This is a genomic window from Actinophytocola sp. (genome assembly GCF_035762905.1).
Taxonomy (GTDB): domain Bacteria; phylum Actinomycetota; class Actinomycetes; order Mycobacteriales; family Pseudonocardiaceae; genus DASYTH01.
The window spans coordinates 57672-115342 of record NZ_DASUCC010000041.1 but is presented as its reverse complement, the minus strand read 5'-3'; the positions used below and the strand labels follow the sequence as shown (position 1 = coordinate 115342).

At 72.4% G+C, this 57671-nt stretch carries 48 protein-coding genes, 3 pseudogenes and 1 riboswitch (2 of these 52 cut by a window edge); of the genes and pseudogenes, 18 read left to right on the top strand and 33 right to left on the bottom strand.

What is annotated here, in order from left to right; genetic code table 11:
* The 8 genes in view from VFV67_RS07980 to VFV67_RS07945 are tightly spaced (at most 58 nt apart) and all read right to left on the bottom strand, a layout consistent with a single transcriptional unit that may run on beyond the window.
* Positions 1-462 carry the 5' portion of a CinA family protein gene (locus VFV67_RS07980; RefSeq protein WP_326468428.1) on the bottom strand. The gene continues 54 nt to the left of window position 1, outside the view, so only the first 462 of its 516 coding nucleotides appear in the window; its start codon is at positions 460-462; its stop codon lies off the left edge, out of view.
* Positions 459-1082, bottom strand: coding sequence for a CDP-diacylglycerol--glycerol-3-phosphate 3-phosphatidyltransferase (pgsA, locus tag VFV67_RS07975; RefSeq protein WP_326468427.1), 624 nt, complete (start codon positions 1080-1082; stop codon positions 459-461). The genes VFV67_RS07980 and pgsA overlap by 4 nt, the downstream gene beginning before the upstream one ends.
* Positions 1079-2503, bottom strand: a complete 1425-nt coding sequence (rimO, locus tag VFV67_RS07970) for a 30S ribosomal protein S12 methylthiotransferase RimO (RefSeq protein ID WP_326468426.1) — start codon at positions 2501-2503, stop codon at positions 1079-1081. Before rimO ends, pgsA begins: the two co-directional genes overlap by 4 nt.
* A 29-nt stretch (positions 2504-2532) precedes the next feature.
* Positions 2533-3327 carry a dioxygenase gene (locus tag VFV67_RS07965; RefSeq protein ID WP_326468425.1) on the bottom strand — a complete coding sequence of 265 codons (795 nt, stop codon included), beginning with the start codon at positions 3325-3327 and terminating at the stop codon, positions 2533-2535.
* Positions 3324-4367, bottom strand: a complete 1044-nt coding sequence (locus tag VFV67_RS07960) for a maleylacetate reductase (RefSeq protein WP_326468423.1) — start codon at positions 4365-4367, stop codon at positions 3324-3326. Before VFV67_RS07960 ends, VFV67_RS07965 begins: the two co-directional genes overlap by 4 nt.
* A 1-nt stretch (position 4368) precedes the next feature.
* Positions 4369-5586: an acetyl-CoA C-acetyltransferase gene (locus tag VFV67_RS07955; RefSeq protein ID WP_326468421.1), complete on the bottom strand. Its 1218-nt coding sequence runs from the start codon at positions 5584-5586 to the stop codon at positions 4369-4371.
* On the bottom strand, positions 5579-6388 hold the full coding sequence (locus VFV67_RS07950) for an IclR family transcriptional regulator domain-containing protein (protein WP_326468419.1): 810 nt from the start codon (positions 6386-6388) through the stop codon (positions 5579-5581). Before VFV67_RS07950 ends, VFV67_RS07955 begins: the two co-directional genes overlap by 8 nt.
* A 58-nt stretch (positions 6389-6446) precedes the next feature.
* Entirely contained in the window at positions 6447-6977 is a 531-nt protein-coding gene (locus VFV67_RS07945; RefSeq protein WP_326468418.1) for a flavin reductase family protein, read from the bottom strand.
* Between the two features lie 111 nt (positions 6978-7088).
* On the opposite strand from VFV67_RS07945, the gene VFV67_RS07940 reads away from it, so the two are divergent.
* Positions 7089-7598, top strand: a complete 510-nt coding sequence (locus VFV67_RS07940) for an amino-acid N-acetyltransferase (protein ID WP_326468417.1) — start codon at positions 7089-7091, stop codon at positions 7596-7598.
* Between the two features lie 4 nt (positions 7599-7602).
* On the opposite strand, the gene VFV67_RS07935 is transcribed toward VFV67_RS07940, so the two are convergent.
* The 3 genes from VFV67_RS07935 to VFV67_RS07925 all read right to left on the bottom strand — a co-directional run bounded on the left by VFV67_RS07935 (position 7603) and on the right by VFV67_RS07925 (position 11002).
* Entirely contained in the window at positions 7603-7938 is a 336-nt protein-coding gene (locus VFV67_RS07935; protein ID WP_326468416.1) for a hypothetical protein, read from the bottom strand.
* A gap of 90 nt (positions 7939-8028) precedes the next feature.
* A complete protein-coding gene (locus tag VFV67_RS07930; RefSeq protein ID WP_326468415.1) occupies positions 8029-8445 on the bottom strand; it encodes a DUF5684 domain-containing protein in 417 nt (138 codons plus the stop codon).
* Between the two features lie 142 nt (positions 8446-8587).
* The gene (locus tag VFV67_RS07925; RefSeq protein WP_414636200.1) at positions 8588-11002 is read right to left on the bottom strand and encodes a DNA translocase FtsK; all 2415 of its coding nucleotides are present in this window, start codon (positions 11000-11002) and stop codon (positions 8588-8590) included.
* 55 nt (positions 11003-11057) lie between these two features.
* Between VFV67_RS07925 and VFV67_RS07920 the strand changes: the two genes are divergently transcribed.
* Complete coding sequence (locus VFV67_RS07920) at positions 11058-11885, top strand: lysophospholipid acyltransferase family protein (protein ID WP_326468413.1); 828 nt, start codon at positions 11058-11060, stop codon at positions 11883-11885.
* Positions 11812-12789 (top strand): annotated as a pseudogene (locus VFV67_RS07915) (EamA family transporter); the annotation flags it as partial. The gene VFV67_RS07920 and the pseudogene VFV67_RS07915, both read left to right, overlap by 74 nt.
* A 72-nt stretch (positions 12790-12861) precedes the next feature.
* On the opposite strand, the pseudogene VFV67_RS07910 reads toward VFV67_RS07915, so the two are convergent.
* Both VFV67_RS07910 and cobN read right to left on the bottom strand, forming a co-directional pair.
* Positions 12862-14322, bottom strand: a pseudogene (locus tag VFV67_RS07910) (cobyric acid synthase); the annotation flags it as partial.
* On the bottom strand, positions 14319-17906 hold the full coding sequence (cobN, locus tag VFV67_RS07905; RefSeq protein WP_326468410.1) for a cobaltochelatase subunit CobN: 3588 nt from the start codon (positions 17904-17906) through the stop codon (positions 14319-14321). The pseudogene VFV67_RS07910 and the gene cobN, both read right to left, overlap by 4 nt.
* 24 nt (positions 17907-17930) lie before the next feature.
* Here cobN and VFV67_RS07900 point away from each other — a divergent pair, with 24 nt between their 5' ends.
* Genes VFV67_RS07900 through cobJ form a run of 3 tightly spaced genes read left to right on the top strand, consistent with a single transcriptional unit; the run spans position 17931 to position 21147 of the window.
* Positions 17931-19022 (top strand): precorrin-3B synthase, encoded by a 1092-nt coding sequence (locus tag VFV67_RS07900; protein WP_326468408.1) that lies wholly within the window; start codon positions 17931-17933, stop codon positions 19020-19022.
* On the top strand, positions 19019-19645 hold the full coding sequence (locus tag VFV67_RS07895) for a precorrin-8X methylmutase (protein WP_326468406.1): 627 nt from the start codon (positions 19019-19021) through the stop codon (positions 19643-19645). The genes VFV67_RS07900 and VFV67_RS07895 overlap by 4 nt, the downstream gene beginning before the upstream one ends.
* Entirely contained in the window at positions 19642-21147 is a 1506-nt protein-coding gene (gene cobJ, locus VFV67_RS07890; RefSeq protein WP_326468404.1) for a precorrin-3B C(17)-methyltransferase, read from the top strand. Before VFV67_RS07895 ends, cobJ begins: the two co-directional genes overlap by 4 nt.
* Here cobJ and VFV67_RS07885 read toward each other — a convergent pair.
* On the bottom strand, positions 21119-21847 hold the full coding sequence (locus tag VFV67_RS07885) for a cobalt-precorrin-6A reductase (RefSeq protein ID WP_326468403.1): 729 nt from the start codon (positions 21845-21847) through the stop codon (positions 21119-21121). The genes cobJ and VFV67_RS07885 overlap by 29 nt on opposite strands.
* Positions 21848-22015: 168 nt before the next feature.
* On the opposite strand from VFV67_RS07885, the gene VFV67_RS07880 reads away from it, so the two are divergent.
* A complete protein-coding gene (locus tag VFV67_RS07880; protein WP_326468493.1) occupies positions 22016-23071 on the top strand; it encodes a cobalt-precorrin-5B (C(1))-methyltransferase in 1056 nt (351 codons plus the stop codon).
* On the opposite strand, the gene cobM is transcribed toward VFV67_RS07880, so the two are convergent.
* Positions 23010-23771, bottom strand: coding sequence for a precorrin-4 C(11)-methyltransferase (cobM, locus tag VFV67_RS07875; protein ID WP_326468401.1), 762 nt, complete (start codon positions 23769-23771; stop codon positions 23010-23012). The genes VFV67_RS07880 and cobM overlap by 62 nt on opposite strands.
* Positions 23772-23796: 25 nt before the next feature.
* Positions 23797-24996, bottom strand: coding sequence for a precorrin-6y C5,15-methyltransferase (decarboxylating) subunit CbiE (cbiE, locus tag VFV67_RS07870; RefSeq protein WP_326468400.1), 1200 nt, complete (start codon positions 24994-24996; stop codon positions 23797-23799).
* 13 nt (positions 24997-25009) lie between these two features.
* Positions 25010-25153: riboswitch (cobalamin riboswitch) on the top strand.
* A gap of 33 nt (positions 25154-25186) precedes the next feature.
* Between cbiE and VFV67_RS07865 the strand changes: the two genes are divergently transcribed.
* The 3 genes from VFV67_RS07865 to VFV67_RS07855 are packed head-to-tail and all read left to right on the top strand — an operon-like array spanning position 25187 to position 29180.
* A complete protein-coding gene (locus VFV67_RS07865; protein ID WP_326468399.1) occupies positions 25187-27136 on the top strand; it encodes a magnesium chelatase subunit D family protein in 1950 nt (649 codons plus the stop codon).
* The gene (cobO, locus tag VFV67_RS07860; protein WP_326468397.1) at positions 27136-27750 is read left to right on the top strand and encodes a cob(I)yrinic acid a,c-diamide adenosyltransferase; all 615 of its coding nucleotides are present in this window, start codon (positions 27136-27138) and stop codon (positions 27748-27750) included. Before VFV67_RS07865 ends, cobO begins: the two co-directional genes overlap by 1 nt.
* Positions 27747-29180 carry a cobyrinate a,c-diamide synthase gene (locus VFV67_RS07855; protein WP_326468395.1) on the top strand — a complete coding sequence of 478 codons (1434 nt, stop codon included), beginning with the start codon at positions 27747-27749 and terminating at the stop codon, positions 29178-29180. The genes cobO and VFV67_RS07855 overlap by 4 nt, the downstream gene beginning before the upstream one ends.
* On the opposite strand, the pseudogene VFV67_RS07850 reads toward VFV67_RS07855, so the two are convergent.
* Both VFV67_RS07850 and VFV67_RS07845 read right to left on the bottom strand, forming a co-directional pair.
* A pseudogene (locus VFV67_RS07850) lies at positions 29153-29773 on the bottom strand (CbtA family protein); the annotation flags it as partial. The gene VFV67_RS07855 and the pseudogene VFV67_RS07850 overlap by 28 nt on opposite strands.
* Before the next feature lie 24 nt (positions 29774-29797).
* Positions 29798-30007, bottom strand: coding sequence for a CbtB domain-containing protein (locus VFV67_RS07845; protein WP_326468393.1), 210 nt, complete (start codon positions 30005-30007; stop codon positions 29798-29800).
* A gap of 165 nt (positions 30008-30172) precedes the next feature.
* On the opposite strand from VFV67_RS07845, the gene VFV67_RS07840 reads away from it, so the two are divergent.
* Complete coding sequence (locus VFV67_RS07840; RefSeq protein ID WP_326468391.1) at positions 30173-30727, top strand: histidine phosphatase family protein; 555 nt, start codon at positions 30173-30175, stop codon at positions 30725-30727.
* Here VFV67_RS07840 and VFV67_RS07835 read toward each other — a convergent pair.
* The gene (locus tag VFV67_RS07835; RefSeq protein ID WP_326468390.1) at positions 30718-32997 is read right to left on the bottom strand and encodes a M64 family metallopeptidase; all 2280 of its coding nucleotides are present in this window, start codon (positions 32995-32997) and stop codon (positions 30718-30720) included. The genes VFV67_RS07840 and VFV67_RS07835 overlap by 10 nt on opposite strands.
* A 3-nt stretch (positions 32998-33000) precedes the next feature.
* Complete coding sequence (locus VFV67_RS07830) at positions 33001-34920, bottom strand: M6 family metalloprotease domain-containing protein (RefSeq protein WP_414636202.1); 1920 nt, start codon at positions 34918-34920, stop codon at positions 33001-33003.
* 301 nt (positions 34921-35221) lie between these two features.
* Between VFV67_RS07830 and VFV67_RS07825 the strand changes: the two genes are divergently transcribed.
* The 5 genes from VFV67_RS07825 to VFV67_RS07805 all read left to right on the top strand — a co-directional run bounded on the left by VFV67_RS07825 (position 35222) and on the right by VFV67_RS07805 (position 40975).
* Positions 35222-35821, top strand: coding sequence for a PKD domain-containing protein (locus VFV67_RS07825; protein WP_326468387.1), 600 nt, complete (start codon positions 35222-35224; stop codon positions 35819-35821).
* Between the two features lie 193 nt (positions 35822-36014).
* Positions 36015-37598: a chitinase gene (locus VFV67_RS07820; RefSeq protein WP_326468385.1), complete on the top strand. Its 1584-nt coding sequence runs from the start codon at positions 36015-36017 to the stop codon at positions 37596-37598.
* Positions 37599-37612: 14 nt separating this feature from the next.
* A complete protein-coding gene (locus tag VFV67_RS07815; protein WP_326468383.1) occupies positions 37613-39385 on the top strand; it encodes a glycoside hydrolase family 18 protein in 1773 nt (590 codons plus the stop codon).
* Between the two features lie 133 nt (positions 39386-39518).
* Positions 39519-40664 carry a Na+/H+ antiporter NhaA gene (nhaA, locus tag VFV67_RS07810; RefSeq protein ID WP_326468382.1) on the top strand — a complete coding sequence of 382 codons (1146 nt, stop codon included), beginning with the start codon at positions 39519-39521 and terminating at the stop codon, positions 40662-40664.
* 38 nt (positions 40665-40702) lie between these two features.
* A complete protein-coding gene (locus VFV67_RS07805) occupies positions 40703-40975 on the top strand; it encodes a hypothetical protein (RefSeq protein ID WP_326468381.1) in 273 nt (90 codons plus the stop codon).
* On the opposite strand, the gene VFV67_RS07800 is transcribed toward VFV67_RS07805, so the two are convergent.
* The 12 genes from VFV67_RS07800 to VFV67_RS07745 all read right to left on the bottom strand — a co-directional run bounded on the left by VFV67_RS07800 (position 40940) and on the right by VFV67_RS07745 (position 53213).
* The gene (locus VFV67_RS07800; RefSeq protein ID WP_326468380.1) at positions 40940-42559 is read right to left on the bottom strand and encodes a thiamine pyrophosphate-binding protein; all 1620 of its coding nucleotides are present in this window, start codon (positions 42557-42559) and stop codon (positions 40940-40942) included. The genes VFV67_RS07805 and VFV67_RS07800 overlap by 36 nt on opposite strands.
* Positions 42560-42579: 20 nt before the next feature.
* Positions 42580-43350: a cyclase family protein gene (locus tag VFV67_RS07795; protein WP_326468379.1), complete on the bottom strand. Its 771-nt coding sequence runs from the start codon at positions 43348-43350 to the stop codon at positions 42580-42582.
* 13 nt (positions 43351-43363) lie between these two features.
* Positions 43364-43777 (bottom strand): hypothetical protein, encoded by a 414-nt coding sequence (locus VFV67_RS07790; protein ID WP_326468378.1) that lies wholly within the window; start codon positions 43775-43777, stop codon positions 43364-43366.
* Between the two features lie 41 nt (positions 43778-43818).
* Positions 43819-44289 carry a hypothetical protein gene (locus tag VFV67_RS07785; protein ID WP_326468376.1) on the bottom strand — a complete coding sequence of 157 codons (471 nt, stop codon included), beginning with the start codon at positions 44287-44289 and terminating at the stop codon, positions 43819-43821.
* A 66-nt stretch (positions 44290-44355) separates the two neighbouring features.
* Positions 44356-45360 carry a sugar phosphate isomerase/epimerase family protein gene (locus VFV67_RS07780; RefSeq protein ID WP_326468375.1) on the bottom strand — a complete coding sequence of 335 codons (1005 nt, stop codon included), beginning with the start codon at positions 45358-45360 and terminating at the stop codon, positions 44356-44358.
* 18 nt (positions 45361-45378) lie between these two features.
* Positions 45379-46536: a xylose isomerase gene (xylA, locus tag VFV67_RS07775; protein ID WP_326468374.1), complete on the bottom strand. Its 1158-nt coding sequence runs from the start codon at positions 46534-46536 to the stop codon at positions 45379-45381.
* A gap of 9 nt (positions 46537-46545) precedes the next feature.
* Entirely contained in the window at positions 46546-47595 is a 1050-nt protein-coding gene (locus VFV67_RS07770; protein ID WP_326468372.1) for a substrate-binding domain-containing protein, read from the bottom strand.
* A 35-nt stretch (positions 47596-47630) separates the two neighbouring features.
* On the bottom strand, positions 47631-48662 hold the full coding sequence (locus VFV67_RS07765; protein ID WP_326468370.1) for an ABC transporter permease: 1032 nt from the start codon (positions 48660-48662) through the stop codon (positions 47631-47633).
* A complete protein-coding gene (locus tag VFV67_RS07760) occupies positions 48662-50179 on the bottom strand; it encodes a sugar ABC transporter ATP-binding protein (protein ID WP_326468368.1) in 1518 nt (505 codons plus the stop codon). The genes VFV67_RS07765 and VFV67_RS07760 overlap by 1 nt, the downstream gene beginning before the upstream one ends.
* Positions 50180-50289: 110 nt before the next feature.
* Entirely contained in the window at positions 50290-51507 is a 1218-nt protein-coding gene (locus VFV67_RS07755) for an ROK family transcriptional regulator (RefSeq protein ID WP_326468367.1), read from the bottom strand.
* 160 nt (positions 51508-51667) lie between these two features.
* Positions 51668-52855: an ROK family transcriptional regulator gene (locus VFV67_RS07750; protein ID WP_326468365.1), complete on the bottom strand. Its 1188-nt coding sequence runs from the start codon at positions 52853-52855 to the stop codon at positions 51668-51670.
* A 10-nt stretch (positions 52856-52865) separates the two neighbouring features.
* A complete protein-coding gene (locus tag VFV67_RS07745; protein ID WP_326468363.1) occupies positions 52866-53213 on the bottom strand; it encodes a hypothetical protein in 348 nt (115 codons plus the stop codon).
* Between the two features lie 156 nt (positions 53214-53369).
* Here VFV67_RS07745 and VFV67_RS07740 point away from each other — a divergent pair, with 156 nt between their 5' ends.
* Together VFV67_RS07740 and VFV67_RS07735 are read left to right on the top strand one after the other, a co-directional pair.
* The gene (locus tag VFV67_RS07740) at positions 53370-54065 is read left to right on the top strand and encodes a Crp/Fnr family transcriptional regulator (protein ID WP_326468362.1); all 696 of its coding nucleotides are present in this window, start codon (positions 53370-53372) and stop codon (positions 54063-54065) included.
* Between the two features lie 750 nt (positions 54066-54815).
* Entirely contained in the window at positions 54816-56276 is a 1461-nt protein-coding gene (locus VFV67_RS07735) for an HEXXH motif domain-containing protein (RefSeq protein ID WP_326468361.1), read from the top strand.
* On the opposite strand, the gene fxsT is transcribed toward VFV67_RS07735, so the two are convergent.
* On the bottom strand, positions 56277-57671 hold the 3' portion of the coding sequence (fxsT, locus tag VFV67_RS07730; RefSeq protein ID WP_326468360.1) for an FxSxx-COOH system tetratricopeptide repeat protein. It continues 2967 nt past the right edge of the window; only the last 1395 of its 4362 coding nucleotides appear in the window; its start codon lies beyond the right edge, outside the window; it ends in the stop codon at positions 56277-56279.

Below are 57671 nucleotides of genomic sequence, written 5' to 3'. Positions count from 1 at the left end.
CCGGACGGCGGCCGCCCGCACCGCGTGCCGGTCACCGCCGGTGAGCAGCGTGTCCACGATCACCGGACCCGGACCGGCCACCCCGATGTGCACGGTGCCCGGCCGCACCCCGTCCTGCGGGTCCGGCCCGGCCACCCCGGTCAGCCCGATCCCCCAGCTCGCCTGGCACCGGTCCCGGGCCCCGGCGGCCAGCTCCTCGGCGATCAGCGGGTGCACCGCCCCGTGCTCGTACAGCGCCCGCCCGTTCACCCCGGCCAGGGCGACCTTGAGCTGGCTGGCGTAGACGACCAGCCCGCCGCGGACCACCGCGCTGGCCCCGGGGACGCCGGTGAGCACCGCGCACACCAGCCCGCCGGTCAGCGACTCGGCGGTGGCCACCGTCTCGTTGCGGGCCCGCAGCGCCTCGATGACCGCGACCACCCGGTCCGGCTCGATGCCCAGCGCCTCGGCAAGCCCCGTCACCCGGTGCCCGGCAGGGCCCGCCGCGCGGTGGCGCGCAGCCGCACCGCCCGGTACACGTAGTCCAGCCCGGTGACCACGGTCAGCACCAGCGCCACGGCCATGACCGCCCAGCACAGCGGGTCGAACGCGGCCGGCAGCGGCAGCAGGAACAGGCCGATCGCGACGATCTGGGCGAGCGTCTTGGCCTTCCCGCCCCGGCTGGCCGGGATCACCCCGTACCGGATCACCCAGAACCGCAGCAGGGTCACGCCGAGCTCGCGCACGGCGATCACCACGGTCACCCACCAGGGCAGCTCACCGAGCAGGCTCAGCCCGACCAGCGCCGCGCCGACCAGCGCCTTGTCCGCGATCGGGTCGGCGATCTTGCCGAAGTCGGTGACCAGGCCGAACTTGCGCGCCAGCCGCCCGTCCACGTGGTCGGTGATCGAGGCGAGGGCGAACACGGTGAACGCGATCAGCTGCCAGGTGCTCGACTCGCCGCCCTCGGCGAACAGCGCCAGCAGGAACACCGGGACCAGCACCAGCCGGGTCACGGTGAGCAGGTTGGCGATGTTGACCAGCGGGATCACCGCCGCCGGCTCCGCGAGGCCGTCGACCGGCTGCACCGGCTCCGGAGTCATGGCCGGGCCCTGCGCGGCAGCACCTCGAGCGGATCGACCACCAGGTCGACCCCTTCCGCGGCGCGCACCGTGCCGCGGACCAGGTCGCCGGCCGCCAGCCCGGCTCCGTCCGGCAGCACGCACTCGCCGTCCACCTCGGGCGCCTGGTGTGCGGCCCGGCCGAGGCACTCCGCGCCGGCCTGCTCGACCAGCACGGTCACCTCCTCGCCGATCCGGTCCTCGGCCCGCTGCGCGGTGAGCTGCTCGACCAGGTCCGACACCCGGGCCACCCGCTCGGCGACGGCGTCCTCGTCGAGCTTGCCGGGCAGGCCCTCGGCCTCGGTGCCGTCCTCGTCGGAGTAGCCGAACACGCCGACCGCGTCCAGCCGGGCCGCGGTCAGGAACCGCTCCAACTCGGCCAGGTCCGCCTCGGTCTCGCCGGGGAACCCGACGATCACGTTGCTGCGGATGCCGGCGGCCGGGGCCAACCCGCGGATCCGGTCGATCAGCGCCAGGAACGAGCCGGTCGAGCCGAACCGGCGCATCCGGCGCAGCACCGGCTCGCTGGCGTGCTGGAACGACATGTCGAAGTAGTCGGCGACGCCGGGGGTGCCGGCGATGGCCTCGACCAGTGCCGGGCGGGTCTCGGCCGGCTGCAGGTAGGACACCCGCACCCGGTCCACCCCGGGCACCGCGGCCAACCGGGGCAGCAGCGCCTCGAGGCCGCCGAGCGAGCGGTCCAGGTCCTTGCCGTACGAGGTGGAGTTCTCGCTGACCAGGAACAGCTCCCGGGCGCCCTGCCCGGCCAGCCACGCGGCCTCGGCCACGATCTCGTCCGGATGCCGGGAGACGAACGCCCCGCGGAACGACGGGATCGCGCAGAACGCGCACCGCCGGTCGCACCCGGAGGCGATCTTCAGCGGGGCCACCGGCGCGTCGTCCAGCCGCCGGCGCAGCACCCGGGGGCCCCAGCCGTGACCGGGCAGCGCCACCTCGCCGGCCGCCCGCTGCCGGTGTACCGGGGTGATCGGCAGCAGGGTGCGCCGGTCGGCCGGCACGTGCGACTCGACCCGGCGCCCGGCGACCACGTCGGCCAGCCGGTCGGCCAGGTCGGGGTAGTGGTCGAAGCCCAGCACGGCGGCCGCCTCCGGCATGCTCTCGGCCAGCTCGACCCCGTACCGCTCGGCCATGCAGCCCACCGCGACGACCTTGGCGCCCGTGTCGGCGGCGGCCAGCAGGGTGTCCACCGAGTCCTTTTTGGCCGACGCCACGAACGCGCAGGTGTTCACCACCACCACGTCCGCACCGCCGGGACCGTCCGCGTCGACCAGCTCCCAGCCGCCCTCGCCCAGCCGCCCGGCCAGCTCCTCGGAGTCGACCTCGTTACGCGCGCACCCGAGGGTGAGCAGCGCGACCCGACGAGAGGATTCCGGAGCAGACACGACTCACAGCGTAACCGGGCTGCCGGCGGTCAGGACCGGGCCAGCGTGAAGTCGAAGGACGCCCGGTCGCCGTCGAAGCCGGTGATGAGCGCGTCCTTCACACCGAACACCGCGTCCGAGCCCAGATGCGGGTCGCCGGCCACGAAGATGTGCGTGACCAGGGTCCGGAAACCGGGCGCGGTGATCTTGAAATGAATGTGCGCCGGGCGCATCGGGCCGCGGCCGGCCGCCTTGAGCAGGTCGCCGACCGGGCCGTCGTGGGGAATCGGGTAGGACTCCGGGCGCACCGAGGAGAACGAGTAGGCCCCGCTGGCGTCGGTGCGCAGCCGGGCCCGGCCCCGGGGCTGATCCAGGTCGGGGTACTGCACGTCGTAGTGGCCGGTCTCGTCGGACTGCCACACGTCGATCTCGGCGTCCGGGACCGGGTCGCCCGCCGGGGACCGGACCGTGCCGGAGAAGTGGCACGGCGTGCCGGGCGCGCCTGCGGAGATGTCCTCGCCGGCCGCGAACTCGGGCGCGCCGGGCACGAAGAACGGGCCGAGCACGGTGGACTCGGTGGCGGTGCCGCCGGTCGGGTGGTTCACGTCGATCACGGCCATCGAGGCACCGAGCACATCGGACAGCAGGATGAACTCCTGGCGCCGGTCGTCGCACTGCTGCCCGGTACGGGTCAGGAAGTCGATCGCGGCGGCCCACTCCGCCTCGGTCAGCCGCACCTCGCCGATGAACGCGTGCAGGTGCCGGACCAGGCTGGTCATGATCTCGGCGAACCGGGGCGAGGCGGCGCCGCCGAAGCTGGCCACCACCTGGTCGGTGAGCGTCACTCCCCCCACCCGCCCTGGTGCGCCGCGGCCAGGAACCGGCGCGCGGCGTCGGCGTCGAGGATCCCGGCCGCGGCCAGCTCGCCCGCGGCCCGGTCCAGTTGTTCCGCGCGCAGGCCCAGGTCGGCGAGCGAGGTGGGCGCGCCGATCTGCTCGGCCAGCGCCCGCAACCCGTCCGCGGCGCGCAGCGTGCCGAGCACGTCGGCCACCCCGCGCAGCGCCTCCGGCGTGCGGTCCTCGACCAGCGCGGCGGCGTAGGGCAGCACCACCGAGTGGGTCGGCGCGTGCGGCAGGCCGAACGTCCCGCCGAGCACGTGGCAGATCCGGTGGTGCGTCGCCGGGCCCACCGCGGCGAGCGTGGTGCCCGCCAGGTAGGCCCCGTAGCAGGCGGCGCCGCGCGCTTCCAGGTCGGCCGGGTCGGCGACCGCGCCGCGCAGCCCGGCGGCCAGCGCCCGCACCCCCTCCACCGCGAGCAGCGCGGTGACCGGGTCGGTGCCGGGCTGGTACGCGGCGCCCACGCAGTGCGCGAGCGCGTTCAGCCCGCTGGCCGCGGTCACGCCGGGCGGCAGCGTGACGAACAGCTCCGGGTCGTAGATCACCGTGCGGGGCAAGGCGGACAGCGACCGGTCGGTGCGCTTCCGGCCGCCCTCGGTGACGCCCCAGGTCGGGGTCATCTCGGAGCCGGAGTACGTGGTCGGCACCGCCACGATCGGCAAGCGCGCCTCCACGGCCACCGCCTTGGCGGTGCCGACCACCGAACCCCCGCCGATGCTCAGCAGGCAATCGGCCGCAGCCTCCTGCGCAGCTGTCCGTGCCGCATCGGCCGTCTCCCGTGGGACGTGTTCCTGCACATCGGTGCACACCCCCACCACCCGGTCACCAAGCGGCGCGACGAGGGCCGCGGCCAGCGGCTCGGCCCGCTTGGTGGTGATCAGGAGCACCCGGTGCCCGCGCTCGTCCACTTCGGAGCCGAGGTCGCGCCGGCTGCTGCCGGCACCGAACACCACCCGGCTCGGCATCGCCTGGTAGCGGAACGACCGCATGTCAGACCACCCGCTCGAACACCGCGGCCAGGCCCTGCCCGCCGCCGATGCACATGGTCTCCAGGCCGTAGCGCAGCCCGCGCCGGTCCAGCTCGCGCAGCAGTGTGGTCAGGATGCGCACGCCGGTGGCGCCGACCGGATGGCCGAGGGAGATGCCCGAGCCGTTGACGTTGGTCCGCTCGAAGTCGGCCGGGGTGAACTTCCACTCCCGGGTGACCGCGAGCACCTGCGCGGCGAACGCCTCGTTCAGCTCGATCAGGTCCATGTCGGCCAGGGAAAGGTCGGCCCGGCCGAGCGCCCGCTCGGTGGCCGGCACCGGCCCGAGGCCCATGGTCCGCGGCGGCACCCCGGCCACCGCCCAGGACACCAGCCGGGCCAGCGGGCGCAGGCCCAACTCGGCCGCCCGCTCCGGAGTCGTCACCACGCACACCGCGGCGCCGTCGTTCTGGCCGCTGGCGTTGCCGGCGGTGACCGTGGCGTCCGGGTCGAGCTTGCGCCGCACCGGCCGCAGCGCCGCGAGCGCGGCCAGGCTGGCGTCCGGCAGCGGGTGCTCGTCGCGGTCCACGGCGGTGTCCGGCTTTCCGCGCCGGCCCGGCACGGTCACCGGCACGATCTCCTCGGCGAACCGGCCGTCCTCGATGGCCGCCACCGCGCGCCGGTGCGACGTCAGCGCCAGCTCGTCCTGCTCCTCCCGCGCGATCGCGTACTCCCGCCGCAGGTTCTCCGCGGTCTCCAGCATCCCGCCCTCGACCGGATGGAACACCCCGCCCGCGCTGACCCGCGCCCGGGCCAGCCGGTCGTGCAGCTCGAGCCCGGAACCGCTGACGCCCCAGCGCATCTCGGCCGAGTAGAACTCCACCTGGCTCATGCTCTCCGCGCCGCCGGCCAGCACCAGGTCGGCCACCCCGGTCTGCACCCGCATGGCCGCGTCCAGCACCGCCTGCAGGCCGGACCCGCACCGCCGGTCCACCTGCAACCCGGGCACCTCGACCGGCAGCCCGGAGTCCAGCGCGGCGATCCGGCCGAGCGCCGGCGCCTCACCGTTGGGATAGCACTGTCCGAACAGGACGTCATCGATCGCTGCCGGCGGGATTCCGGTGCGGGCCAACAACTCCCGGACCACGGTCGCGGCCAGCGCGGTGACCGGGACGTCCCGGAACACCCCGCCGAACCGGCCGACCGGCGTCCGGACCGGCTCGCAGATGACTGCCTCACGCATTGGCCGTGTTCTCCCGCTGTCCGTTCGGGTGGTAGCTGGCGCCCAGCCGGCTGCTGATCGCGCCCGCCGCCTTGACGATGGCCGGAAGGTACGCGCTGTGTATCTCCGGCAGGCCCACCGACCCGGCCGCGACCGACATGCCCAGCGCCGCCACCACCCGGCCGCCGCTGGCCCGCACCGGCGCGGAGAACGACCGGACCCCCTCTTCCAGCTCCTGGTCGACCACCTCCCAGCCGCGCTCGCGCACCTCGGTGATGATCTGCCGCAGCCGGACCGGGTCGGTCTCGGTGTGCGCGGTCAGCCGGGGGAACCGGGCGTTGCGCAGGAACGAGTCCACCTCGGGATCGGGCAGCCCGGCGAGCAGCACCCGGCCGATGGCGCTGGCGAAGGCGGGCAGCCGGGTGCTGGTGAGCAGCAGGTGCGCCATCGCCCGGCGGGACGGCACCCGGAGCAGGAACACCGCGTCCTCGCCGTCCAGCGCGGCCAGCGAGCAGGTGTGCCTGGTGACCTCGGTCACGTCCTCCATGTGCGGCTGGGCCAGCTCGGCGAGGTTGAGCGAGGAGGTGAACGCGTAGCCGAGGGCCAGCACGTGCGGGGTGAGCGAGAACGCCCGGTCCTCCGCGCGGATGTAGCCCAACCGCGCCAGGGTGAGCACCAGCCGGCGCACGGTCGGCCGGGTCAGCCCGGTGAGGCTGGCCAGCTGGCCGAGGGTGAGCCGCGGCCGCTTGTCCGAGAAGGCGAGGATCACCGTCAGCCCGCGCTCGAGGGACTGTACGTAATCCTTGTCCTCGGCCGGCTTCACGTGGACGGGCTCAGGTCGTCGTGCCGCGTGGTCACCTCTGTGCCTCCTCGCCCGCCGGCTAGTTCAGGATCCAACTCAGGTCCGGGCAGTCCAGCGAGCCGAGCCAGAGCGTCTCGTCGAGCGGCGCGAGCAGGTGGCGGAACTGCCCGCGGTAGAACACCAGCGGGTCGCCGCCGTGGTACTCGAAGTCCACGACCTCGCCGAGGAACAGCTGGTGGTCTCCGCCGTCGTAGGTCCGCCACGGCTCACACTCGAACACGGCGAGCGAGCCGACCAGGCGGGGCGGCCGGTCGGCGGTGGAGATCGCCCACTCCACCGCGCTGGCCCTGGCCTGGCCGGCGAAGTGCCGGGCCAGCCGGGTCTGCCGCTCGCGCAGGACGTTGACGGTGAACGGGCGCTGCCCCAGGTAGCCGCCGGCCCGGGACCGGCGGTCCAGGGACACCATGACCAGCGGCGGGTCGAGGGACACCGCGGCGAAGGCGTTGACGGTGGCGCCGTGCGGCCGGCCCTCGTGCTCGCAGCTGACCACGGTGACGCCGGTGGCGAAGTGGCCGAGACAGTTGCGGAGCTGACGAGCGTCGACCGCCATGGGTACTCCCGAGTGTCCGCAATGCGTACAAGCAAGACGCTATCCGGTGCCGTCCACTCTGGGTCGGGACGCGATCACTGTCAATAGGCCGTCGGTGTTCAATGGATCCCAATGAACACTGGGAACCCGGAGCTGCTCGTGCGGCGGGCGCGCACCACCGACGTACGGGCCATCAAGGCGATCATCGACGGCTACGTCGGGCGGGTACTGCTGGCCAAACCGCTGGTCACCCTGTACGAGGACGTCCAGGAGTTCCTGATCGCCGAGCAGTCCGGGCAGGTCGTCGGTTGCGGCGCGCTGCACGTGCTGTGGGAGGACATCGGCGAGTTGCGCACGATCGCCGTGCGGTCCGGCGTGACCCGCAAGGGCATCGGCCACGTCCTGGTGGACGCGCTGATCGCCGGGGCCAAGGAACTGGGCCTGGCCCGGCTGTTCGTGCTCACCTTCGAGACCAGCTTCTTCGCCGCGCACGGCTTCGTGGAGATCGAGGGCACCCCGGTCTCCCCCGAGGTCTACGACGAGATCCGCCGCTCGCTCGACGAGGGCGTCGCCGAGTTCCTCGACCTCCCCTACGTCAAACCCAACACCCTCGGCAACGCCCGAATGCTGCTCGAGCTGTGACCGGTCAACCGGTGGTGATCGCGTAGGACACCATGAAGCCCACCACCAGGACACCCCAGGCGGCGACCTGCCAGGGGCCGGTGGGGCGGCCGGTGCGCACGGCCCGGTGCCCCCCGAAGCCGAGGATCGCGAGCCCGGACGCGAGGGCGGTGGGTGGCGTCCACAGGGCGACCCGGTGCGCGAGCGGGTCGCAGATGAGGCGTTTGTGCGCCGTCGTGCAGGCGGTCGTCGCCAGGCCGGCGATCATCGCGACCGCGGCCACCATCAGGAATCCGATGGCCAGCAGCACGACCATCCCCCAGGCCAAGCCTTCCCGCGCTTTCCCGTTGTCCTCAACCATTTCCCCTCCTCGGTCGGTCGCAACAACAGACCGAACCGGCCCGCGGAACGTTCCGCGGGCCGGGGGAAACGGGTAGGACTACTCAGCCCTTCAGACCTGCGCCGGGACCGCGGCCGGCTCGGCGGGCCGGTCGCCCGCACCGACGTGCCGGGCGGGGCCGAAGCCGAGGATCGGGTAACCGATGAAACCGAACATCCACAGTCCGAAGAAGCCGAACAGGGCGCCCTTGCCGAACGCCTTGGCGAGATCGATCGAGAAGATGATCGACGTCACGATGTTGACGATCGGAATGCACAGCCACAGCACCCACCAGCCCGACTTGCCGGCGATCTTGCACATCACGTAGATGTTGTAGATCGGCACGATCGCGGCCCAGCCCGGCCGACCGGCCTTGCTGAACATGCGCCACATCGCCGCGATGAGGAACACACCCACAGCGAGCCCGATCACGCCTGTGATGAGGAGCGCACCGGAGTCGACACTCGTCGTGGTGGTGAAGTCGTCCATTAAAGATCCTTTCCGATGTCCCTGCGTTGGCAGGGATCGGAAGAATCCCTTGTGGACTGAGTTACGGCAACGACGCCGTCGGATTCGGGACACCGTCGAGATAGGACCGAGATGTTGACACCCCGGTTACGTGACGTTGGTCCTATTCGGACAGCTCGTCGTCGCTCGGCGGCGGGCCGCCGCGGATCAGTGCGAGGGTGCCGTCCAGCTCGTCCGGTTTGATCAGCACGTCGCGGGCCTTGGAGCCCTCGGAGGGGCCGACGATGCCGCGGGTCTCCAGCAGGTCCATCAGGCGGCCGGCCTTCGCGAAGCCGACCCGGAGCTTGCGCTGGAGCATCGAGGTGGAGCCGAACTGGGAGGTGACCACCAACTCCGCGGCCTGCAACAGCACGTCGAGGTCGTCGCCGATGTCCGGGTCGATCTCCCGTGCCTCGCCGGCCTTCGCGGCGGTGACGCCCTCGGTGTAGTCGGGCTCGGCCTGGTTCTTGCAGAACCCGACGACCGCGGCGATCTCCTCGTCGGTGACGAACGCGCCCTGGACGCGCCGCGGCTTGGACGCGCCCATCGGCAGGTACAGCCCGTCCCCCATGCCGATCAGCTTCTCCGCGCCGGGCTGGTCCAGGATGACCCGGGAGTCGATCAGCGAGGACGTGGCGAACGCGAGCCGGGACGGCACGTTGGTCTTGATCAGTCCGGTGACCACGTCCACCGAGGGCCGCTGGGTGGCCAGCACCAGGTGGATGCCGGCGGCGCGGGCCTTCTGGGTGATCCGCACCACGGCGTCCTCAACGTCCCGCGGCGCGGTCATCATCAGGTCGGCCAACTCGTCCACGATGGCCAGGATGTACGGGTACGGCCGGTACTCCCGCTCGCTGCCGGGCGGCGGTGTGATCTCCCCGGACTTCACCTTGCGGTTGAAGTCGTCGATGTGCCGCACCCGGTTGGCCTGCATGTCCTGGTAGCGCTGCTCCATCTCCTCGACCAGCCAGGACAGCGCGGCGGCGGCCTTCTTCGGCTGGGTGATGATCGGGGTGATCAGGTGCGGGATGCCCTCGTACGGGGTCAGCTCGACCATCTTCGGGTCGATCAGGATCATCCGGACCTCGTCCGGGGTGGCCCTGGCCAGCAGCGAGACCAGCATCGAGTTGACGAAGCTGGACTTGCCCGAGCCGGTGGACCCGGCGCACAGCAGGTGCGGCATCTTCGCCAGGTTGGCGGTGACCATGTGGCCCTCGATGTCCTTGCCCAGCCCGATCACCATCGGATGCAGGTCGTCGACGGCGGTGCGGGAGCGCAGCACGTCGCCTAGCCGCACCATCTCCCGGTCGCTGTTGGGCACCTCGATGCCGACCGCGGACTTGCCCGGGATCGGCGCCAGCAGCCGGACGTTGTCGGTGGCCACCGCGTAGGCGATGTTCTTGGTCAGCGCGGTGATCTTCTCCACCTTGACGCCGAGGCCGAGCTCCACCTCGTACCGGGTCACGGTCGGGCCCCGGGTGAACCCGGTCACCTGGGCGTCCACGTCGAACTGGTCCAACACCCCGCTGATCGCCTCGATCATCAGGTCGTTGGCCCGGCTGCGGGCCTTGGGCGCGGCACCCAGCTCGAGCAGGGTCGGCGGGGGCAGCTTGTAGTCGCCGTCCACCACCCGGGTCACGGTCAGCTTGCCGGGCGGCGGCTCCTTGGCCGGCGCGTGCTCCTTGACTTTGGCCGGGACCCGCGGCGCGGGCTTGGCCGGGGGGTCCTCGAGCGGCAGCGGCTCCTGCTCCGGGTCGGCCATGGACGCCTGCCGGCGCCGGGCCGGCCGGCGCGGCTTCGGCTCCTCGACGGCCTCCTCGGGGGCCTCGTTCTCCTCCTGCCACTCCGGGTCGACGCCCAGCTCGCGCAGCCGGGTGGGGATGTCCCTGATCCGGGTGCCGGTGAACACCAGCACGCTGAACCCGATGGCGAGCGCGAGCAGCGGCAGCGCCACCCAGGTGGTCACGCCCATGGCCAACAGCCCGCCGAACACGAAGCCGAGCGCGCCGCCGGCGTACATCCGGCCGTCGTTGTCCGCGGGCAGGCCGCTGAACAGGTGCAGCACGCCGAGCAGGGCCACGGTGAACAGCAGCGCACCCATGATCAGCCGGGGCCGCTTGTCCGGCTGCGGGTCCGAGCGCATCAGCGTGATCCCGACCACCAGCAGCACCAGTGGCAGGGCCACCGCGGCGGCCCCGATCACGGTGCGCACGCCGTGCTCGAGCCAGATGCTGACCGGCCCGCCGGTGCGCCACCAGATGCCGGCACCGACCACGACGCCGACCGCGATCAGCGCGAACGCCACCCCGTCCCGGCGCACCTCGGCCTCGATGTCCCTGGTCCGGCCGACCGTGCGGGCCAGCCCGCCGACCCCCTTGGCCAGCAGGTTCCAGGTGCCGAGCAGAAACCGGGCGAGCGGGCCGCGGTTGCGACGGCGGTTCGCCGGCCGGCCACGGGTGCGCGCGGACGCCGGCCGGGTCGAACGCCCACTCGTTCGGGTGCCGCCCCGGCCGGCCCTGGTCGTCCTGGTGGTCGCCATGGGCCTCACGGTATCCGCCTGCTTTCCCCCTCCTGGGGCATGCGATGCTCCGCCCATGGTTGCGCTGTCCCGCCGGCAGACCGAGCCGACACGCCGTAACCGGGGTCCGGCTCCGGTTCCGCCGGACTGGCGCGCGATCACCTGGCTGGACCGGCAGGTGGTCCGGTTAGCCGGCCGGCTGGAGGTCACCGGCGGCTTCCCGGACGAGCTGCGCGGCCGTCCGGTGCTGGTCGCGGCCAACCACATCGGCATGTTCGACCCGATGGTGCTGATCGCCGCGGCCGCCGAGATCGGCCTGGATCTGCGGTTCATGCTCACCGCCGGGCTGCTGGACGCGCCGGTGGCCGGGTGGTTCCTGCGCCGGGCCGGGCATCTGCGGGTGGACCGCGGCAAGAGCAACGTGGCCGAGGCGTTCGGCAGGGCCGTGACCGCGCTGCGCACCGCGCGGCTCCCGCTGCTGGTCTACCCGGAGGGCCGGATCAGCCACGACCCGGGACTGTGGCCGGAGCGCGGCAAGACCGGCCTGGCCCGGATGGCGCTGGCCGGCGACGTGCCGGTGGTCACGGTCAGCCAGTGGGGGGCGCACGAGGCGATGTACTGGGGCCTTGAGCGGTTCGCCAAGCCGGCCGACTTCGTGCCGGTGTTCGCCTCGTTTGGCCGGGCGGTGCGCAACCGGCCGACGTTCCGGGTGCACTTCGGCGGCCAGGTGGACCTGTCCGGGCTGTCCGCGAACCGGCCGGGCGACGCGATGCGGGCGCACCAGCGGATCATGCGGGCGATCACCGCCGACCTGGTGCCGCTGCGGGCGGATGAGCCGGACCTGCCCCGGTTCCACGACCCGACCCGGCCCACCGACACCCGTAGCCCGTGGCGTCCCACGTGATGAGAAATGGGGACGTTTCGCCCCGGTGCGAACGGGCAGACTGGTAGCTGTGACCACTGAACTGATTTCACCGGTTACGAGATCCGCGAGCCGGGGCCGCGGCACCGTGCTGGTCGTGCTCGCCTCGGTCGCGTTCGGCACCTCCGGCCCGCTGGCCAAACCGATCATGGACGCCGGGCTGAGCCCGCAGCAGGTGGCCGGCATCCGGATCGGGCTCGCCGCGCTCGGCCTGCTGGTGGTGGTCGGCCTCACCCGGCCGAAGCTGCTGCGGCTGCGCGGCACCCAGTGGCGGATCATCGTCGCCTACGGCGTGATCGCCGTGGCCGCGGTGCAGGTGGTCTATTTCATCGCGGTGTCCCGGATCCCGATCGGCGTGGCGATGCTGCTCGAGTACACCGCCCCGGTCCTGGTCGCGCTCTGGGTGCGGTTCGTCCGCGGCACCGTGCTGCCGTCCCGCGCCTGGCTGGGCACCGCGCTCGCGTTCGGCGGGCTGGTCCTGGTCGCCCAGGTGTGGCAGGGCCTGGCCTTCGACGCGATCGGGATGCTGGCCGGCGCCGCCGCCGCGTTCGGTGCCGCCTCCTACTACCTGATCGGCTCGCACGCGGTCGACACCATCGAGCCGCTCGGCCTGGTCACCTGGGGCATGGTGGTCGGCGCGGTGGCCATCGCGGTGTTCGTGCCGCCGTGGACCATCCCGGCCGGCGTGTTCGACGACCCGGCCGCGTTCGGGCCGTGGCACCCGCCGGTCTGGGTGCTCGTGGTCGGCATCGCCCTACTGTCCACCGCGCTCGCCTACCTGCTGTCCATCTCGGCCATGCGGCACCTGCCGGCCAACGTGGTCAGCGTGCTCGCGCTGGTCGAGCCGATCGTCGCCGCCGGCGCCGCGTGGATCTTCCTCGGCCAGTCGCTGACCGCCGTCCAGGTGCTCGGCGCGGCCGTGCTGCTCGCCGGGGCCACGATCGTGCAGCTCAACTCGTCCGCCCGGGGCCAGGATCAGGTCGAGCAGGGCGGCGGTGTCCAGGTGCTCGTCGACGGCATCGGCCAGCCGGTCGAGCATGCCCTCTCGGAGGGCGCCGAAGCCGGGTGCGTCGGGCGCCGCTGACCACGCCACCCCGGCCTGCCCAGCCGCCACGGTGAGCCAGGCGCGCCGGAACCCGTCGTTCTCGAACGCGCCGTGCCAGGTGGTGCCCCACACCGAGCCGGCCAGGCAGCCGTCCAGGAACGGCTCGACGGTGCCACCGGCACCGGGATCGATCCGCACCTGGCCGTGGTGGATCGCGTAGGCCCGCACCTCGTGGCCGCGCCACCGGGACTCGGGCACGCCCAGCGTTTTCGCGCCGGTGAACACCACGGTGCTGGGCAGCAGCCCGAGCCCGTCCACCCGCCCGGCGCCGGACTCCACGTCGTCGTCGATGGTGCGGGCCAGCATCTGGTAGCCGCCGCAGATTCCGAGCACCGGGCGGTGCGCGGCGGACCGGGCGCGCACCGCGTCGGCCAGCCCGCGCTCACGCAGCCAGTTCAGATCGGACACGGTGGCCCGGGATCCGGGCAGCACGGCGATGTCGGCGTCGGCCAGCACGTCCGGGTCGGCGGTCAGCGTGACGCTCACCCCGGGCTCGGCGGCCAGCGCGTCCAGGTCGGTCACGTTGGCGGCCCGGGGAAAACGGACCGCCGCGATCCGCAGCGGCCGGCCGGCGCGAACCTCGGCGCGCCAGCCGGCGGCGGCGAGCGCGTCCTCGGAGTCGATCCACACCCGGTCCAGCCAGGGCAGCACGCCGAGCACCGGACGATCGGTGCGCCGGGCCAGCATGTCCAGCCCGGGCCGCAGCAGGCCGAGGTCGCCGCGGAACTTGTTCACGATCCAGCCGGCGATGTGCGCCCGGTCCGCGGCGTCGAGCAGGGCCAGGGTGCCGTACATGGCGGCGAACACCCCACCCCGGTCGATGTCGCCGACCACCACCACCGGCAGCCCGGCGTGCCGGGCCAGGCCCAGGTTCACGTAGTCGCCGGACCGCAGGTTGATCTCGGCCGGGCTGCCGGCGCCCTCGCACACCACGATGTCGAACCGCTCGCGCAGGCCGGCAAGGGCGTCGAAGGCGATTTCGGCGAGGCCGGCCCGGCCGGTGGACCACTGCCCGGCCTCGAGTGTCCCGTGTGGACGGCCGAGCACCACGACGTGACTGCGCCGGTCGCTGCCCGGCTTGAGCAGCACCGGGTTCATCGCCGCCTCCGGCGCCACCCCGGCGGCCTTCGCCTGCAACCATTGCGCCCGACCGATCTCCGCGCCGTCCGGGCAGACCATCGAGTTGTTCGACATGTTCTGCGCCTTGAACGGCGCCACCCGGTAGCCCCGCCGGGCCAGCCACCGGCAGATCCCGGCGGTCACCAGGCTCTTGCCGGCATCCGATGTGGTGCCGCAGACCAGGATTCCAGTCACGTTCCGGCCTCGATGTCGCCCTCCGCCTTGAGGTACAACGCCTGCACGGCGGCCAGCGTGTCCGGCCGCGGCTCGGCCCACAGCCCGCGGTCGGCCGCCTCGAGCAGCCGCTCGGCGATCCCGTGCAGCGCCCACGGGTTGGACTCGGTGAGGAACTTCTGGTTCGCCTCGTCCAGCAGGTACTCCCGGGCCAGCTGCTCGTACATCCAGTCGGCCACCACGCCGGTGGTGGCGTCGTAGCCGAACAGGTAGTCCACCGTGGCGGCCAGCTCGAACGCGCCCTTGTAGCCGTGCCGGCGCATCGCGGCCACCCAGCGCGGGTTGACCACCCGGGACCGGAACACCCGGGCGGTCTCCTCGGCCAGCGTGCGGGTGCGCACCGCGTCCGGCCGGGTGCTGTCCCCGACGTAGGCGGCCGGCGCGGTCCCGGTCAGCGCCCGCACGGTGGCGATCATCCCGCCGTGGTACTGGAAGTAGTCGTCGGAGTCGGCGATGTCGTGCTCGCGGGTGTCGGTGTTCTTGGCCGCGACGGCGATCCGGCGGTAGGCCGCCTCCATGTCCGGCCGGGCCGGGGCGCCGTCCAGCTCGCGGCCGTAGGCGAATCCGCCCCACACCGCGTACACCTCGGCCAGGTCCTTGTCGTCACGCCAGTTGTGGCTGTCCAGCAACGGAAGCAGCCCGGCGCCGTAGGAACCGGGCTTGGACCCGAACACCCGGGTGGTGGCCCGCCGCTCGTCGGCGTGCCCGGCCAGGTCGGTCCGCACGTGCGCGCGCACGTAGTTGTCCTCGTCCGGCTCGTCCAGCCCGGCCACCAGCCGCACCGCGTCGTCGATCAGGTACACCACGTGCGGGAAGGCGTCCCGGAAGAAGCCGCTGATCCGCACGGTGACATCGATCCGCGGCCGGCCGAGCTCGTCGAGCGGGATCACCTCGAGGCCGCCGACCCGCCGGGACGCCTCGTCCCACACCGGCCGCACCCCGAGCAGCGCGAGCACCTCGGCGATGTCGTCGCCCGCGGTGCGCATCGCCGAGGTGCCCCACACCGACAGGCCGACCGAGCGCGGCCACTCGCCGGTGTCCGCCCGGTACCTCGACAGCAGCGAGCCGGCCATCGCCTGCCCGGTCTCCCAGGCCAGCCGGCTGGGCACCGCCTTGGGGTCCACCGAGTAGAAGTTGCGGCCGGTGGGCAGCACGTTGACCAGCCCGCGCAACGGCGACCCGCTCGGCCCGGCCGGGACGTACCCGCCGGACAGCGCGTGCAGGACGTTGTCCAGCTCGTCGGTGGTGCGGGCCAGCCGCGGCACGATCTCGGTGGCGGCGAAGGAGAGCACCGCCTCGACCGCCGGCTCGTCCCGGCCGAGCAGCTCGGCGCACACCGCGCCGGCCGCGTCCGGCCGCCAGTCCCGGGACTCCATGGCGCGCACCAGGTTCCGCGCGGTCTCCTCGATCCGGTCCACCTCCTGCCTGGCCGCCGACCCGTCCTCGGTCAGGCCGATCGCCTCGCGCAGGCCGGGCAGCGCGTTCGCGGTGCCGCCCCAGACCTGGCGGGCCCGCAGCATCGAGGCGACCAGGTTGACCCGCGGCTCGCCGGTCGGTGCGTCGCCGAGGATGTGCAGCCCGTCGCGGATCTGCGCGTCCTTCACCTCGCACAGCCAGCCGTCGATGTGCAGCAGGAAGTCGTCGAACTCCGCGTCGTGCGGGCGGTTGTCGACGCCGAGGTCGTGGTCGAGCTTCGCGGCCTGGATCAGCGTCCAGATCTGTGCGCGGATCGCCGGCAGCTTGGCCGGATCCATCGCGGCGATCGAGGCGTGCTCGTCCATCAGCTGCTCGAGCCGGGCCAGGTCGCCGTAGCTCTCCGCGCGGGCCATCGGCGGCACCAGATGGTCGATCAGCGTGGCGTGCGCGCGGCGTTTGGCCTGGGTGCCCTCACCCGGGTCGTTGACCAGGAACGGGTAGACCAGCGGCAGATCGCCCAGCGCCGCGTCGGTGGCGCAGGAGGCGGACATGCCGACGTTCTTGCCCGGCAACCACTCCAGGTTGCCGTGCTTGCCGAGGTGCACCATCGCGTGCGCGCCGAAGTCGTCCCGGATCCACCGGTAGGCGGCCAGATAGTGGTGGCTGGGCGGCAGGTCCGGGTCGTGGTAGATGGCCACCGGGTTCTCCCCGAACCCGCGCGGCGGTTGGACCAGCAGCACCAGGTTGTCCGCGCGCAGGGCGGCCAGCACGATCTCGCCGTCCGGGTCGGCGGACCGGTCCACGTACAGCTCGCCGGGCGGCTCGCCCCAGTGCGCCGTCACGCGCTCCCGCAGATCCGTTGGCAGCGTGGCGAACCACGCCCGGTAGTCGGCGGCGGAGATCCGCACCGGGTTGCCGGCCAGCTGCGCCTCGGTGAGCCAGTCCGGATCCTGGCCGCCGGCCTCGATCAGCGCGTGGATCAGCGCGTCCCCGTCCCCGGAGTCCAGGCCGGGCAGCTCGCCCACCCGGTAGCCGGCCGCGCGCATCGCGGTCAGCAGCCGGATCGCGCTGGCCGGGGTGTCCAGCCCGACCGCGTTGCCGATCCGGGCGTGCTTGGTCGGATACGCCGAGAGCACCAGCGCGATCCGCCGTTCGGCCGGTGGCACCTGCCGCAACCTGGCGTGCCGCACGGCGATCCCGGCCAGCCGGGCGGCCCGCTCGGGGTCGGCCAGGTAGACCGACAGCCCGGCCGGATCCCGCTCCTTGAACGAGAACGGCACGCCGATCAGCCGGCCGTCGAACTCGGGCACCGCCACCTGGGTCGCGGTGTCCACAGGGGACAGTCCGGCATCGCTGTCCTGCCAGGTGCGCCGGTCGGTGGTCAGGCACAGGCCCTGGATCACCGGGATGTCGAGCGCGGCGAGCGCCCCGACGTCCCAGGCGTCGTCGGCACCGCCGGCCGACGCCGCGGCCGGGCGGGTGCCGCCGGCCGCGAGCACGGTGACCACCAGCGCGTCCACCGTGCCCAGCAACGAGATCAGCTCGTCCGGCGGGGTGCGCAGCGAGGCGCAGTACAGCGCGACCGGCTGCCCCCCGGCGTTCTCCACCGCCGCGCACAGCGCCTCGACGAACGCGGTGTTCCCGGCGACGTGGTGTGCGCGGTAGTACAGCACCCCGACCCGGGGGCCGGTGCGCTGCCCGGCCGGCCGATCGAGCCGACCCCAGACCGGCATCGGTTGCGGCGGCGCGAAACCGTTTCCGGCCAACAGCACGGTGTCGGCCAGGAAGTGAGCCAACTCACGCAGGTTCGCCGGCCCGCCGTGGGCGAGGTAGGCGTGCGCGTCGGCCACCACCCCGCCGGAAACCGTGGACAGCTCCATCAGCTCCGCATCCGGCGCCTGCTCGCCGCCGAGAACCACCACCGGGCGCGGCCCGTCCAGCAGCAGATCGAGGCCGTCTTCCCAGGCCCGGCGGCCGCCGAGCAGGCGCACCACGACCAGGTCCGTGCCGTCGAGCAGGGCGGGCAGATCGGCAACGGGCAGGCGGGCGGGATTGCCCAGCCGGTAGCCGGCACCGCTGGCGCGGGCGGAGAGCAGGTCGGTGTCGGAGGTGGACAGCAACAGGATCACAAGGCTCGACTCTATATTCGGCTGGTGCCGATTCGTGACCGTCCGACGGACGCCTGCCCGGGAGCGCTGCGGGTGCATGCGGCCGCCGACGGCGGGGTGGCGCGGATCCGGGTGCCGGGCGGGCGGCTGACCGCCACGCAGTTCCGCGCCGTGCGGGCCGCCGCGCCGGACGGCACGGTGGAGCTGACCTCCCGGGCGAACCTGCAGATCCGGGGTCTGGCCGAGGGTTGCGCGCCGGGCGAGCGGCTGGCCGCGGCCGGACTGCTGCCGTCGGCCACGCACGAGCTGGTGCGCAACATCATCGCCTCGCCGCTGTCCGGCGATTCGGAGTTGGTCCGCGAGCTGGACGCCGGGCTGTGCGCGCGGCCGGCGCTCGCCGGGCTGCCCGGCCGGTTTCTGTTCATTGTGGACAGTGGGGACGGCGACGTGGCCTGGCTGGACGGCGACGTGACCGCGTTGTTCCGGACGTCGGACACCGCGGCCGTGCTGCTCGGCGGCGTGGACGTGGGGCTGCGGGCCGGCCGTGCCGAACTGGTGCGCACCATGCTGGACTGCGCCGAACGGTTCCTCGCGGTGCGCACCGGCGAGTGGCGGATCGCCGAGCTGCCGGATCTGACGGGTTTCCGCGCAATGTCGGGGCGCGTGGAACCGGTTCCCGCCGGAGCGCCGCCCGCCCGGGGGCCGGTGGGGCGGTTCGACCGGGGCGATGGGCTGGTGTCGTTGGGTGTCTCGGTGCCGCTTGGCCGGGTCGATCCGGCGCAGGGCGCGGCGCTCGAGGCCGCCGGGCCGGAGCTGGTGATCACCCCGTGGCGCGGCGTGGTGGTGCCGGACGTTCCTGCCGACCGCGTGGACGCCGTGGCCGCGCGGCTGGCGGCGACCGGGCTGCTGCTCGACCCGGACGCGCCCGCGGTGACCGCGTGCACCGGCCGGCCCGGGTGCGCGAAGGCGCTCGCCGACGTCCGGGCCGACGCGGCGGCGATGCTGCGCGCGGGGCCGGGGACGACGGTGGCGGTGCACTGGTCGGGTTGCGCGCGGCGGTGCGGGCGACCGCGCGGCGACGTGCTGGACGTGGTGGCGACCGGGGACGGATACGTGGTGCGACGGGAGCTTCGGTGATCGACTATGTCAGGGACGGGGCGGAGATCTACCGCCGGTCGTTCGCGACGATCCGGGCCGAGGCGGACCTGGCCCGGCTACCGCCGGACCTCGCAGGGGTGGCGGTGCGCATGATCCACTCCTGCGGGATGGTCGATCTGGTGGACGATCTGGCGTTCTCGGTCGACGTGGTGGCCAAGGCGCGGGCGGCCCTGCGCGGCGGGGCCCCGGTGCTGTGCGACGCGGCGATGGTCGCCGCCGGAGTGACCCGGCGCAGGCTGCCGGCCGGCAACGAGATCGTCTGCACGTTGACCGACCCCCGGGTGCCGGCACTGGCCGAAACCCTTGGCACCACGCGAAGCGCGGCGGCCCTGGAGTTGTGTGCCGATCGGCTCGGCGGCGCGGTCGTGGCGATCGGCAACGCGCCGACCGCGCTGTTCCGGCTGCTGGAGATGGTCGACGCCGGGGCCGCACGGCCGGCGGCCGTCCTCGGGCTGCCGGTGGGCTTCGTCGGCGCCGCCGAGTCCAAAGTGGAGCTTTCCAGGCACCCGGCCGGGATTCCGTATCTGGTGGTACACGGCAGGCGCGGCGGAAGCGCGATGGCGGTCGCCGCGATCAACGCGATCGCGAGCGAGGCGGAATGAGCACGGGAACGCTGTACGGCGTTGGCCTCGGTCCCGGCGACCCGGAACTGGTGACGGTCAAGGCGGCCCGGCTGATCGGCGCGGCCGGCGTGATCGCCTACCACAGCGCCCGGCACGGCCGCAGCATCGCGCGTGGCGTCGCGGCGCCGTACCTGAGCGGGACGGCGATCGAGGAGCCCCTGGTCTACCCGCTGACCGTGGAGACCACCGACCATCCGGGTGGCTACGCCGGGGCGATCGCCGACTTCTACGCCGACGCCGCCGCCCGGCTGGCCGTCCACCTCGACGCCGGGCGGGACGTGGTGCTGCTGTGCGAGGGCGATCCGCTGTTCTACGGGTCCTACCTGCACATGCACAAGCGCCTTGCGGACCGGTACCGCACCGAGGTGGTGCCCGGGGTGACCTCGCTGTCCGCGGCGGCCGCGGTCACCGGCCGGCCACTGGTGGAGGGCGAGGAGATCCTCACCGTGCTGCCCGGCACGCTGCCCGCCGAGGTGCTCACCGAACGGCTGGCCGGCGCCGGTCCGGCGGCGGTGCTCAAGCTGGGCCGGACGTTCGAGAAGGTGCGCAAGGCGTTGACCGACGCCGGCCGGCTGGACGAGGCGATCTACGTCGAGCGCGCCACCTGGCCCACCGGCCGGGTCGCCGCACTGTCCGAAGTGGACCCGGACTCGGTGCCGTACTTCTCCCTCGCCCTGCTGCCCAGTTCGGCCGGGCCGGTCCGGCAACCCGAGTCCCCGGCCCCTTCCGGCACCGGGGAGGTCGTGGTGGTCGGCCTCGGCCCTGGCGGCCGGGGGTGGTTGACCCCGGAGGCGCAGGAGGCGATCGCCGGGGCGGACGATCTGGTGGGCTACCAACCGTATCTGGACCGGGTGCCGCCGAACCCTCGGCAGCGGCGGCATCCCTCGGACAACCGGGTGGAGGCCGAGCGCGCCGCCCATGCCCTGGCGCTGGCCGCGGCCGGGGCCAGGGTGGCGGTGGTTTCCTCCGGCGACCCGGGCGTGTTCGCCATGGCCAGCGCGGTGTTCGAGGCGGCGGCCGAGCCCCGGTTCGGCGCGATCCCGGTCCGGGTGGTGCCCGGGGTGAGCGCGGCGCAGGCGGTGGCCGCCCGGGTGGGCGCGCCGCTCGGGCACGACTTCTGCACGGTGTCGCTGTCCGACCGGCTCAAGCCGTGGGAGGTGATCGCCGAGCGGCTGTCCGCGGCGGCCGCGGCGGACTTCGTGATCGCGATCTACAACCCGGCGTCCCGTTCGCGGCGGCACCAGCTGGTGGCGGCCAAGGAGCTACTGCTGGCGCACCGGTCGCCGGACACGCCGGTGGTGCTCGGGCGGGACGTGGGCGGCGCGGCCGAGTCGGTGACGGTGCTGCCGCTCGGCTCGCTCGATCCGTCCACTGTGGACATGCGGTGCCTGCTGATCGTGGGCTCGTCGCGGACCCGGGTGGTCGAGCGGGCGGACGGGAGCCGGTCGGTGTTCACCCCGCGGCACTATCCAGCCAGCTGAGCGCCGCCGCGACCGTGGCCACGGTGGGCAGGTCGGGTGCGGGCGGGCGGCGCACGACGATCACCGGCAGCCCCAGGGTGCGGGCGGCGCTGAGCTTGGCGACGGTCGCCGCGCCGCCGCTGTCCTTGGTGACCAGCACCCCGATCTTGTGCGCCCGGAGCAGCGCCAGTTCCCCGGCCTCGGTGTAGGGGCCGCGGGCGAGGATGACCTCCGCATCCGGCGGCAGTGGCGGGTCGGGCGGATCGACGCAGCGGATCAGGAAGGCGGCGTGCTCCACCGCGGCGAACGCGGCAAGGCCCTGGCGGCCGGTGGTGAGGAACACCCTGGCGTTCGGTGGGATCAGCCGGGCGGCGTGCGCCAGGTCGTCGGCGAACCGCCAGTCATCGCCCGGTCCGGGCGTCCAGCCGGGCCGGCGCAGCACCACGATCGGCACTCCGGCGCGGCGGGCCGCCTCGGCCGCCGACGCGCTGATCCGCTCGGCGAACGGGTGGGTGGCGTCCACCATCGCGGTGACCCGCTCGGCGCGCAGCCAGCCGGCCAGCCCGTCCGGGCCGCCGAACCCGCCGATCCGCACCTCGCCGGCCGGCAGCCGGGGCGCGCGCACCCGACCGGCCAGGGTGGACACCACCCGGATGCCGGGCCGGGCATGCAGCTCGGCGGCCAGCGCCCGGGCCTCGCCGGTGCCACCGAGAATCGCCACGCAGCGCGTCTGTCCACACCCCCCACCGTTGTCCACAACCCCACCCATGTCGATCACCGCCGACCCCTCCGCCGGATAGAATGGACGTGGGCCGCCCCCCGGGATGGGTGGGGGCTGTCAACTGGGGTATCGGGCGATCGGGGGTTCGTGCACCCTATCCCGGTGCCCCTGCGTTACGGCTGGACCACCGGCGCCTGCGCGACCGCGGCGACCAAGGCGGCGTACACCGCGCTGCGCACCGGCGTGTTCCCGGACCCGGTCGGCATCACGCTGCCCAAGGGGCACACTCCGAGTTTCCCGCTCGCGGACTCCGGTTTCGTCTCCGGCGGCGCCATGGCCGCGATCGTCAAGGACGCCGGCGACGATCCGGACGTCACCCACGGCGCCGTGATCCGCTCCACCGTGCGCGCCGGCCCGCCCGGCACCGGCGTCACGTTCGTCGCCGGGCCGGGCGTCGGTACGGTCACCAAACCGGGGCTACCCCTGCCGGTCGGCGAGCCGGCGATCAACCCGGTCCCGCGCAAGCTGATCCGGGACGTGGTCGGCGACGCGGACCTGATCGTCGAGATCTCCGTCGACGGCGGCGCGGAGTTGGCCCGGCGCACCTGGAACCCCCGGCTCGGCATCCTCGGCGGCCTGTCCATCCTCGGCACCACCGGCATCGTCGTCCCGTACTCGTGCTCGGCCTGGATCGACAGCATCCGCCGAGGCATCGACGTCGCCCGCGCCGTCGGCCACACCCACGTGGCCGCCTGCACCGGCAGCACCTCCGAACAGGCCGTGGTGTCCCGGTACGCCCTCCCCGAGGACGCCCTGCTGGACATGGGTGACTTCGCCGGCGCCGTGCTCAAGTACCTGCGCCGCCATCCCATCCCCCGGCTCACCATCGCCGGCGGCTTCGCCAAACTGTCCAAACTGGCCGACGGCCACCTGGACCTGCACTCCGCCCGCTCCACCGTCGACCTCGAATCCCTTGCCCGCCAAGCGGTTGCGTTGGGCGCCGCACACCTCGCCGACCCGATCGCCGCCGCCAACACCGCGCTGGAAGCCCTCCAACTGGCCACCGCCGCCGATGTCCCGCTCGCCGACTCGGTGGCCGCCGCCGCCCGCCGGACCGCGCTCGACGTCCTGCGCGACGCCCCCGTGTCGGTCGACGTCCTGGTCATCGACCGTGCGGGAGCGGTGGCCGGACTCGCTGCGCCGAGTACAGATGACTGTCGATGAACCCCTCCGCGGTCAACACCCGGCCCACGATGATCACCGCCGTGCGCCTGATCCCCGCCTCGTGCACCTTCCCGGCGATGTCCGCCAACGTCCCGCGCACCACCACCTCGTCCGCCCGGGACGCATACGCCACCACCGCCACCGGGCAGTGCTCCCCGTAGTTCGGCACCAGCCCCGCAACCACCTCGTCGATCCGCTGCACCGCGAGGTGCACCACCATCGTCGCCGCACTGCGGCCAAGGGTCGCCAGATCCTCCCCCGCCGGCATCGGCGTGGCCCGGGCCGCGATCCTGGTGAGGATGACCGTCTGTCCCACCCCCGGCACCGTCAACTCCCGCTTCAGCGTCGCCGCCGCCGCCGCGAACGCCGGCACCCCCGGCACGATCTCGAAGGGAATCCCCAACGCCTCGAGCCGCCGCCCCTGCTCCGCCACCGCGCTGAACACCGCCGGATCCCCCGAGTGCAACCGCACGACGTCGTTGCCCCGCCCGTGCTCGGCCTCGAGCTCCCCGATGATCTGATCCAGCGTCAGATTGGCCGTGTCCACCAACCGCGCCCCAGCCGGACACCCCGCGAGCAACTCGTCCGGCACCAGACTGCCCGCATACAAACAGACCGGCGCCGCCCCGAGCAACCGCGCGCCCCGCACCGTGATCAGATCCGCCGCCCCCGGCCCCGCCCCGATGAAGTAAACGGTCACCCACGCACCTCCACTCGCCCGATCATCATCGTCTTGTCACCAGCCATTGGGTTACCGGCATCATGGGGCGCCAGCCGGTGAAGCCGCCGAGGGGGGAGGCGCGGCTGATCTCGATGCGGGTCAGGGTGCCGCCGCGTTCGCGGTGCCAGTCGGACAGCACGGCTTCGGAGTCGAGGGTGACGGCGTTGGCGACCAGGCGGCCGCCCGGGGGCAGGGCGGACCAGCAGGCGTCGAGGAGGCCGTCGGTGGTGAGACCGCCACCGATGAAGACGGCGGCCGGGGTGGGCAGGCCGGTGAGGGCGGCGGGGGCCTTGGCGACCACGACGCGGAGGGTGGGCACGCCGAGGGTGTGCGCGTTGCGGGTGATCCGGGCGGCGCGGTCCGGGTTGGCTTCGACGGCGACGGCGTGGCAGCCGGGGTCGGTGCGCATCCACTCGATGCCGATGCTGCCGGAGCCGGCGCCGATGTCCCACAGCAGTTCGCCGGGCAGGGGCGCCAGCGCGGCCAGGGTGACGGCGCGGACTTCGCGTTTGGTGAGAGCGCCGTCGTGTTCGAAGGCGCGGTCGGGCAGGCCGGGGCCGCGTGGCAACACCACGGCATCGGGTGCCGGGCGGCAGTCGATGGCGACCAGGTTGAGCGCGCCGACGGGGTGTGGGCGCCAGGAGATGGCGGTGCCGGTGCGGCGCGACTCGGCCGGGCCGCCGAGGTCCTCGAAGACGGTCATCGGGCTGGGGCCGAAACCCTGGGTGCGCAACAGGTCGGCGACGCGGGCGGGGGTGGCGCCGGTGGCGGAGAGGACGAGCACCCGGCGGCCGGGGCGCACGGCGAGGCGGAGCGTGTCCAGGGGGCGGCCGACGAGGCTGACCACCTCGGTCTCCTCGACGGCCCAGCCGAGGCGGGCACAGGCCAGGGACACCGAGGACACGTGCGGGATCACCCGGAGGGCACCCGGGCCGACTAATCGCGCCAGCGTGGCGCCGACGCCGAAGAACATCGGGTCGCCGCTGGCCAGCACGCAGATCCGGCGGCCGGCGTGCGCGGACAGCAGCGCAGGGATGGCGGGGAGCATCGGCGACGGCCAGGTGACCTTGGTCACGGGGCCGTCGACCAGGGTGAGCTGACGGGCGCTGCCGATCACCACCTCGGCCGCGCCGAGCGCCCGGCGGGCCTCCTCGCACAGCCCCGGCCACCCGTCGGCCCCGATCCCCACCACGGTCAACTCCACGAGGCTGCACGGTAATCGACACCCCGGCCGAGGTCTGACACGATGCGAACGACGGAGCGCAGGACGCCGAGGAAACCAGTGTGAGTCTGGTGCGGTCCCGCCACTGTGACCGGAGCTGATCCGGAAGTCAGACACTCGGCCCTGCCGATGCCTCTACTCGGGCGCGGACCCGGGGAAGGACGCGCAGCCGATGACCACGAGCTATCCGTTCTCCGCGATCGTCGGCCACGCCGACCTCCGGCTCGCCCTGCTGCTCAACGCGGTGCACCCGGCGATCGGCGGCGTGCTGGTGCGGGGCGAGAAGGGCACCGCGAAGTCGACCGTGGTGCGCGGTTTGGCCGCGCTGCTGCCCGCCGTGGACGTGGCGCAGGACTGCCGGTTCAGCTGCGACCCGGCCGCACCCGACCGGGCCTGCCCGGACGCGCCGCACGGCACCGCCACCACCCGCCGTCCGGCCCGGCTGGTCGAGCTTCCGGTCGGCGCCACCGAGGACCGCCTGGTCGGCTCGCTGGACCTGGAACGCGCGCTGACCGGCGGGGTGCGCGTGTACCAGCCGGGGCTGCTCTGCGCGGCGCACCGCGGCGTGCTCTACGTGGACGAGGTCAACCTGCTGCACGACCACCTGGTGGACCTGCTGCTGGACGCGGCCGCGATGGGCCGCGCCTACGTCGAGCGGGAGGGCGTGTCGGTCTCGCACGCCGCCGCTTTTCTGTTGGTGGGCACGATGAACCCGGAGGAGGGTGAGCTGCGGCCGCAGTTGCTTGACCGGTTCGGGCTCACCGTCGAGGTGGCCGCCGCCCGGGATGTGGACACCAGGGCCGAGGTGATCCGCAGGCGGCTGGCCTTCGAGGCGGACCAGGACGCCTTCGCCGAGCAATGGTCCACATCGGACGCCGAGCTGGCCGAACGCATCGTCGACGCACGGAAAGCGCTGCCCGCCGTCGCCCTGCCGGACGCCGAGTTGCGCCGGATCGCCGCGCTGTGCGCCGCGTTCGAGGTGGACGGGATGCGCGCGGACCTGGTGGTGGCCCGAACGGCGGTGGCGCACGCGGCCTGGCGCGGCGCGCAGGCGGTTGCCGAGGCCGACGTGGCGGTGGCCGCCCGGCTGGCGCTGCCGCACCGCAGGCGCCGGGATCCGTTCGACGAGCCCGGAATCGACGAGCAGCAACTGCAGCAGGCGCTGCGCGACGCCGCCGAGGAAGCCGAACAACCCGAGCCGCCGGACGACGAGCCGAACGGCCCCGGCAACGGCCCGGGCAACGGCGCCACCCCGCCGAACGAGTCCACTGTGGACGGAAACGGCGCCGCGCCGCCGGCCCCGGCGGCGAACCCCGATCCGGCGTTCCGGGCAAGGATGCTCGAGCTGTCCGGGCTCGGCGACGGCGCACCCGGCCGGCGGTCCCGGGCCCGCTCCACGTTCGGTCGCACGCTGCGCGGTTCCGCGCACCAGGGCCGCGGCCTGCACCTGGTCGGCACACTCACCGCGGCGGCACCGCACCAGCTTGCCCGCGGCCGCACGGGCGCCGGGCTGGTGATCCGGCCACCGGACCTGCGCCGCGCCGTGCGCGAGGGCAAGGAGAGCAACCTGGTGCTGTTCGCCCTGGACGCGTCCGGCTCGATGGCCGCGCGCCGGCGGATGGCCGCGGTGACCGGCGCGGTGATCTCCCTGCTGCTGGACGCCTACCAGCGCCGGGACAAGGTCGGGCTGGTGACCTTCCGGGCCGGCACGGCCGAACTGGTGCTGCCGCCCACCTCCTCGGTGGAGGCGGCGGTGGCCCGGCTGCGCCTGCTGGGCACCGGCGGCGCCACCCCGCTGGCCGGCGGGCTGCTGCGGGCCCGGCGCGCGCTCGCCGTCGAGCGGCTGCGGGACCCGCGCCGCCGGGCGCTGCTGGTGCTGGTCACCGACGGCCGGGCCACGGTCGCGGTGGCGGCGGACCCGGTGGCCGACGCGATCCGGGCCGCCGGCCTGCTGGCCGCCGACGGGGTGGCGAGCGTGGTGGTGGACTGCGAACGCGGGCCGGTCCGGCTCGGCCTGCCCCGGCGGATCGCCGACGCGCTGGCCGGCGCGTGCGTGCGGCTGGACGAGTTGTCCGCCGACCGGGTCACCGGGGTGGTTCACGCGGTTCGCAGGAGTGCCTGATGCCACAGGGAAAACCGGAGAACGTGCCGGACGACGGGCTGACCACGCGGCAGCGCCGCAACCGCCCGCTGCTGATCGTCCACACCGGAGAGATGAAGGGCAAGTCCACCGCCGCGTTCGGGCTGGCCCTGCGCGGCTGGAACCAGGGCTGGTCGATCGGGGTGTTCCAGTTCGTCAAGTCCGCCCGGTGGAAGGTGGGCGAGGAGGTGGCGCTGCTCGCGCTCGGGGAGGTACACCGGGACACCGGCCGGGGCGGCCCGGTCGAGTGGCACAAGATGGGCTCCGGCTGGTCCTGGTCGCGCCGCCCGGGCACCGAGGTGGACCACGCCGAGGCCGCCCGGGAGGGCTGGCGGGAGATCGCCCGGCGGCTCGGCGAGCAGCGGCACACCCTGTACGTGCTCGACGAGTTCACCTACCCGCTCAAGTGGGGCTGGGTGGACACCACCGAGGTGGTCGAGACGCTGGTGGCCCGGCCGGGCAACCAGCACGTGGTGATCACCGGCCGGGACGCGCCGGAGGCTCTGGTCGAGGCCGCCGACCTGGTCGCGCGGATGACCAAGGTGAAGCACCCGATGGACACGGGAGCCAAGGGGCAGAAGGGAATCGAGTGGTGACCGGTCGGGTGGTGATCGCCGCGCCGTCGTCCGGCAGCGGAAAGACCACCGTGGCAACCGGCCTGATGGCGGCGCTGCGGCGGCGCGGGCACACCGTGGCGCCGGCCAAGGTCGGCCCGGACTACATCGACCCCGGCTACCACACGCTGGCCAGCGGGCGGCCCGGCCGCAACCTGGATCCGGTGCTGGTCGGCGAGTCCCTCGTCGCGCCGCTGTTCGCGCACGGCGCGCGCGGCGCGGACGTGGCCGTGGTCGAGGGCGTGATGGGCCTGTTCGACGGCCGGATCGGCACCGACGGGTTCGGGTCGACCGCGCACGTGGCCCGGCTGCTCGGCGCGCCGGTGGTGCTGGTGGTGGACACCCGCGGGCACAGCGCCAGCCTGGCCGCGCTGCTGCACGGGTTCCGCGGCTACCGCCCGGATGTGCGGCTGTCCGGGGTGATCCTGAACCAGGTCGGCTCGGACCGGCACGAGCGGGTGCTGCGCGACGCCTGCGCCGAGGTGGGGCTGCAGGTGTTCGGGGCACTGCGCCGGCACGCCGGCGTGGACGTGCCGTCCCGACATCTGGGCCTGGTCACCGCGGCCGAGCACGGCGCGGCCGCGACCCGCGCGATCGACGCGATGGCCGAGTTGGTGGCCGCATCGGTGGCGCTGGACGGGATCGTCGCGCTGGCCCGCTCGGGAGCCCGATCGCTTGCGCCGCCGTGGGATCCGGGAATCGAGGCGGCACCCGGCCGGCCGGTGGTCGCGGTGGCCGGCGGGCCGGCGTTCACCTTCGGCTACGCCGAGCACACCGAGCTGCTGCGCGCCGCGGGCGCCACCGTGGCCGTGGTGGATCCGTTGCGGGACACCGGATTACCGGACGGCACGGCCGGGATCGTGCTGCCCGGCGGCTTTCCCGAGCAGTACGCGGCCGAGCTGTCGGCGAACGTCGAGCTGCGGACGGCGGTGGCCGCCGCGGTGGCGGCCGGCGTACCGGTGCACGCCGAATGCGCCGGCCTGCTCTACCTGGCCCGCGGCCTGGACGGCCACCCGATGTGCGGGGTGCTCGACGCCGACGCGGTCATGACCGACCGGCTCACCCTCGGCTACCGGGACGTGGTCGCGCCGGGCGGATCGTCGCTGCACGCCGAGGGCACCCGGCTGACCGGGCACGAGTTCCACCGCACCGCGATCACGCCGGCGCACGGCGAGCGGCCGGCCTGGTGCTGGCGCGAGGAGAGCGGCCGGGTCCGGTCCGACGGCTTCGTCAGCGCCGCGGTGCACGCGTCCTACGTGCACACTCACCCGGCGGCGTGTCCGGCGGCCATCTCCCGGTTCGTCGCCCGGTGCTCGGCGCGGTCGAGCAGGAAGGCGAACCCGACCCCGATCGCCGCCCACAACACCGCCTGGGTGCCGAGCGAGGCGATCCGGAACTCCCAGAGCACCTGAGCCGGGAAACCCGGTGGCACCTCGTCGAAGTGCGGCAGCAGCGTGCCGATCACCCCGGCCAGGACGGCATAGCCGGCGATCACGGCGACCGTGCCGAGCCAGGCCGAGAGTCGCCGGGCCAGTGCGACTCCGGCGACGGCCAGCGCGACGGAGATCGCCATCATGCCGAAGTACAGCGCGGTCCGGTCGCCGATCGTGTTCTCCTCGCCCACCGCCGGCGGGTTGGGCGGGTAGACCAGGAACGGCACCAGGTGCACGGAAACGAACCCGATCCCGGCGAGCAGCAGCGCGGTCGCCCACGGGGCGAGCCGGGCGATCCGTCCGTAGCCGAAGGCGAACGCGAGCGCGAACAGCCCGCCGAGTGCGACGCCGAACGCACACGTGCCGACCGCGAGGCCGACGGTGCGCTGTATGCCCCGGCTGACCGGGGCGGGCTCCTCGGCCGCGCCGGCCTCGTGCTCGTGCCCGGCGCCCTGTTCCTCGACCGCGATCGCCGCCTCCACCGGCGGTTCACCGATCGTCGCGGCGAAACCGAACGCCAGCACCCCGGCCACCAGACCCGCGAGCAGGCCCCACACCAGCAAGGTGCGCATGGACAGTGTCATGCCGGACGCCGGTCAGTGACAGGGAAAACCGAGCAGGTGCCGGCCGTCGTGCACGAACTCGTGCAGGAGCGTTCCGGAGAACAACTGCACCGCGCCCTGTTCGGAGCCGACGAAGTACATCACCACCAGGAACAGCACGCCGGCGAAGATCGCGTAGGGCAGAATCTCGCGGATCGGGATCCGCACCGGGATCGGGGTCGGGACGGCAACGGCCTGCGACATCTGGCGCAACCTCCTCGGGCTCACGCGGCCCATCGTGGAGCGTTCGACGGTTCGAGGGTCTGACTCGTGCTGACGCACTGCACAGTGGCGCGGCCGTGCCGGAGTTTCACCGGCTTCCTCGTACCATCAGGGTCAATTTGGCAACGTACCACCCATGGGAGCCGGATGACCACCCGTCTTGTGTTGGTCTGCCACGGCCCCACCACGGCCACCCGGCGGGCCGCGTTCCCGGACGACGAGTCGATCGAGGGTGCGCCGGCCCGGCTGCGGATCCGGGTGGACCTCGCGTTCACCGGCCCGGCGGTGTGCTGCCGGCAGACCGCCGCCGCGCTCGGGCTGGCGCCTCGACTCGAGGCCCGGTTGCGGGAGTGCGACTACGGCCGCTGGCGGGGCCGCACGCTCGCCGAGTTGTCCGACACCGAGCCGGATGCGGTACGGGAGTGGCTGACCGACCCGACCGCCACCCCGCACGGCGGTGAGTCCACAATGGACGTTCTGGCCCGGGTGGGCGGTTGGCTGGACGAGCTGCCGAGTGGCCGGCAGCGGATCGCCGCCGTCACCCACCCGTCGGTGATCCGGGCGGCGATCGTGCACGCCATCCGGGCCACCCCGGAGTCGTTCTGGCGCATCGACATCGCGCCGCTGTCGCACACCGTGCTGTCCGGCGGTTCGGCCACCTGGACGCTCCGGTCGCTGGGCCGGGTGCCGGATCAGAGCTGAGCGCACTGGCCGATGACCGGTCCGCGCACGGTGTTGGGTGCCTGCAGGTTCTCCGGCCCTGGGGTGTTGCCGGCACAGTACAGCGGGCCGTGGATCACCACGCCGGCCAGCACGGGTGCCCGGGTTCCGGTGCGGTTGCCGGACAGCGACACCGGGCCGTGCACCGCGCCGCCCACCACGGTCAGGTCGGCGGTGGTTCCGGTGACCGAAAGGGGACCGCGGACCGTGGTGTCGAGCAGTTCCACCGCCGCCGCGCCGGCAGCCACCACCGGCCCGGCGACCGTCGCCCCGGAGGCCACCAGGGACGCACCCGGCCGGACCAGCACCGGCCCGGCCACCTCCGCCCGGTCCAGGCAGGTGACGCCGGTGGAAACGACCAGCGAACCCCGGTGCCGGCCGGTGATCGTGGCCGTGCAGGCCGGCGGCTCTGGCAGCAGGGTGACGACGAACTCCTCGGGCGTGCCGTAGTTTCCGGCCGGGTCGATCGCGCGGTAGGCGATGGTGTGCCGGCCGTAGCTGGGCGTCGGGTCGTCCCACGGCGACAGCCGCGGCACGCCGAGCTTGCCGTAGATCAGGTTGTCGATGTTGGTTCCGCTCGGGGTGAACAGGAACGGCAGGTCCGGGTCGGTGGGCCAGCCGAAGTAGTTGAACCAGCCGTCGCCGTCGGTCTGGAACTCGCGCACCACGAAGCCCGGCGTGTCGTCGGTGCCGGTCAGCCGCATGGTGAACGGGCCGTTGAAGATGAACTCGGTCCGGCCCGGCTTGGGCACGGTGAGCAGCGCGGCGGACAACTCGTAGCCGGTCTCCGGCCGCCGGGCGTCGATCGTCCACATGCGACTCGACGCACCCGCGGTGGCGGTCAGCGTGTGCCGGCCGGACAGGCCGAGGCCGGCAAGCGCCAGTTCCCGGTCGTTGCCCGGGGCGGCGATCGGGCGGCCGTCCAGCGTCCAGGTGACCGGCGGGATGACGTCGCGCGGATGGCTGGTCTCCACGTAGACCACGTCGGTGCCGCCGACCGGGCGGCCGGTCGGGGTGGCCGCGGTGATCTCCACCGGGACGTCCTCCGGTGGCGTGACCACCGCGGTGTCCACCGTCCAGGACCGGGTCCGGGTGAGCGCCGCCGAGCCACGGATCGCCGGGTCGCGCACGAAGACCGTGGGATCGACGACGGTCGCGGTCAGCGTGTGCACCCCGGCCGGTATGTCCATGGTGGACAGATCGACACTGTGCGCGCCGCCGGTGGGCAGCACGGCGCCGTCCAGCGTCCAGGTCACCGCGAGCGAGTGGGCGACCGGGTGCAGGGTCTCCACCCACACCACGCGGTCCGCCCCCACCGGCACGTCATCGGGGGTGGCGTCCTGCAGGATGCTGGTCTTGGCCGAGATCCGCTGGGTCATCTGCTCCCGGCCGGGTTGGTCGTAGTAGTAGCCGAGGGTCTTCATGATCGAGTGCGCACTAGGTCGCCAGACCCCGTTGCCCATGTGCATGCCGCTCTCGTACCGGCCGATCGTGCCGCCGGACTCGCTGCGCTCACCCAGCCAGCGCCACCACTTCTGCTGCTGATCACGCAGCTGCCGCTCGGTCAGCAGGGTGTGGTGGACGGAGAACGGCTCCGGCCCGGTGTAGGCGGCGCCGCGCACGCCCCGGGCGAGGTAGTCGTACTCGTCCTGCAGGTTGCCGAGCGAGTGACCGAGCTCGTGCGGGGAGATCAGCGCGGACAGCGCGTTGCCGCCGGACGCGGTGGCGTTGGACCCGCCCGCGCCGCCGTAGGTGTCGCTGTTGCCCAGCGCCAGCAACTGCCGGTTGCCCGGTGTGGTGCCGGCGACCAGGTTGGCGTACCGGTTTGCGGCCGCGCCGTCCACGGTGAGCAGCCGCTGCACGCTGTTCGGGTTGCAACCGCCCCAGAATCCCATGTTCAGCGGGGTGTCCCGGCGCGGCGAGTCCAGGTTCGGGTCACAGTCCACTCCGGACTCACCGGAGATGATCTCCACCGCGTAGACGTTGACGTAGCTGCGGTAGGTCTTGAACGGCTCGATGGTCCACAGCACGTTGAGGTGCTTGTCCACGTGCTCGCGGAACTTCGCCTGCTCGGCCTCGGTGTAGCCGTCGCCGAGCAGCACCATGTTGAACCGCTTGGCCGGGTCGCCGGTCACCTGAACCGGAACCACGACGGCGTCGCCGGGCGCCGCGTGCGCGGCTGCCGGCAGCGCCGCCACGCCGCCGACTGCCAGGCCCAGCGACACCGCGGCGGCGAGCAGTGACCGGCGCACGGCTCAGCGTCCGAACACGTAGCAGGTGGCGGTGGACGTCCTGGTCGGATCGCTCTCCGAGGTCGCCGTCACCCGGACCCGCACGGGGTTGGCGCCCTGGCCGTCCTGCCTGACGTACACCGGCACCTGCACGGTGCTGCCGAACCGGGCGGTGGCCAGTTGGTTGGGCAGCCAGCTGCTCCAGCCCGCACCGTCGACCGTGGCCGACAGCCGGTAGACGTCGCTGCCCAGGTACGCGGTGACGTCCTCGGGGTGGTCGCCGCGCGGCGGCGCGGGCGATCCGGTGTTGGTCAGCGGAACGTTGCACCGGGCCAACCCGTCGCCGTCCGCCCGGGCGTTGGCCAGGGCCAGCCGCACGCCGCGCGGCGCCGGCCCCGCGCCGTCCAGCGAGCGGATCGCGACCGTGTAGGACAGCAGGCCCTGGGCGTCGCGTCGCACGTCCAGCACGTAGAAGTGCAGCCGGTTGGCGGTGTCGACGAACTCGAACTCGCTGCCCGAGTCGGTGCCGGCGTGGAACAGCGCGTCGGACAGCTGCCGGTAGTCGCCAAGGGTGATCGGCACCCGGGTGCCGTCCGGCGCCACGTAGTCGGTCATCCCGATGTCCTGCGGGTTGGCGTCCATCACCCACTCGAACGGCGCCTGGTCCTGGTTCTTGGTCTTGGCGATCAGCACCCCGGAGTCCGGCGTGAACGAGTCGGTGCCCATCCGGTCGACCACCTCGAGCGTGTAGTTCTGGTAGCCGCGGCCGTCACAGAACACGTCGGTGGCGACGTTGCACGGCGGCGCGAGGTCGCCGGTGCCCATGGCGATGTTGATCCCGGACAGGGTGTTCCCGCCCGGCTGGAAGGCTCGCGCGTGCACGGTGGCGACCACCAGACCGGACTGCGCGAGCGCCTCCCGGCTCAACCGCAGCACGTTGGCCTCGTCCACCATGTTGAGCTTGAGCTTGTTGCGCAGCATGTGTTGCGCGCCCATCGACGCGCCCGCGGTCGGCGGGATCACCCACCGGCTGTGGGGGCCGCCCGGGCCGTTGAACGTGCCGCGGGACAGCATCTCCCAGATGCCCGAGTACGCGCGGCGCAGGGGGATGCCGTACGGGTTGTTGTAGTTGTCGCCGATGCCCAGGATGTGGCTGAACTCGTGGGCGAACACCGACATGCCCGAGCTCTCCGCCTGGGTGGACGAGCCGCCGCCGGCGTTGGGCCAGATGGACGAGCCGGACGCCCACGAGGTCCACTCCACGTACCGGGTGCGGCTCCAGTTCGTCAGGTTCTCGTCCGGCGGGCCGAACGCGTCGGTCACGTCCTCCTTGTTCTGGAACTTCATCATCCCGAACTCCTGCCAGGTCGAGGACTCGTCCTGACCGGCGGAGAGGAAGAACACGAAGTCGAACCCGGCGGGCACCTCCGCGCCGACGTCGGCCACCCAGGCGGCCCGGCCGTCGGTGCGGATGTTGCGGTTGCAGTTGTCCCCGGCCGGGCAGCCGGTGCCGGCCTGGAACTCCATGGCGTACTCGTGCGACTTGCCCGGCATCAGGTACGGCCCGAACCCGGTGAGCTGGACGCCGTAGCGGCCGGCGGAATCCTCCATCCAGTACTCGTGCAACGTGTGCCCGCGGTTGAGAGTGCCCGGCGTGTTCAGGAAGTCCTTGTAGAACTGGGCCACCCGGTCGCGCGGGATGTCGTGCGCCTCCGCGCTCGGGTTGCCGAACACGGTCGAGTTCTGCGGCCTGGTCACCACGAACGGCTGGTTCGGGTAGTCGAGCAGGACCAGCGCGCCGCGGAACGTGCGCACCGAGCCGGGCCGGCTCGGGTCGGCCCAGTTGGTGCCCGGCACCGGCCGGTAGTCGTCCCACGTCATGTGGTCCGGGTTCACCCAGTTCTGCGGGTCGATCGGGGCGGGGAAGCCGGGGCGGCCCTGCATGGTCAGCGGTTTGCCTTCCTGCCAGGGCTGTTGCTGGGGCCAGTGGTCGTACTGCCACGGGTTGTCCGGTGGGGGCACGGGGGCGGCGGCGGCGGGGGTCACCACGAAGCCGGCCGCGAACGCCGCGGCCGCGAGCAGGGACGCGAGCTGCAGGGTGCGGGTCACGAACTTCGACGGTAAACCCGGCCCTGACCCGGAGCAAGATTCGAACGGCCGGTACCGATCCCGCAATCGCCGGCCGCCGCGTCACCCAGCTGGACGTATCGGACACGGAGCGAAGCTGCTAGGTTACGCCGCTGTGATGCCGAGTCAGCAGGGACCGCGGCGCCGGCGCGCGTCGTTCGCGTTCCTGGGTCTGGCCGGAATCCTTGTGGCCACACTGTTCGCGGTGATCGCGTCGCTGGCCGCGCGACCGGCCGAGCAGGTGCCGCCGTTCCCGCAGCTGCCCGGCCCGGTGATCGCCGGGGGCGCCGAGGACGACATCGCGCCGACGACCACCCCGATCCAGGTCAACGCCGCGCCGGCACCGGTCACCGCCTCGGCGACGGTGACCCGCAAGAGCACCAAGCCGAAACCGAAGCCGAGCACCACGCAGGCGGCGCTCCCGCCGCGGCCCGGCCCGCCGCCGGCCCAGCGGGCACCGGTGGCCCGGTTCACGGCCAGTTGTTCCGGCCTGTCCTGCACCTTCGACGGCGCCGGGTCCACCGACCCGGACGGCGCGGTCGTCTACTTCGCCTGGGGCTTCGGCGACGGCACGAACGACGACCTGCAGAACCGGTCCCGGTTGTCGCACCGGTTCCCGCGGTCCGGCAGCTACCGGGTGACCCTGGTGGTGCTGGACAACGCCGGGGTTGCCGGTCAGGTCACCAGAACCGTCACTGTTCCGCCTCTCCGGGGTTAACTGCTGTTGTTGCGTTCCGGCGGGTGGTGCGGTTGGCGGGGTGATTGTGGCTGGGTTGCGTCACGGTGCCCCTGAGGTTGCGTTGGTGGGGGCGAGGATTCACGCGTGTCGCACTATTGGACTAGACATCTGTGGGAAATTGGTCTAGACAATAAGGAGAGCAGCGTCCCGTCCCTGCACCCGGGAGCCTGTCATGCGAACCGCATTCGCTCGCCTTCTTCCGCTTGTCGTCATCCTGCTCGGCCTCGGCCTGATCACCGCTCCGGTGGCCCAGGCCGCCGGGGAGACCGCCACGTTCGCCAAGGTGTCCGACTGGGGCACAGGTTGGGAAGGGCGGTACACGATCAGAAACGGCGGGACCGTCACGATCTCCAGTTGGCGGGTGGAGTTCGATCTGCCGGCCGGTACCGCGATCGGCACGCACTGGGACGCCGTGCGCGGCGGCAGCGGAAACCACTACGTGTTCAGCAACGCCGGGTGGAACGGAACGCTGGCGCCGGGCGCCTCGGTCAGCTTCGGGTTCAATGGCAGCGGGCCGGGCGCCCCGGCGAACTGCACGGTCAACGGCGTCGCGTGCGGCGGAGGCGGTGGCGGACCGCAACCCCCCGGGGTGCCCGGCGTTCCCGGCGGTGTTCGGGTCAGCGCCACCACCGGATCGAGCATCTCGTTGGCATGGAACGCATCCAGCGGAACGGTGACCGGCTACCGGGTGTACGAGGGGACCACCGTGCGGGCCACCCCGACCGGCACCTCGGCCACGATCACCGGCCTGGCGGCGTGCACCTCCCGCACCTACACGGTTTCCGCGGTCAACGCGGCCGGCGAGTCGGCCCGCAGCGCGCCGGTCACCGGCACCACCACCGGCTGCCCGATCGGCCCGCTGCCCCGGCACTTCCTGACCGGCTACTGGCACAACTTCGTCAACCCGGCGGTGGAGCTGCGGCTGCGCGACGTGCCGGCCGACTACGACCTGGTCGCGGTGGCGTTCGCGGAGGCCACCGGCACCCCCGGCGCGGTCACCTTCGGCGTCGACGCCGGCCTGTCCGGCGCGCTCGGCGGCTACACCAACGCCGACTTCACCGCCGACGTGGCCACCCTGCACGCACGCGGCAAGAAGGTGATCCTGTCGGTCGGCGGCGAGGCCGGCCGGGTCGCGGTCGGCGACGCCGCCGCGGCCACCAACTTCGCCAACACGATGCGCTCGCTGATCACCCAGTTCGGCTTCGACGGCGTGGACATCGACCTGGAGAACGGGCTCAACCCGACGTTCATGGGCCAGGCACTGCGCTCGCTGCGCAACCAGGTCGGCTCCGGACTGATCATCACGATGGCCCCGCAGACCATCGACATGCAGTCCACCGGCGGCTCGTACTTCCAGCTGGCGCTGAACATCCGGGACATCCTCACCGTCGTGCACACCCAGTTCTACAACTCCGGCTCGATGCTCGGCTGCGACCAGGCCCAGGCCTACACCCAGGGCACGGTGAACTTCATGACCGCGCTTGCCTGCATCCAGCTGGAGAACGGGCTGCGGCCCGACCAGGTTGCGCTGGGCCTCCCCGCCGGGCCCGGGGCGGCGGGCGGCGGCATCGTCGCACCCTCCATGGTGAACAACGCGCTGGACTGCCTTGCGCGCGGCACCAACTGCGGCAGCTTCCGCCCACCGCGCACCTATCCGGGCATCCGCGGCGCGATGACCTGGTCGGTCAACTGGGATGTCAGCAACGGCAACAACTTCGCCCGCACGGTTCGGCCGTTCCTGAACACCCTGCCCTGACGGGAGAATCCGCGATGAAGCGCGCAGCCCTGTTGTCGGCGGCCGTGCTGGTGGCCGGTCTGGCCGTCGGCACCACTCCGGCCGCGGCGGCCAACCTGTTGGCCAACCCCGGGTTCGAGGCCGGCTCGCTGTCCGGCTGGAGCTGCTCGGCCGGCTCGGTGGTGAACAGCCCGGTGCGCTCCGGCTCGTTCGCGCTCGCCGGCGCGGCCAGTTCCTCAGACAACGCCCGGTGCACCCAGACCGTTTCCGTGCTGCCGAACACCAGCTATGCCGTGTCGGCCTGGGTGCGCGGAAACTTCGTCCACCTCGGGATCACCGGTGGCCCGGTGAGCTGGACCCCGTCGGCCACCAGCTACACCCAGCTCAGCCTGACGTTCACCAGCGGTGCGGCGCAGACCAGCGCGCAGCTGTACCTGCACGGCTGGTTCGGGCAGGGCACCTACCACGCCGACGACGTGAGCCTGGACGGGCCGGGCGGCGGCCCGCCGGGTAACCCCGGCGCACCCGGCGCCCCGGGCACGCCGACCGCCGGGACGGTCACCAACACCTCGATCGGGCTGTCCTGGGGCGCCGCCACCGGAACGGTCAGCGGGTACCGGGTGTACGAGGGCAACACGGTGCGGGCCACGGTGACCGCGACCTCGGCCACGGTCGGCGGCCTGGCCGCGTGCAGCACACACACCTTCGCCGTGGCCGCGTTCAACGCCACCGGCGAGTCGCCGCGCAGCGCCGAAACCACCGCCACCACAACGGGTTGCGTGAACCCCGGGCTGCCGAGGCACGCGCTGATCGGCTACCTGCACGCCAGCTTCGCCAACGGCTCCGGCTACCTGCGGATGGCCGATGTGCCGCCGGCGTGGGACATCGTCAACCTGGCGTTCGGCGAGCCCACCTCGGTGACCTCGGGCGACATCCGGTTCAACCGGTGCCCGGTGGCCGAGTGCCCGAACGTGGAGTCCGACGCGGAGTTCCTGGCCGCCATCCGGGCGAAACAGGCACAGGGCAAGAAGGTGCTGATCTCGATCGGCGGCCAGAACGGCCAGGTGCAGCTCACCAGCACCGCCGCCCGGGACCGGTTCGTCAGCTCGGTGGCGGCGATCATCGACCGGTGGGGTCTGAACGGCCTGGACATCGACTTCGAGGGCCATTCGCTGTTCCTCAACGCCGGCGACACCGACTTTCGCAACCCCACCACGCCGGTCATCGTCAACCTGATCTCCGCGCTGCGCACCTTGAAAGCCCGCTACGGCAGCGCCTTCGTGCTCACGATGGCGCCCGAGACGTTCTTCGTCCAGGTGGGCTACCAGTTCTACGGCGGTGCCGGCGGCGGCGACAACCGCACCGGCTCCTACCTGCCGGTGATCCACGCGCTGCGCAACGACCTCACCGTGCTGCACGTCCAGGACTACAACTCCGGCCCGGTGATGGGCCTGGACAACCAGTTCCACTTCATGGGCGGCGCCGACTTCCACATCGCCATGACCGACATGGTCAAGGCCGGGTTCACCGTGGCGAGTACCGGGCTGCGCTTCCCCGGCCTGCGCGAGGACCAGATCGCCTTCGGGCTGCCGGCCGCGACCAGCGCCGGCAACGGCCACACCGCCCCGGCCGCCGTGCAGAGCGCGGTGAACTGTCTGGTGCGCGGCCAGTCCTGCGGCGGCTACACGTTGCGCGGCGGCGTGTCGCCGGGCTTCCGCGGCCTGATGACCTGGTCCATCAACTGGGACCGGTTCTTCGGCTTCGAGTTCCAGAACAGCCACGAGCCGTTTCTCAATGGGTTGCCGTGAGCGAGCCTGCGAGCGAACCGTCGAACACTGCCCCGCCGCCGAGCCTGCGAGGCGACGGGGTTCGGCTGCACCGAGCTTGCGAGGTGCAGCCGTGAACGTGCGTGGATGATCGTGATACTCCATGCTGTGCGGCATGCCGTTGCCGCCGCTGCGGGAGTTCCTGCGCACCGAGAGCGCGAGTGGGGTGGCGCTGCTCGGCGCGTCGGTGGTCGCGATCGTCTGGGCCAACCTCCCGGGTGAGTCCTACGAGACGTTCTGGCACACCACGCTGATCACCCTCGATCTGCGGCACTGGGTCAACGACGGCCTGATGACGTTGTTCTTCCTGCTGGTCGGCCTGGAGATCAAACGTGAGCTGGTGACCGGCGAGCTGAACTCGCCGCGCGCGGCGGCGCTGCCGGTGGTGGCCGCGATCGGCGGGGTGCTGCTGCCGATCGCGGTGTTCACCGCCGTGCTCCGCGGCGGTCCCGGCTCGGCCGGCTGGGGCATCCCGATCGCCACCGACGTCGCCTTCGCCGTCGGTGTGCTGGCCCTGGTCGGCCGGCACGCCCCGGACGGGCTGCGGCTGCTCCTGTTGAGCATCGCGATCGTCGACGACATCATCGCGATCACCGTGATCGCCGTGTTCTACACCGACGACCTGTCGCCGGTCTGGCTCGGCGGCGCGGCGTTGTGCGTGCTGGCCATCGTGGTGCTGCGCGGTTTCCGGGTCGCGGCGTTCTGGCCGTTCCTGCCGCTCGGCGCGGCGCTCTGGTTCGCCACACTCCAGTCCGGCGTGCACGCCACCCTCGCCGGGGTCGTGCTGGCCCTGCTCTGCCCGGCCCGTCCGGTCCGCGGCCGCGACTACCTGCCCGTCCTGGAACACCGCCTGCACCCGTTCGTCGCCTTCGGCATCGTCCCGCTGTTCGCCCTGGCCAACGCCGGCGTCGCGCTCGGCGGCGCCGAGCTCACCGCCCCGCTCACCCTCGCGGTCCTGCTCGGCCTGCTGGTCGGCAAGACCTTCGGCATCGCGGGCGCCACCCTGGCCGCCACCAGGCTCGGCCCGCTCGCCCTGCCCGCGGGTGTGCGCACCCGGCATGTCTGGGGCATGGCCATCCTGGCCGCGATCGGCTTCACCGTGTCGTTGTTCATCGCCGACCTGAGCCTCGACTCGGCAGACCTGATCGACCAGGCCAAGATCGGCATCCTGGCCGCGTCGGCGCTGGCCGGCCTGCTCGGCGCGCTGGTGCTGCGCGTGTGGCCCACGTCTCACCACAACAGCGGTGCCCACCCCGGTTGACCTGTGGGTTAATACGAATCGTCAGCTGCGGAGGGGACATGGTCGTCCAGGGGATCTCATCGCACGCCGCCCGGATCCTGCGCGTTCTGGCGGCCCGTGGCACCGTCGAGGCGCGGGAGCTGTTCACCGCGGCCAGCCTGCCGCCGGCCAGCGGCTACCCCATCGTTCACCGGTTATGCGACCGCGGTCTGGTCCGCCGCGAGTGGGAGGACATCGATCCGGTCGCCGCCGGTCGCCCGCGGACCTGCTCCTACGCGCTCACCAAGCTGGGCAGCTCAGTGGCCGCGGAAGGCCTCGGCGAGCCACCATGAGCCGCCGTCGCTGGTGATCTTGGCGTCCAGCACCAGGGGTTGAGAGCGCGGGCCGGCCAGCCAGTCGCGCAGTGCCGCCAGGTCGGCACGGGTGCGCACGGTGGCGGCGGCGCAGCCGAAGCCCCTGGCGATGGCCGCGATGTCGGTCTCCGGGAACACCACGGTGTCCAGGTCGACATCGGCGCCGAAGTGGTGCACCTCGGCGCCGTAGGCGGAGTCGTTGTAGACCACGGTCACCAGCGGAATGCCCAGCCGCACCACGGTGTCCAGCTCGGCCACGCTCATCAGCGCACCGCCGTCGCCGAGCGCGGCCACGGCCAGCCGGTCCGGCCGGGCCAGCGCCGCGCCGATCGCGGTGGCCAGGCCCAGCCCGATCGACTGGAAACCCTGGGTGAGGCAGTAGCCGTACTGGTCCGGCACCGACAGGTAGGCGCTCGGATAGCCCATGAAGTTCCCGGAGTCCACGCAGACCAGCCGCTCGGCCGGCAGCAGGTCGTCCAGCGCGACCGACAGCGCCCGCGGGTCGATCCGGTCCCCGGTCGAGGTGTCCTCGAACGGAACCGAGCGCCAGCGCACGTCGCCGGGCGGCGCGTCCCGGAACCGGGTGCCGGCGACGACCGAGTCCAGCACGTCCGCAGCGGTCAGCGCCACGTCGCCGAGCACCCCGATGGCCACCGGCCGGTGCGCCCCGAGCGCGGCCGGATCCAGGTCGACCTGGGCGACGACGGCCTCGCCGGACAGCAGCCGCCCGTGCCGGGTGGTCCACATGTTCAGCCCGCAACCCCAGCCGATCACCAGATCCGCCGACGAGATCAGCTCGGCGGCGCGCGGCGAGGCGAACCCGCCGGAGATTCCCACCGACCACTCCTCGCCGGCGAACAGTCCATTCGCGACGGCCGAGGTGGCCAGCAGCGCACCGGCTCGCTCGGCCAGCGCGCGCAGCTGCGGGCCGGCGCCCCGGGCACCCCGGCCGGCGATGAACACCGGCCGCCGGGCCGCGTTGATCGCCTCGGCCAGTTCCCGCACCGCCGCGGGATCCGGCCGGACCGGCCGCGGGACGGACAGTTCCCCGGCCGGTGCCTCGACCGCGGCCGCTGCCTGCACGTCCAGCGGCAGGTTCAGCACCACGGTGCGCCGCTCGTGCACCGCGGTCCGGTACGCCCGCACGGTGTCGGCCACCGCGGTCGCCGCCGAGTGCACCCGTTCGGCCACCGCGCCGATCGCGGTCACCGCGCCGGCCTGGTCGATTCGGAAGTTGGACCGCACCGCGGCCGCCCCGGTCTCGCCGGCCAGCACCAGCACCGGCGTCCGGCTCTTGGCCGCCTCGGCGACCCCGGTCAGCGCGTTGGTCAGGCCGGGTCCCTGGTGCACGCTGACCACGGCCAGCCGGTCGCTCATCCGGGCGTAGGCGTCGGCCATCACCGCGGCACCGCACTCGTGCCGGGTGGCCACGAACGGCACCCCGCCGGCCCGCAGCGCGTTGGTCACCTCGAAGTTCCCGCTGCCCACCACGCCGAACGCGTGCGCCGCGCCCAGCTCGGCCAGCGTCCGGCCGACCAATTTGGCGGTACTCGGCACTGCCACTGGTTCGCTCGCAAGCTCGCTCACGTCTCGACCAGCGCCAGCACCCGCGCCGGGCTGCCCGAGCCGCCCACGATCGGCAGCGGCGAGACCAGGAGCACCGCGCCGGTCGGCGGCAGCGCGGCCAGGTTCTGCAGCTGGGTCAGCCCGCACTTGCCGGCGCCGAGAAAGTAGTGGTGGCAAGGGAACGGCGGGTCGAAGCCGCCCGCACCACCGGCGTCCGTGCCGACCGTCTCCACGCCGAGCCCGACCAGCCCGGTCTCCTCGGCCAGCCAGCGCGCGCACTCGGCGGACACGCCCGGCGTGTGCGGGCCGCTGTCGTCGGCGTTGAGGAACCGCTCCTCGTCGCCGGACCGCTCGTCCCAGCCGGTGCGGTACAGCAGCCAGCCGCCGTCCGGCAGCGCGCCGTTGGCCGCCTCCCAGGCCCGCACGTCGGCGATCTCCAGCAGGAAGTCCGGATTCTGCGCCACCCGGTCGGACGCGTCGAGCACCGCGGCCGGTGCCACGAGGGTGCGCAGCGGCAGCTCGGACACGTCGTGCCCGTCCCGCCCGGACGCCCAGTGCCGGGGCGCGTCCACGTGCGTGCCGGTGTGCTCACCGGTGTGGATGTTGTTCCAGTACCAGAACGGACCCGGCTCGTCGTACCGGCTGATCTCCTCCAACCGGAAGGAGATCGTGTTGGCGAACGGTTCCGGCAGCCGCAGCACCGGGGTGCCGGCCGACAGCGGCGCGGTCAGGTCGACGATCTCGACACCGTTGCCGATCGCGCCGAGCAGGTCCTTCAGCACTGGCATGTCGCGCCCTCCTCTATCGGTTGCCGGACATTAGCGCCTCGCACCGGTCGCCGCCCAGATCCGCGGTCAGGACGTCGCACAGGTTGCGGTACAGCGTCGCATTGAAATCGGGCACCGTGCGGTGCGACGACACCTCGATGATCCGGCCGTCGCTCGCCGCCCGGTCGAAGATCGTCGCGAAGTGCCCCTCGAAGAACGCCTTGGTCTGCGGGTCGAGCACCTCGAACGCGGCCGAGGCCGATCCCAGCGCGGACAGGAAGTAGAAGCCGACGATCACGTCGTCGTCCTCGCGGTGGTAGGCGAAGTGCGGAACCTCGTCGTAGACCCGGATGTCCAGCTGCGCCGTCGGCGGCAGCGGCGGCGCGGCCCGGATCAGGTCGTAGAGCCGCTGGCAGATGCCCAACGAGATGGCCAAGTCGGCGAGCATGTCCTGCTTGCTCTGCCGCTCCTCCCTGGACAGCCGCGGGATCAGCTCGGAGCGCGGGTCGAGGACAGCACCCGGATCACCGATCCCTGTTGCAGCTTGCCGAGCAGTACCTGCTCCACCGGAAACAGCCGGCGGTCCCGGAAGTCGGACTGCACCCGGTGCAGCACCGACCGGCCGGCGAAGAACAGCTCGCACCGCTGGTTGGTGATCGCCCAGCGGTAGTAGCCGCTGTAGCCGCGCCGCACCGGCGAGACCATCCGGATGCCGGTCCCGCCGCCCTCCATCAGCTTCTGCTGCAACCGGCCGGCGATCGAGTCGGCGGTCTCGTCCGCCTCGAGCCGGACGATCACCAGCTCCCGGAACGCGGCCACGATGCCGGCCACGATCAGGGACACGCCGAGGCTGGCCACCAAGGTGCCGACCTTCCCGGTGCCGGCGATCAGCACCAGCACCGCCCCGCAGGGCAACAGGAAGATCGAGAACAGCAGGCGCAGTGCGCGGTTCGTCTTCATCGGCGGCCTCCCGAAGCGCGAGTCGCCCCGTTATCGGCGCCGGCCGGCCGGGTGTTTCCGGTCGGGCTACTTCTTGGTGGAGAACGCCGCGTCGAACGAGGCGGCCGGCGGGTCGAAGGCCAGGCTCCGGATGAAGCCGACCGCCTCCTCGGCGCCACGCAACCGGTCCATGCCGGCGTCCTCCCACTCCACCGAGATCGGTCCGGTGTAGCCGATCGAGTTGAGCGCGCGGAACGCCGACTCCCACGGCACGTCGCCGTGCCCGGTGGACACGAAGTCCCAGCCGCGCCGGGGATCCGCCCACGGCAGGTGCGAGCCGAGCCGGCCGTTGCGGCCGTCGAACCGCTTCTTGGTGTCCTTGCAGTCCACGTGGTAGATCCGGTCGGCGAAGTCCAGGATGAAGCCCACCGGGTCGATGTCCTGCCACACCATGTGCGACGGGTCCCAGTTCAGTCCGAACGCCGGCCGGTGCTCGATGGCCTCGAGGGTGCGCACGGTCGACCAGTAGTCGTAGGCGATCTCCGACGGGTGCACCTCGTGCGCGAACCGGACACCGACCTCGTCGAACACGTCGAGGATCGGGTTCCACCGGCGGGCGAAGTCGGCGTAGCCGTCCGCGATCACCTCGGCCGACACCGGCGGGAACATGGCCACGTAGTGCCAGATCTTCGACCCGGTGAACCCGATCACCGTGCGCACCCCGAGCTTCGCCGCGGCCCGCGCGGTGTCCACCATCTCCTCGGCGGCCCGCCGCCGCACGCCCTCGGGCTCCCCGTCGCCCCACACCCGCTCCGGCAGGATGTTGCGGTGCCGCTCGTCGATCGGGTCGTCGCACACGGCCTGCCCGACCAGGTGGTTGGAGATCGCCCACACCCGCAGGCCGTAGGACTCCAGCATGGCGAGCTTGGCCGGCACGTAGTCGTCGTCGGCCAGCGCGCGGTCCACCTCGAAGTGGTCGCCGCCGCAGGTGATCTCCAGCCCGTCGTAGCCCCACTGCGCGGCCAGCTTGCAGACCTCCTCGAACGGCAGGTCGGCCCACTGCCCGGTGAACAGGGTGATCGGTCGGCTCATGTCAACTGGTTCCTTCCATTAGCGCACACCGAACAGGTGCTCGAGGGCGAGCTGGTCGAGCCGCTCGGCGCCGGCGCCACGCCGGGCGGCCGAGTCGACGTCGAGCTCCTCGCTGCGCAGCGCGGTCAGGCTCTCGCCCGGCGCGAGCGTCGGCTCGGCGAGCTGGTCCACCCGGCTGTCCCGCAACGCCGCGGCGACCTCCGGGTCGGCGCGGAACGCCCTGGCCCGTTCGGCGAAGATCAGGTAGTTGCGCATACAGGCGGCGGCCGATGCCCATACGCCGTCCCGGTTCTCGGTGCGGGCCGGCTTGAAGTCGAAGTGCCGCGCACCGTCGTACCCGGCGCCCTCGAGCAGATCCACCAACAGGAACGCGCTCTTGACGTCCCCGTTGCCGAACCGGAAGTCCTGGTCGTAGCGCGGCCCGGTCTGCCCGTTGAGGTCGAGGTGGAACAGCTTGCCGTGCCAGAGCGCCTGGGCGTAGCCGTGCACGACCGACAGGCCGGCCATCTGCTCGTGGCCGACCTCGGGGTTGAGCCCGACGATCTCGGAGTCGTCCAGCTCGTTGATGAACGCCAGCGCGTGTCCGATCGTGGGCAGCAGGATGTCGCCGCGCGGCTCGTTCGGCTTGGGCTCGATGGCGAACCGGATGTCGTAGCCGCGCTCGCGTACGTAGCCGCACAGCAGGTTCAGCGCCTCGGCGTAGCGGTCGAGCGCGGCCCGGATGTCCTTGGCCACCGGCGACTCCGAGCCCTCCCGGCCGCCCCACAGCACGTAGGTCTTCGCGCCGAGCTCGGCGGCCAGATCGAGGTTGCGCAACACCTTGCGCAGCGCGAACCGCCGGATGTCCCGGTCGTTGGCGGTCAGCGCGCCTTCCTTGAACACCGGATGGGTGAACAGGTTGGTGGTGGCCATCGGCACCACCAACCCGTTCGCGTCCAGCGCCTTGCGGAACGCGTCGACCCGGCTGGCCCGTTCGGCGTCGGCCGCGCCGAACGGGATCAGGTCGTCGTCGTGGAAGCTGACGCCCCACGCACCCAGCTCGGCCAGCTTCTCGACCGTGTGCACCGGGTCGAGCGGGTCGCGGGTGGCCGTCCCGAACGGGTCGACCCCCAACCAGCCCACGGTCCACAGCCCGAAGCTGAACCTGTGCTCCGGGCGCGGCGCGTAATCGTTCATTCCAACCCCTTACGACTCAAACGCGACATCCATGTAGGAGTCCACGTTCTCCTTGGTCACCACGGCGGAGTACGTGGTGATCTGTGCCGGGATCTCGTGCTCGGCGAGATCGCCGAGGCCCTTGTTCTGGCCGAGTAGCCGGGCCAGCACGATCGCCGAGGACGACATCGACGGGCTGTACAGTACGGTGGCCTTGATCACCGTGTTGTCGGCCTTGATGCGGTCCATCATGTTCTTCGAGCCGGCGCCGCCGACCATGATGAACTCGGTGCGGTTGGCCGACTCGATCGCGCTCATCACGCCGATCCCCTGGTCGTCGTCGTGGTTCCAGAGCGCGTCGATCCTGGGCACCGACTGCAGCAGGTTCGCCGTGACCTGCTCGCCGGTCTCCGCGGTGAAGCTCGCGGCGACCCGCGGTCCGACCGCGAATCCGGCTTTGCTCAAAGCGTCCTTGAAGCCCCGGCTGCGGTCCTGGGTCAGCGGCAGCGAGTCGATGCCGGCGACCTCGCAGATCACCGGGCTGGACACGTTCTTCTTCTTCATCTCGGCGGCGATGTAGTTGCCCGCGTTGACACCCATCCGGTAGTTGTCGCCGCCGATCCAGGAGCGGTAGGCCAGCGCGGTGTCCAGGATCCGGTCCAGGTTGACCACCGGGATGCCGGCGTCCATCGCCTCCTGGGCCGCCGCGGTCAGCGCCTTGCCGTCGTGCGGCAGCAGGACCAGCACGTTGACCTTGCTGTTGATCAGCGATTCCACCTGGGCGATCTGCTGGTTGACGTCGTTGGTGCCCTCGGTGGCGTTCAGCGTCACGTCGGAGAACTCCTCGGCCTGGGCCCGGGCGTTCTTGGTGATCGCGGCGATCCAGCCGTGGTCGGCGGCCGGTGCGGAGAAGCCGATCGTGACCTGCTGGCCGGGCTGGGAGTTGTTCCCCGCCCCGGCGGCCACATTGGCCCCCGAGTCGGCCGGTTCGTTGGACGTGCAGCCGACCAGTAACGTGCCGGCACCGAGGGCGGTGGTGCCGAGCAGGAACCGACGACGGGCCAGGGACGGGTCAGACATGGCGAACTCCTGCAATTGGTTGTGGGCTGGGCATTTCAGGTCTTCCTGCGCCAGGTGGTGCCGAACTGCTGCAGCAGCACCGCGACGACGATGATCACGCCTTTGGCGATTTGCTGGATGTCGGTCTCGAGGTGGTTCTGGGTGAAGATGCTGTTCAGCACGGTGAAGATCAGCACCCCGATCAGCGTGCCGATCAGCGTCCCGCGACCGCCGGTGAGCAGGGTTCCGCCGATCACCACGGCGGCGATCGCGTCCAACTCGTAGAACATCCCGTTGGTGGAGGCGCCGGCCGTGGTCCGGGCGATCACCATGATCGCGGCGATTCCGCAGCACAGCCCCGCGATGCCGTACACCAGCGCGGTGTGCAGCTTGACGTTGATACCGGCCAGCCGGGCCGCCTCGGCGTTGCCGCCGACCGCGAACGTGCGCCGGCCGAACGTGGTGCGGTTGAGCACCACCCAGCCGACCGCGAACACCGCGGCCAGCATGATGATCAGCACCGGGATGCCGAGCACGTCGCCGCGGAAGAAGGTGGTGAAGCCGGTCTCGGTGACCACCTGGGTACGCCGCCCGGACAGCCGCTCGGCCAGCCCCCTCGCCGAGGCGAACATGGCCAGCGTGACGATGAACGGCACGATGTTGCCGTAGGCGATCAGCACCCCGTTGACCAGGCCGCAGCCCAGACCGACCAGCAGGGCACAGAGCACCATCACCCACGGGCCGTACGCCTGCGTGGCCGCCGTGGTCGCCCAGACGCTGGACAGGGCCACCAGCGAGCCGACCGACAGGTCGATGCCGCCGCTGATGATCACGAAGGTCATGCCGACGCTGACCACGCCGATCGCCGCCGCCAGCCGCAGCATCGTGGAGATGTTGCTCTCGGTGAGAAACGTGTCCGGCTGGCTGATGTAGCCGATCAGGCACATGAGGACAAGCACCCCGGTCAGCGCGATCAGCCGCACGTCGAGCGGGAAACCGCGGTGGGACTCCGGCGTGGTCTTGGCCGGCTCGGCGGCCTGCTGCCGATCCTCGCTCTGCGTCGAGGTTTCGCTGGTCACCTCGCTCATCAGGCAAGTACCTCCTGTCCTTCCTCCATCACCAGGTCGAGCACCGCTGCCTCGGACAGCTCACCGGCCGGCGCCTCCATGACCACCCGGCCCTCGCGCAGCACCAGCACCCGGTCGGACAGCCCGAGCACCTCGGGCACCTCGCTGGACACCAGCACCACCGCCACCCCGGCCGCGGCCAACTCGTGGATCAGCCGGTACAGCTCGGCCCGCGCGCCCACGTCCACGCCCCGGGTCGGCTCGTCCAGCAGCAGCACTCGGCAGTCGCGCACCAGCCACCGGGCCACCACCGCCTTCTGCTGGTTGCCGCCGGAGAGCGTGCGCATGATCCGGCGCGGGTCGGCCGGGCGCAGGTCCAGCCGCTGCAGCGTGGCCCGCGAGTCGCGCAGCTCGCGCCGCCGGTCGGTGAACCCGGCCCGGCTGTACTCGGACAGGCTGGCCAGGGTCACGTTGCCGGCCACGGACGCGTCCAGCACCAGGGCCTGGCTCTTGCGCTCCTCCGGCGCCAGGCCGACGCCGGCCGCAACCGCCGCGGGAACGCTGCCCGGCCGCAACCGCTTGCCGTTCACCGTCACGGTGCCGGAATCCGGTTTCCGGGCCCCGAAAACGGTCTCCAGCAGCTCACTGCGCCCGGCCCCGACCAGCCCGGCGATGCCCAGGATCTCCCCGGCCCGCACGGTGAACGAGACGTCGGTGAACTCGCCGGTCCGGCTCAGCCCGAGCACCTCGAGCACCTCGTGCGCCTCGTCCGCCGTGGACTCCACGCGCACCGGGAACACGGTCTCCACCATCCGGCCGGACATCAGGTTCACCAGCTCCGAGGTCGGCGTGTCGGCCGCGTCCAGCCCGGCGGCCACGGTCGCGCCGTCCTTGAGCACGGTCACCCGGTGCCCGATCCGGCGGATCTCCTCCAGCCGGTGCGAGATGTAGACCACCGCGACGCCCTCCGCGGTCAGCTCGCCGACGATCCGGAACAGGTTGTCCACCTCGTCGGCGGCCAGCGCCGCGGTCGGCTCGTCCATCACGATCAGGCGGGCGTCGTGGGCCAGCGCCCTGGCCATCGAGACCACCTGCTGACCGGCCGCGGACAGCAGCCCGACCTCGCGCCGCGGCGAGATCTCCGGGTGCCCGAGCCGGCGCATCAGCGCGGCCGCCGTGGCCCGGCTGGCCCGGCGCTGGGTGAACCCGAACCGGGACCGCTCGTGGCCAAGGAAGATGTTGTCCGCCACGGACAGCGCCGGCACCAGATCCAGTTCCTGGTACATGGTGGCGATCCCGGCGCGCAGCGCGTCCACCGGCGAGCCGAACCGGATCGGTTGGTCGAGCCAGTGGATCGTGCCGGCGTCCGGCTGGTGCGCCCCGGACAGGACCTTGATCAGCGTCGACTTGCCGGCGCCGTTCTGGCCGAGCAGGCAGTGCACCTCGCCCGGCAGGACCTCCAGGTCCACCCCGTCAAGGGCGCGAACGCCCGGGAACGTCTTCACGATGCCGGTCATGGTCAGCAGTGGTTCAGTCATGATTCCGCCTCCGCGGGACCAAGTACGTCGGCGGTCATGATTCCGCCTCCGCGGAAACGAGTACGTCGGCGGTCATGATTCCGCCTCCGCGGGACCAAGTACGTCGGCGGTCACGACGGAGCCACCTCCGCAGCGGAAAGGATGGGCACGCTGGCCGGGTCTTCGAGCACGCGGCGCAGCGAGGCGAGCGCGCCGCCGGTGGTCGCCGCGGTGAAGCCGAGCCGGGAGCCGACCACCCGGGCGCCGCCGGCCCCTGGCGCGAGCACCCGGGCGGCCACCTCCTGGCGCACCGGCTCGACCAGCCACTCCGGCAGCGCCGCGAAGTACCCGCCGAGCACCACGACGGCCGGGTTGAGCAGGTTGACCACGATGGACACGCCGACCCCGAGCGCCGAGCCGATCTGATGCAGGGCGTGCAGCGTGCGCTGGTCGCCGCGCTCGGCCCGGGCCCGGATCATCGTCATCCGCTGATCCCGGTCCAGCGTGGGGTCGTGCACCTGGTCCTCCGGGTCGGCGCAGGCGTGCAGCATGGCCTGCAGGCCGACCTGGGTCTCCCAGCAGCCGCGCCGGCCGCACGAGCAGGTCGGGCCGAGCGGGTCCATGGACATGTGCCCGATCTCCCCGGCGAAACCGATCGACCCGCGGACCAGCCGGCCGCCGCAGATCACCCCGCCGCCGATGCCGAAGTCGCCGGTCACGTAGACCAGGTCGGACACCGGCAGCGCGGCGTGCTCGGCCATGGCGCCGAGGTTGGCGTCGTTGTCCACCGCCACCCGGGCCAGGTCCAGGCCGGTACGCGCGGCCAGCGCGTCGGCGACCGGCACCTCGCGCCAGCGCAGCCGCGGCGCGAACCGGACCGCCCCGGCGTCCGTGTCGACCAGGCCGGGGACGCTCACGGTCAGGCCGGCCGCGTGCCCGCCGGCCCCGGCCACCGCGTCCAGCGCCTCCTTGGCCAGCGCGGCGAGTTGGTCGAGCACCCGGTCCGGGCCGAGAGCGGGCACGTCGCACTGGATCCGGTGGCGGAACAGCACCGCCCCGGACAGGTCGGTGACCAAGGCGCCGACGTGGTCCAGGTGCAGGTCGAGGCCGAGGCCGCAGACGCTGGTGGGACGCAGTCCGACCAGCTGACCGGGCCGGCCGGCGCCGCCGGCGGACACGCCGGCCGAGTGCACGAGGCCGCGCTGCTCGAGATCGGTGACCAGGCTGGACACGGTGGCCTTGGACAGCCCGGACCGGACCGCGAGCTGGGCGCGGGACAGCGCGCCGTGCTCGCGCAGCGTGCGCACGAGCAGGGCGAGGTTCCCGCGGCGCAGGCCCGCCTGGTCCACCGGACGACTGTGTCCCACACCGCTCCACTTCGTTGAGGACCTGACCAAATTGACGTTGCGTGTGAGCGTGTCTCACGGCCGGGCCGTGGGGCAATAGGCCGTTTGGCCTAACGTTGCCGCACACTTTCGTCGGTAGATAACGAAAGTGTGTCGATCCGGCTCAGTTGAACGTATGGTCCGTCGCCGACCAGGCCGCACCGGTCACTCCGGCCAGATCGCCCAACTCGGACAACACGATCGGTAGGTTCCCGGTCGCCAGCGGCAGCGAGCGGCGGTAGACCGAGCTGCGCACCTCGGCCAGCAGCGGATGGCCCAGCCGGGACACCCCGCCGCCGATCACCACCATGCCCGGGTTGAGGAAGCTGACCAGCGAGGCGATCACGTGCCCGAGCCGCCGGCCGCCCTCGCGCACCAGGTTCGCGGCGGCGAAGTCACCGGCCGCCGCCGCGGTGCCCACGTCGTTCGCGGTCAGCCGGCCGCGCTCCTCGAGGGCCGCGGCCAGCATGCTGGACCGGCCGCTGCGGGCCAGGGTCAGTGCCTCCCTGGCCAGCGCGGCGCCGCCGAAGTACGCCTCGAGACAACCCACCTCGCCGCACGCGCAGGCCGGGCCGTAGTCGTCCAGCTTGATGTGTCCGATGTCGCCGGCCGTTCCGGCCACCCCGCGGTAGACCCGCCCGCCGACCACGATGCCGCAGCCGATCCCAGTCCCGATCTTGACGAAGATCAGGTCGTCCAGCGAACGGGCCACCCCGGCGTGCCGCTCGCCGAGCGCCATCACGTTCACGTCGTTGTCCACCGTGACCGGCCGGCCCCACTTGCCGGCCAGCTCCTCGCGCACCGGGTAGCGGTCCCAGCCGGGCATGATCGGCGGGGCCACCGGCATGCCGTCCCGGAAGCTCACCGGCCCGGGAAGCCCGATTCCGGCGCCCATCAGCCGGCCGGGGGCCTTGTCCAGCACCCGCCCGGCCATGTCCACCACCCGGCCGAGCACCTGGGTCGGGCCGAGCCGCACGTCGCACTCGGCGCGCTCGTTGGCCAGCACCTCGCACCGGCCGTCGGTGACCGCGACCGCCACCGCCGTCGCGCCCACGTCGACCGCGATGAACCGCAGGTCCTCGGCAAGGTGCACCAGCGTCGACCGGCGCCCGCCCCGGCTCGCCGCCGGGCCGCCGACCTGCACCAGCCCGGTGTCGATCAGCCGGGACAGCTCGCCGGCCAGCTTCGCCCGCGGCAGGTCCAGCCGCTCGCCGAGCGCCACCCGCGACAGCGGGCCCTCGTCCCGTAACAGCTCAAGCAACCGCGACTGGTGCCGCGACCGGACCCGTGGCTGCTCACCCGGCACGCTCATGCCGGGAAATCTACTGACGCCGGTACTCCGCGTGCACTCCGCTGGCCAGGATGCCGCCGCAGACCATGCTCAGCGGCCAGGCGATCAGCAGCGCGGCGAAGCCGAGCAGGACCACGGCGAGCACGGTCAGCGCCGAGCAGACCAGCCCGCCGGCGCGGGAGACGTAGCCCAGCCCGGCCGGCCCGAACGCCAGCGTGAGCCACAGGGCGGTGCCGACCGACCGGTCCGCGGTCGGCTGCGGCGGGCACCGCCCCGGGCCGAGCACCTCGTCCAGCGACATGCCGTGATACCAGCCGCCGGAGATCAACGGCGGGTGCGGCGGGACCGCCTCGGGCGTCGAACCGAACGTTTCCGCCATGCGGCCGGACAGCCTCTGGTATTGAGGGCCGGTGTAAGTCATCGTTATCCCAAGCGGTCGGGTAGCCCCCCATACTGACGCCCCCCGGGATCCTGCGAAGTGTCAGATGGAACGCTGGGTTCGGATACCGCCCGCGTGACCCGAAGGACGTCGACCGTGACCCTGCCGGAGGAAGAAGGTAGAGCCTGGTATCGACTGACCGCCGCGGAGCAGGCCGCGCTGCGGGAAGCCGGATACACGCAGGAGTGGCGGCCGGGTGAGGTCATCATCCGGCAGGGCGCGCCGCCCGGCGGAATGTGCGTGATCCTCAGCGGCTGGGTCAAAATCTCGGTGACCAATGAGCGCGGCGACAACGCCCCCATTGCCGCCCGTGGTCCCGGCGAGATCATCGGTGAGTTGGGCGCCATCAGCGGCCGTCCCCGCAACTCCACGATCCACGCCATCGGCACGGTGCACGCCCTCGTCATCCCGCAGGAACGCCTCCGCACTGTACTCGCCCGTCAACCCCGCATCGCCCAAGAACTCCTCTCCGTAGCCGCCATCCGCCTCACCCAGTCCGACCTCCTCCGCCTCGAAGCCGGCGGCCCCGCCTTCCCCCAACGCCTAGCCGCCACCCTCCTCGAACTAGCCCACCAATGCGCCCCCCACACCCTCAACCCCATCCCCGACACCACCCCCATCGACCTCCCCTTCACCCAAGACGAACTAGCCGCCTTCGCCCGCGTCTCCCGCAGCACCCTGGTCCGAGGCCTCGACGAACTCCGGTCCCTAGGCATCCTCGAGACCGCGAGACGCCGGGTCCGCATCGTCAGCCTCGCCCGCCTGCGGGATCTCGCAACCGGCCGAACGTAGTGCCCACAAAAGGGGGCTTGGCCGTAGACCAAACGGGTTGCCCACATCCACCCGATCGGGTGATTCCCACTGGCACACTCGAAGAAGACCTGTGATCGACTAGTCCTTTCCAGATTCCCGATGCGATCATGGCTCGCCGTCGCAAACGCACGGAGCCATTGCACACTGGAGGGACACCTTGGGTCCGGGCGCATTCACTAAGGCGGGCATCGGATCAGAGGTACCCGACCTAAGCTACCTCTCGCTGTCCGCTCTATTGACACTTGAAACTTCTTCTTCGGTTCTGCGACACGGCCTGAACGTTGTAACCGAACAAGTCAGCAGGCCGAGCAAGACCGAAGCCACATGTTCCCAGGCGGTCCGAATCGACTGATCGGCACGAACCATCTCGCTGCTGAAAGGCAGGCGTGTCTATTGGAGCAGGACTTCCATGGCCTCTCCCTGCACGGCTTCGACGAACTGACCCGGGGCGAAGGCGGCCCAGGGACGATCCGGCAGTTGCGTGGCATGGAGCGCTCACGGCGGCTGCTCATGCTCAGGGCCCTTCATGACCACATGTGCAGGGATCCGGAGCTATACCGTCCGCTGCCCTCTCCGGATGAGGCTTGGGAGCTTTTCAGCAGAGTTGAGGAAAGCGACCCACAGGTAGTTGAAGGCCTGCTGGCGAACCCCTACACCGGGTCATGGCTGGCCCATGCCACGAGGTTGGTGCGCAACGGAACATCCGGCGTCTGTCCACTGTGGATCCACTTGGGGTACTTCCATGCGCTCGCGGCGTCGGCGGCGATTCAGGCGGGGATCGGGTTCGCGATTCGGGTTCCGGTGTGGGAGGGCACGATCGTTCTGCCGACCCTGGGCGTGGCGCAGCTGCCGATGAGGTCGCGGTTCTCGGTTGCGGAGGTTCGGGGGGATGCCGGCGGAGTGCGGGTGGGTGCGGCGGACCTGTCCTTGACGCTGCCCGTCGACCTGTCCACGGATGCGCCGGGGTGGTGGGCGATCAGGCGGATCGAGGCGCGGGATGCGGGGCGGCTGGTCAGGATTCGGCTGGATGACGTGGATCCGTACCGGGGGATGCACGAGCCCTTGCTGCCGAAGCGGATCGACGCGGACGCGGTGCGGGACTGGGAGAAGCTGCTCGCCGGGGCCTGGCACCTGATGCTGCGCTGTGTTCCCGCCGTGGCGGACGGGTTTGCGGAAGGGTTCGACGCCGTGGTGCCGATCCCGGCGGTTCCGTACAAGAGTGTCAGCGGTTCGGCCGGGGAGGCCTTCGGCAGCGCCACCATTGCGCTCCCGGCGGACGCCACCTCACTCGCGGCGATGCTGGTGCACGAGTTCCAGCATTTCAAGCTGGGCGCGCTGATGCATCTGACCGCGCTGACCGAAGCGGACTGCCGGGAGCGGTTCTACACCCAGTGGCGGGATGATCCGCGACCGATCGGCGGTGTGCTGCACGGGGTCTATGCGTTCTTCGGGGTCACCGCGTTCTGGCGCGGTCTGGCCACAGTGGACACCCAGGCGACCGACGAGCGGGCCTGGTTCGAGTTCGGCTACTGGCGTGCCGGGGTCGCGCGGACGCTCGACGCGCTGCGAGCCGACGGCGGCCTGACCGAGATCGGCCGGCGGTTCGTCGACGGGATCGCCGGGCGGTTGGAGCCGTGGCTGCGTGAGCCGATCCCGGACCGGACCGCCGGGTTGGTCGACGCCGCGACCGTCGACCACCACGCCGGATGGCGGATGCGGCATGTGCGGCCGGACAAGGAAACGGTGCGATCACTGACTATCGCCTGGCTGTCCGGGAAGAAGCCCGCACCGGTGGCGCTGGATGATCAGGCGCCGACGCCGGTACCGGACGGAACCTGGTCGGGGGCGCGCACCGAGTTGGTCCGGCTCGCCCTCACGATCCCCGCGCCGAGCATCGCTTCGGTGTGGCAGGAAATCCCTGGCGCCACGCGGGCCGACTTCGACTATGCGACCGGTCGGGCGCAGGACGCCGTTCGGTCGTACCGGGCCGAGCTGGCAACGGACCAAGACAGCCCGAATGCCTGGGTGGGGTTGGGGTTGGCGTTGCGGGCCGCGCAGGTGACCAGCCCGGCGGCCCGGGCGCTGCTTGGCCGGCCCGAGCTGGTCCGGGCGGTGCACCGGGAGGTCCGGCGGGAGCGCACGGTGGACCCGGTCGAGCTGGCCGAGTGGATCAGCCCGCTGGTCCGCTGATCACAGCGGCAGCGGGTCGATGTCGCAGTTGGCGCGCAGGCCGCGCACGGCATCCTGGGTCGCCGGATGCCGCTCCCCGAGGACGCGCCGGAATCCCCCGACCACGTCCGCGTGCCTGGCGTCGGCCTCCTGGGTCCGACCGAGCATCCGGAGATCCATCGCCACGTTGAGCCGCCCGGCGAGCGTGATCGGGTGCTCGGCACCGAGCACCCGGTCAGCCCGTTCGGTGGCGTCCTGGCCGAGCGTGAGCGCGGTGTCGGTCTCACCGAGCGTCGCCGCGTCGCTGGCCAGGTCGATGGCGCACACCAGCGCGTGCGGATGGTCCGGTCCGAGCGCCGCGCGCAGCCGGTCCAGCGACCGCTCGTTGAGCTGCCGGGCCGCCTCGACGTCTCCGCGCAGGCGAAGCGTGACCGCCAGGTTCACCGCCGCGGAGAGGGTGTACGGATGGGTCTCGCCCAACATGGCGCGGTACAGCTCGAAGGTCTCCTGACCGAGCTGCCACGCGCCCTCCAGATCGTCGGCGTGCCGAAGGTCGTTCGCGTGGTCGATGGCGCAGGCCATGGCGACCGGATGCTGTCGGCCGTACCGGCGCCGGTAGGTTTCCAGCGCCTTGCGGGACAGGCCAAGTGCTCCCTCGTGGTCACCGACCTTTCGCCTGGCTACCGCCAGGTACCCGTACCGGCGCAGCGTGTCCGCCTTGTCCTCGCCGAGCAGGTCGCGCACCCGGGTGGCGAGCCACTCGTGCTCGTCCCTGGCAAGCTGGTAGTCCCCCAGCTCACGACGGTCCATGGCCAGACCGCTGCGCGTGTTCAGGGTGTCCAAATGGTCCTGGCCGAATACCTCCGCCCGCCGCTGGTAGGTGTACTCGTCCAACTCCAGGGCCCGCTGGTACTCCCCGCACAGCCGCAGGCTCACCCCGAGGTCGTGCGCGGTCTGCAGGGTCACCGGGTCGTCGTCGCCGAACTGGGCCCGGACCCGGGTGTGGATCTCCTCGTTCAGGGTGCGAGCGGCGGCGAAGTCGCCCCGGGCCTTCATGTCGACGGCGACCCGAAGTTCGGCGATGATCGTGTCCTCGCTGTTGTCGCCGGAACGGGCGCGGCAGAGTTCGAGGGTGCGCTGGTTGACCCGCGCGGCTTCGGGATAACGCCCGAGGGCCCACAGGAACATGCCGAGTTGGCTGGCCGCTTCGAGAACCTGTGAGTCGGCTTCGCCGAGCCGCTGGGTCCACCGGTCCCTGGCGGCGGTGGCCACCGCAGCGGCCTCCTCGTGGTCACCCCAGAAATACAGGTACTTCATCAGGTTGATGACCAGTTGACGCACCCACGGGTCGTCGCAGTCGGTCAGCTCGGAGGAAAAGACGTGCGGGAGCACGGTCTGGTAGCGCGGCCACTGGTC

What these genes read in the sequence shown, in the direction of transcription:
- pgsA (WP_326468427.1), bottom strand. Translation starts at nt 1,082, where the DNA reads ATGACTCCGGAGCCGGTGCAGCCGGTCGACGGCCTCGCGGAGCCGGCG.
- VFV67_RS07960 (WP_326468423.1), bottom strand. Translation starts at nt 4,367, where the DNA reads ATGCGGTCGTTCCGCTACCAGGCGATGCCGAGCCGGGTGGTGTTCGGT.
- VFV67_RS07955 (WP_326468421.1), bottom strand. Translation starts at nt 5,586, where the DNA reads ATGCGTGAGGCAGTCATCTGCGAGCCGGTCCGGACGCCGGTCGGCCGG.
- VFV67_RS07945 (WP_326468418.1), bottom strand. Translation starts at nt 6,977, where the DNA reads ATGGCGGTCGACGCTCGTCAGCTCCGCAACTGTCTCGGCCACTTCGCC.
- VFV67_RS07940 (WP_326468417.1), top strand. Translation starts at nt 7,089, where the DNA reads ATGAACACTGGGAACCCGGAGCTGCTCGTGCGGCGGGCGCGCACCACC.
- VFV67_RS07935 (WP_326468416.1), bottom strand. Translation starts at nt 7,938, where the DNA reads ATGGTTGAGGACAACGGGAAAGCGCGGGAAGGCTTGGCCTGGGGGATG.
- VFV67_RS07930 (WP_326468415.1), bottom strand. Translation starts at nt 8,445, where the DNA reads ATGGACGACTTCACCACCACGACGAGTGTCGACTCCGGTGCGCTCCTC.
- VFV67_RS07925 (WP_414636200.1), bottom strand. Translation starts at nt 11,002, where the DNA reads ATGGCGACCACCAGGACGACCAGGGCCGGCCGGGGCGGCACCCGAACG.
- VFV67_RS07920 (WP_326468413.1), top strand. Translation starts at nt 11,058, where the DNA reads ATGGTTGCGCTGTCCCGCCGGCAGACCGAGCCGACACGCCGTAACCGG.
- cobJ (WP_326468404.1), top strand. Translation starts at nt 19,642, where the DNA reads ATGAGCACGGGAACGCTGTACGGCGTTGGCCTCGGTCCCGGCGACCCG.
- VFV67_RS07865 (WP_326468399.1), top strand. Translation starts at nt 25,187, where the DNA reads ATGACCACGAGCTATCCGTTCTCCGCGATCGTCGGCCACGCCGACCTC.
- cobO (WP_326468397.1), top strand. Translation starts at nt 27,136, where the DNA reads ATGCCACAGGGAAAACCGGAGAACGTGCCGGACGACGGGCTGACCACG.
- VFV67_RS07845 (WP_326468393.1), bottom strand. Translation starts at nt 30,007, where the DNA reads ATGTCGCAGGCCGTTGCCGTCCCGACCCCGATCCCGGTGCGGATCCCG.
- VFV67_RS07840 (WP_326468391.1), top strand. Translation starts at nt 30,173, where the DNA reads ATGACCACCCGTCTTGTGTTGGTCTGCCACGGCCCCACCACGGCCACC.
- VFV67_RS07830 (WP_414636202.1), bottom strand. Translation starts at nt 34,920, where the DNA reads ATGCAGGGCCGCCCCGGCTTCCCCGCCCCGATCGACCCGCAGAACTGG.
- VFV67_RS07825 (WP_326468387.1), top strand. Translation starts at nt 35,222, where the DNA reads ATGCCGAGTCAGCAGGGACCGCGGCGCCGGCGCGCGTCGTTCGCGTTC.
- VFV67_RS07820 (WP_326468385.1), top strand. Translation starts at nt 36,015, where the DNA reads ATGCGAACCGCATTCGCTCGCCTTCTTCCGCTTGTCGTCATCCTGCTC.
- VFV67_RS07815 (WP_326468383.1), top strand. Translation starts at nt 37,613, where the DNA reads ATGAAGCGCGCAGCCCTGTTGTCGGCGGCCGTGCTGGTGGCCGGTCTG.
- nhaA (WP_326468382.1), top strand. Translation starts at nt 39,519, where the DNA reads ATGCCGTTGCCGCCGCTGCGGGAGTTCCTGCGCACCGAGAGCGCGAGT.
- VFV67_RS07805 (WP_326468381.1), top strand. Translation starts at nt 40,703, where the DNA reads ATGGTCGTCCAGGGGATCTCATCGCACGCCGCCCGGATCCTGCGCGTT.
- VFV67_RS07795 (WP_326468379.1), bottom strand. Translation starts at nt 43,350, where the DNA reads ATGCCAGTGCTGAAGGACCTGCTCGGCGCGATCGGCAACGGTGTCGAG.
- VFV67_RS07790 (WP_326468378.1), bottom strand. Translation starts at nt 43,777, where the DNA reads ATGCTCGCCGACTTGGCCATCTCGTTGGGCATCTGCCAGCGGCTCTAC.
- VFV67_RS07785 (WP_326468376.1), bottom strand. Translation starts at nt 44,289, where the DNA reads ATGAAGACGAACCGCGCACTGCGCCTGCTGTTCTCGATCTTCCTGTTG.
- VFV67_RS07780 (WP_326468375.1), bottom strand. Translation starts at nt 45,360, where the DNA reads ATGAGCCGACCGATCACCCTGTTCACCGGGCAGTGGGCCGACCTGCCG.
- xylA (WP_326468374.1), bottom strand. Translation starts at nt 46,536, where the DNA reads ATGAACGATTACGCGCCGCGCCCGGAGCACAGGTTCAGCTTCGGGCTG.
- VFV67_RS07770 (WP_326468372.1), bottom strand. Translation starts at nt 47,595, where the DNA reads ATGTCTGACCCGTCCCTGGCCCGTCGTCGGTTCCTGCTCGGCACCACC.
- VFV67_RS07765 (WP_326468370.1), bottom strand. Translation starts at nt 48,662, where the DNA reads ATGAGCGAGGTGACCAGCGAAACCTCGACGCAGAGCGAGGATCGGCAG.
- VFV67_RS07760 (WP_326468368.1), bottom strand. Translation starts at nt 50,179, where the DNA reads ATGACTGAACCACTGCTGACCATGACCGGCATCGTGAAGACGTTCCCG.
- VFV67_RS07750 (WP_326468365.1), bottom strand. Translation starts at nt 52,855, where the DNA reads ATGAGCGTGCCGGGTGAGCAGCCACGGGTCCGGTCGCGGCACCAGTCG.
- VFV67_RS07745 (WP_326468363.1), bottom strand. Translation starts at nt 53,213, where the DNA reads ATGGCGGAAACGTTCGGTTCGACGCCCGAGGCGGTCCCGCCGCACCCG.